At 65.7% G+C, this 56,140-nt stretch carries 53 protein-coding genes and 1 pseudogene (2 of these 54 cut by a window edge); 21 read left to right on the top strand and 33 right to left on the bottom strand.

What is annotated here, in order from left to right; translation table 11 throughout:
- Positions 1–534 carry the beginning of an anhydro-N-acetylmuramic acid kinase gene (locus tag U5A57_RS18855; protein ID WP_321913180.1) on the bottom strand. 621 nt of this gene lie to the left of the window's left edge, so only the first 534 of its 1,155 coding nucleotides appear in the window; it begins with the start codon at positions 532–534; its stop codon lies off the left edge, out of view.
- Positions 535–832: 298 nt separating this feature from the next.
- Here U5A57_RS18855 and U5A57_RS18850 point away from each other — a divergent pair, with 298 nt between their 5' ends.
- From U5A57_RS18850 to U5A57_RS18825, 6 genes are all read left to right on the top strand, one after another.
- On the top strand, positions 833–1,111 hold the full coding sequence (locus tag U5A57_RS18850; RefSeq protein ID WP_321913179.1) for a type II toxin-antitoxin system RelE/ParE family toxin: 279 nt from the start codon (positions 833–835) through the stop codon (positions 1,109–1,111).
- Between the two features lie 3 nt (positions 1,112–1,114).
- Positions 1,115–1,435, top strand: coding sequence for a HigA family addiction module antitoxin (locus U5A57_RS18845; RefSeq protein ID WP_321913178.1), 321 nt, complete (start codon positions 1,115–1,117; stop codon positions 1,433–1,435).
- A 154-nt stretch (positions 1,436–1,589) separates the two neighbouring features.
- A complete protein-coding gene (gene tyrS, locus U5A57_RS18840; RefSeq protein ID WP_321913177.1) occupies positions 1,590–2,855 on the top strand; it encodes a tyrosine--tRNA ligase in 1,266 nt (421 codons plus the stop codon).
- Positions 2,852–3,322 (top strand): D-aminoacyl-tRNA deacylase, encoded by a 471-nt coding sequence (gene dtd, locus U5A57_RS18835; RefSeq protein ID WP_321913176.1) that lies wholly within the window; start codon positions 2,852–2,854, stop codon positions 3,320–3,322. The genes tyrS and dtd overlap by 4 nt, the downstream gene beginning before the upstream one ends.
- Before the next feature lie 3 nt (positions 3,323–3,325).
- Positions 3,326–4,009, top strand: a complete 684-nt coding sequence (locus U5A57_RS18830; protein ID WP_321913175.1) for a histidine phosphatase family protein — start codon at positions 3,326–3,328, stop codon at positions 4,007–4,009.
- 325 nt (positions 4,010–4,334) lie between these two features.
- Positions 4,335–5,480 (top strand): branched-chain amino acid ABC transporter substrate-binding protein, encoded by a 1,146-nt coding sequence (locus tag U5A57_RS18825; protein ID WP_321913174.1) that lies wholly within the window; start codon positions 4,335–4,337, stop codon positions 5,478–5,480.
- A gap of 88 nt (positions 5,481–5,568) precedes the next feature.
- Here the strand turns inward: U5A57_RS18825 and U5A57_RS18820 are convergent, their stop codons facing one another.
- The 9 genes from U5A57_RS18820 to U5A57_RS18780 form a co-directional block, all read right to left on the bottom strand.
- The gene (locus tag U5A57_RS18820) at positions 5,569–6,513 is read right to left on the bottom strand and encodes an oxygenase MpaB family protein (protein WP_321913173.1); all 945 of its coding nucleotides are present in this window, start codon (positions 6,511–6,513) and stop codon (positions 5,569–5,571) included.
- A 62-nt stretch (positions 6,514–6,575) separates the two neighbouring features.
- Positions 6,576–7,652 carry a Holliday junction branch migration DNA helicase RuvB gene (gene ruvB / locus U5A57_RS18815; RefSeq protein WP_321913172.1) on the bottom strand — a complete coding sequence of 359 codons (1,077 nt, stop codon included), beginning with the start codon at positions 7,650–7,652 and terminating at the stop codon, positions 6,576–6,578.
- Between the two features lie 98 nt (positions 7,653–7,750).
- Complete coding sequence (gene ruvA / locus U5A57_RS18810) at positions 7,751–8,332, bottom strand: Holliday junction branch migration protein RuvA (RefSeq protein WP_321913171.1); 582 nt, start codon at positions 8,330–8,332, stop codon at positions 7,751–7,753.
- Positions 8,333–8,464: 132 nt separating this feature from the next.
- Entirely contained in the window at positions 8,465–9,007 is a 543-nt protein-coding gene (gene ruvC, locus U5A57_RS18805) for a crossover junction endodeoxyribonuclease RuvC (protein WP_028201962.1), read from the bottom strand.
- 176 nt (positions 9,008–9,183) lie between these two features.
- Positions 9,184–10,749 (bottom strand): bifunctional phosphoribosylaminoimidazolecarboxamide formyltransferase/IMP cyclohydrolase, encoded by a 1,566-nt coding sequence (gene purH, locus U5A57_RS18800; RefSeq protein WP_321913170.1) that lies wholly within the window; start codon positions 10,747–10,749, stop codon positions 9,184–9,186.
- Between the two features lie 64 nt (positions 10,750–10,813).
- Positions 10,814–11,047, bottom strand: coding sequence for a Fis family transcriptional regulator (locus U5A57_RS18795; RefSeq protein WP_028216158.1), 234 nt, complete (start codon positions 11,045–11,047; stop codon positions 10,814–10,816).
- Positions 11,044–12,111: a tRNA dihydrouridine synthase DusB gene (dusB, locus tag U5A57_RS18790; protein ID WP_158756972.1), complete on the bottom strand. Its 1,068-nt coding sequence runs from the start codon at positions 12,109–12,111 to the stop codon at positions 11,044–11,046. Before dusB ends, U5A57_RS18795 begins: the two co-directional genes overlap by 4 nt.
- A gap of 206 nt (positions 12,112–12,317) precedes the next feature.
- Entirely contained in the window at positions 12,318–13,598 is a 1,281-nt protein-coding gene (locus tag U5A57_RS18785) for a UbiH/UbiF/VisC/COQ6 family ubiquinone biosynthesis hydroxylase (protein ID WP_321913169.1), read from the bottom strand.
- Positions 13,599–13,651: 53 nt separating this feature from the next.
- Positions 13,652–15,049 (bottom strand): aminopeptidase P N-terminal domain-containing protein, encoded by a 1,398-nt coding sequence (locus U5A57_RS18780; RefSeq protein WP_321913199.1) that lies wholly within the window; start codon positions 15,047–15,049, stop codon positions 13,652–13,654.
- A 270-nt stretch (positions 15,050–15,319) separates the two neighbouring features.
- Between U5A57_RS18780 and U5A57_RS18775 the strand changes: the two genes are divergently transcribed.
- Positions 15,320–15,931: a glutathione S-transferase family protein gene (locus U5A57_RS18775; RefSeq protein ID WP_158756974.1), complete on the top strand. Its 612-nt coding sequence runs from the start codon at positions 15,320–15,322 to the stop codon at positions 15,929–15,931.
- An 87-nt stretch (positions 15,932–16,018) separates the two neighbouring features.
- Here U5A57_RS18775 and U5A57_RS18770 read toward each other — a convergent pair whose 3' ends face one another.
- From U5A57_RS18770 to U5A57_RS18760, 3 genes are all read right to left on the bottom strand, one after another.
- A complete protein-coding gene (locus U5A57_RS18770; protein WP_321913168.1) occupies positions 16,019–17,626 on the bottom strand; it encodes an FMN-binding glutamate synthase family protein in 1,608 nt (535 codons plus the stop codon).
- A gap of 280 nt (positions 17,627–17,906) precedes the next feature.
- Positions 17,907–19,106 carry a tRNA 2-thiouridine(34) synthase MnmA gene (gene mnmA, locus U5A57_RS18765; protein WP_321913167.1) on the bottom strand — a complete coding sequence of 400 codons (1,200 nt, stop codon included), beginning with the start codon at positions 19,104–19,106 and terminating at the stop codon, positions 17,907–17,909.
- Between the two features lie 12 nt (positions 19,107–19,118).
- Positions 19,119–19,625, bottom strand: coding sequence for an NUDIX hydrolase (locus U5A57_RS18760; RefSeq protein ID WP_321913166.1), 507 nt, complete (start codon positions 19,623–19,625; stop codon positions 19,119–19,121).
- Between the two features lie 302 nt (positions 19,626–19,927).
- Here U5A57_RS18760 and U5A57_RS18755 point away from each other — a divergent pair, with 302 nt between their 5' ends.
- Genes U5A57_RS18755 through U5A57_RS18745 form a run of 3 tightly spaced genes read left to right on the top strand, consistent with a single transcriptional unit; the run spans position 19,928 to position 22,877 of the window.
- Positions 19,928–21,079, top strand: a complete 1,152-nt coding sequence (locus U5A57_RS18755; RefSeq protein ID WP_321913165.1) for a Re/Si-specific NAD(P)(+) transhydrogenase subunit alpha — start codon at positions 19,928–19,930, stop codon at positions 21,077–21,079.
- A gap of 13 nt (positions 21,080–21,092) precedes the next feature.
- Positions 21,093–21,422 (top strand): NAD(P) transhydrogenase subunit alpha, encoded by a 330-nt coding sequence (locus U5A57_RS18750; RefSeq protein ID WP_158756979.1) that lies wholly within the window; start codon positions 21,093–21,095, stop codon positions 21,420–21,422.
- Positions 21,423–22,877 (top strand): NAD(P)(+) transhydrogenase (Re/Si-specific) subunit beta, encoded by a 1,455-nt coding sequence (locus U5A57_RS18745; RefSeq protein ID WP_321913164.1) that lies wholly within the window; start codon positions 21,423–21,425, stop codon positions 22,875–22,877.
- A gap of 76 nt (positions 22,878–22,953) precedes the next feature.
- On the opposite strand, the pseudogene U5A57_RS18740 reads toward U5A57_RS18745, so the two are convergent.
- Positions 22,954–23,646, bottom strand: a pseudogene (locus U5A57_RS18740) (helix-turn-helix transcriptional regulator); the annotation flags it as partial.
- A gap of 90 nt (positions 23,647–23,736) precedes the next feature.
- The gene (locus U5A57_RS18735; RefSeq protein WP_042262509.1) at positions 23,737–24,126 is read right to left on the bottom strand and encodes a VOC family protein; all 390 of its coding nucleotides are present in this window, start codon (positions 24,124–24,126) and stop codon (positions 23,737–23,739) included.
- 225 nt (positions 24,127–24,351) lie between these two features.
- Between U5A57_RS18735 and U5A57_RS18730 the strand changes: the two genes are divergently transcribed.
- Complete coding sequence (locus U5A57_RS18730; RefSeq protein WP_321913163.1) at positions 24,352–25,143, top strand: glycosyltransferase family 2 protein; 792 nt, start codon at positions 24,352–24,354, stop codon at positions 25,141–25,143.
- Between the two features lie 69 nt (positions 25,144–25,212).
- Here the strand turns inward: U5A57_RS18730 and U5A57_RS18725 are convergent, their stop codons facing one another.
- From U5A57_RS18725 to U5A57_RS18705, 5 genes are all read right to left on the bottom strand, one after another.
- Positions 25,213–26,529, bottom strand: a complete 1,317-nt coding sequence (locus U5A57_RS18725) for a class I SAM-dependent RNA methyltransferase (RefSeq protein ID WP_321913162.1) — start codon at positions 26,527–26,529, stop codon at positions 25,213–25,215.
- Positions 26,530–26,765: 236 nt separating this feature from the next.
- Complete coding sequence (locus U5A57_RS18720; RefSeq protein ID WP_321913161.1) at positions 26,766–27,470, bottom strand: PqiC family protein; 705 nt, start codon at positions 27,468–27,470, stop codon at positions 26,766–26,768.
- On the bottom strand, positions 27,467–29,080 hold the full coding sequence (locus U5A57_RS18715; RefSeq protein ID WP_321913160.1) for an intermembrane transport protein PqiB: 1,614 nt from the start codon (positions 29,078–29,080) through the stop codon (positions 27,467–27,469). The genes U5A57_RS18720 and U5A57_RS18715 overlap by 4 nt, the downstream gene beginning before the upstream one ends.
- Positions 29,073–29,735: a paraquat-inducible protein A gene (locus tag U5A57_RS18710; RefSeq protein ID WP_321913159.1), complete on the bottom strand. Its 663-nt coding sequence runs from the start codon at positions 29,733–29,735 to the stop codon at positions 29,073–29,075. The genes U5A57_RS18715 and U5A57_RS18710 overlap by 8 nt, the downstream gene beginning before the upstream one ends.
- Positions 29,732–30,541, bottom strand: coding sequence for a paraquat-inducible protein A (locus U5A57_RS18705; RefSeq protein ID WP_321913158.1), 810 nt, complete (start codon positions 30,539–30,541; stop codon positions 29,732–29,734). The genes U5A57_RS18710 and U5A57_RS18705 overlap by 4 nt, the downstream gene beginning before the upstream one ends.
- A 384-nt stretch (positions 30,542–30,925) precedes the next feature.
- Here U5A57_RS18705 and U5A57_RS18700 point away from each other — a divergent pair, with 384 nt between their 5' ends.
- Together U5A57_RS18700 and U5A57_RS18695 are read left to right on the top strand one after the other, a co-directional pair.
- Complete coding sequence (locus U5A57_RS18700; protein ID WP_321913157.1) at positions 30,926–31,525, top strand: YceI family protein; 600 nt, start codon at positions 30,926–30,928, stop codon at positions 31,523–31,525.
- A 39-nt stretch (positions 31,526–31,564) separates the two neighbouring features.
- Positions 31,565–32,140 carry a YceI family protein gene (locus U5A57_RS18695; RefSeq protein WP_321913198.1) on the top strand — a complete coding sequence of 192 codons (576 nt, stop codon included), beginning with the start codon at positions 31,565–31,567 and terminating at the stop codon, positions 32,138–32,140.
- Positions 32,141–32,226: 86 nt separating this feature from the next.
- Here the strand turns inward: U5A57_RS18695 and secF are convergent, their stop codons facing one another.
- The 5 genes from secF to queA form a co-directional block, all read right to left on the bottom strand.
- Positions 32,227–33,177 (bottom strand): protein translocase subunit SecF, encoded by a 951-nt coding sequence (gene secF, locus U5A57_RS18690; protein ID WP_321913156.1) that lies wholly within the window; start codon positions 33,175–33,177, stop codon positions 32,227–32,229.
- 15 nt (positions 33,178–33,192) lie between these two features.
- Positions 33,193–35,250, bottom strand: a complete 2,058-nt coding sequence (gene secD / locus U5A57_RS18685) for a protein translocase subunit SecD (RefSeq protein WP_321913155.1) — start codon at positions 35,248–35,250, stop codon at positions 33,193–33,195.
- Positions 35,251–35,417: 167 nt separating this feature from the next.
- Positions 35,418–35,747 (bottom strand): preprotein translocase subunit YajC, encoded by a 330-nt coding sequence (gene yajC, locus U5A57_RS18680; protein WP_028201984.1) that lies wholly within the window; start codon positions 35,745–35,747, stop codon positions 35,418–35,420.
- Positions 35,748–35,966: 219 nt separating this feature from the next.
- Positions 35,967–37,178, bottom strand: a complete 1,212-nt coding sequence (gene tgt, locus U5A57_RS18675; RefSeq protein WP_321913154.1) for a tRNA guanosine(34) transglycosylase Tgt — start codon at positions 37,176–37,178, stop codon at positions 35,967–35,969.
- 141 nt (positions 37,179–37,319) lie between these two features.
- On the bottom strand, positions 37,320–38,381 hold the full coding sequence (queA, locus tag U5A57_RS18670; protein ID WP_321913153.1) for a tRNA preQ1(34) S-adenosylmethionine ribosyltransferase-isomerase QueA: 1,062 nt from the start codon (positions 38,379–38,381) through the stop codon (positions 37,320–37,322).
- Positions 38,382–38,503: 122 nt separating this feature from the next.
- Here queA and recG point away from each other — a divergent pair, with 122 nt between their 5' ends.
- Positions 38,504–40,915 carry an ATP-dependent DNA helicase RecG gene (gene recG / locus U5A57_RS18665; RefSeq protein WP_321913152.1) on the top strand — a complete coding sequence of 804 codons (2,412 nt, stop codon included), beginning with the start codon at positions 38,504–38,506 and terminating at the stop codon, positions 40,913–40,915.
- Between the two features lie 159 nt (positions 40,916–41,074).
- Positions 41,075–42,034 carry a hydrogen peroxide-inducible genes activator gene (locus U5A57_RS18660; RefSeq protein ID WP_069268466.1) on the top strand — a complete coding sequence of 320 codons (960 nt, stop codon included), beginning with the start codon at positions 41,075–41,077 and terminating at the stop codon, positions 42,032–42,034.
- On the opposite strand, the gene U5A57_RS18655 is transcribed toward U5A57_RS18660, so the two are convergent.
- Positions 41,977–42,429 carry a hypothetical protein gene (locus U5A57_RS18655; RefSeq protein ID WP_321913151.1) on the bottom strand — a complete coding sequence of 151 codons (453 nt, stop codon included), beginning with the start codon at positions 42,427–42,429 and terminating at the stop codon, positions 41,977–41,979. The genes U5A57_RS18660 and U5A57_RS18655 overlap by 58 nt on opposite strands.
- Here U5A57_RS18655 and U5A57_RS18650 point away from each other — a divergent pair.
- From U5A57_RS18650 to ubiA, 4 genes are all read left to right on the top strand, one after another.
- Positions 42,428–43,867: a catalase gene (locus U5A57_RS18650; RefSeq protein ID WP_321913150.1), complete on the top strand. Its 1,440-nt coding sequence runs from the start codon at positions 42,428–42,430 to the stop codon at positions 43,865–43,867. The genes U5A57_RS18655 and U5A57_RS18650 overlap by 2 nt on opposite strands.
- A gap of 96 nt (positions 43,868–43,963) precedes the next feature.
- A complete protein-coding gene (locus U5A57_RS18645; RefSeq protein WP_321913149.1) occupies positions 43,964–44,140 on the top strand; it encodes a hypothetical protein in 177 nt (58 codons plus the stop codon).
- Positions 44,141–44,310: 170 nt separating this feature from the next.
- Positions 44,311–44,799 carry a Dps family protein gene (locus U5A57_RS18640; protein WP_158756997.1) on the top strand — a complete coding sequence of 163 codons (489 nt, stop codon included), beginning with the start codon at positions 44,311–44,313 and terminating at the stop codon, positions 44,797–44,799.
- 169 nt (positions 44,800–44,968) lie between these two features.
- Entirely contained in the window at positions 44,969–45,832 is an 864-nt protein-coding gene (gene ubiA, locus U5A57_RS18635) for a 4-hydroxybenzoate octaprenyltransferase (RefSeq protein ID WP_321913148.1), read from the top strand.
- Positions 45,833–45,911: 79 nt separating this feature from the next.
- On the opposite strand, the gene proC is transcribed toward ubiA, so the two are convergent.
- The 6 genes from proC to U5A57_RS18605 all read right to left on the bottom strand — a co-directional run bounded on the left by proC (position 45,912) and on the right by U5A57_RS18605 (position 53,096).
- Positions 45,912–46,727, bottom strand: coding sequence for a pyrroline-5-carboxylate reductase (proC, locus tag U5A57_RS18630; RefSeq protein WP_321913147.1), 816 nt, complete (start codon positions 46,725–46,727; stop codon positions 45,912–45,914).
- Positions 46,728–46,749: 22 nt separating this feature from the next.
- On the bottom strand, positions 46,750–47,448 hold the full coding sequence (locus U5A57_RS18625; RefSeq protein ID WP_321913146.1) for a YggS family pyridoxal phosphate-dependent enzyme: 699 nt from the start codon (positions 47,446–47,448) through the stop codon (positions 46,750–46,752).
- Between the two features lie 176 nt (positions 47,449–47,624).
- Entirely contained in the window at positions 47,625–48,854 is a 1,230-nt protein-coding gene (gene glcF / locus U5A57_RS18620; RefSeq protein ID WP_321913145.1) for a glycolate oxidase subunit GlcF, read from the bottom strand.
- An 18-nt stretch (positions 48,855–48,872) separates the two neighbouring features.
- Positions 48,873–49,961: a glycolate oxidase subunit GlcE gene (gene glcE / locus U5A57_RS18615; protein WP_321913144.1), complete on the bottom strand. Its 1,089-nt coding sequence runs from the start codon at positions 49,959–49,961 to the stop codon at positions 48,873–48,875.
- A gap of 141 nt (positions 49,962–50,102) precedes the next feature.
- Positions 50,103–51,608, bottom strand: a complete 1,506-nt coding sequence (locus U5A57_RS18610) for an FAD-linked oxidase C-terminal domain-containing protein (RefSeq protein WP_321913143.1) — start codon at positions 51,606–51,608, stop codon at positions 50,103–50,105.
- 72 nt (positions 51,609–51,680) lie between these two features.
- Positions 51,681–53,096 carry an FAD-binding oxidoreductase gene (locus U5A57_RS18605; RefSeq protein WP_321913142.1) on the bottom strand — a complete coding sequence of 472 codons (1,416 nt, stop codon included), beginning with the start codon at positions 53,094–53,096 and terminating at the stop codon, positions 51,681–51,683.
- A gap of 192 nt (positions 53,097–53,288) precedes the next feature.
- On the opposite strand from U5A57_RS18605, the gene U5A57_RS18600 reads away from it, so the two are divergent.
- A complete protein-coding gene (locus tag U5A57_RS18600) occupies positions 53,289–53,864 on the top strand; it encodes a cob(I)yrinic acid a,c-diamide adenosyltransferase (protein ID WP_321913141.1) in 576 nt (191 codons plus the stop codon).
- A gap of 207 nt (positions 53,865–54,071) precedes the next feature.
- Complete coding sequence (hmpA, locus tag U5A57_RS18595; protein WP_321913140.1) at positions 54,072–55,274, top strand: NO-inducible flavohemoprotein; 1,203 nt, start codon at positions 54,072–54,074, stop codon at positions 55,272–55,274.
- 108 nt (positions 55,275–55,382) lie between these two features.
- On the opposite strand, the gene U5A57_RS18590 is transcribed toward hmpA, so the two are convergent.
- Positions 55,383–56,140: the 3' portion of a GlxA family transcriptional regulator gene (locus U5A57_RS18590; RefSeq protein ID WP_321913139.1), read on the bottom strand. 247 nt of this gene lie beyond the right edge of the window; the window shows 758 of its 1,005 coding nt (coding positions 248–1,005); the start codon falls outside the window, past its right edge; it ends in the stop codon at positions 55,383–55,385.

The following is a 56,140-nucleotide window of genomic DNA, read 5'->3' as shown; positions in this document are numbered from 1 at the left end:
GTTGCAGACCACGCGCGTTTCTTCCTGCGAGCCGAACAGCGTCGCGTGGAACGCGGGCACGAGCGGCGCGCCCTGGCCGCCCGAGGCGACGTCGCGGCTGCGGAAGTCGGCGATCACGTCGATGTGGGTGAGTTCCGCAAGCAGCGCCGGGTTCTGTATCTGCACCGTGTAGCCCTTCTCCGGACGATGCCGCACGGTCTGCCCGTGAGCGCCGATTGCGCGCACATCGCCGGCGGAAACATTGCCCGCGCGCAGCAACTCGTGGCAGCACACCGCATAGCGGGCCGCAAGTGCGTTGCCGGCGAGCGCCTCGCGCTCGATCTCGTTCTCGCCTGGCTGCTGCAACGAAAAGAGCGCTTCGCGCAGCCCCTGTGCGAAACCGACGAAGGCCTCGGCCAGCACCACTGGCCGCTGGCCAGCCTCGAAGCGCACGGCAATGCCGTCCACGCCATCCATGCTCGTGCCCGACATCAGGCCGAAATACACGCCGTCGGCGGCGTGTGCGCTCTCGTTTCGTGCGTCGCGTGGCGCCACGTTGTGCTCCTTGATTAAGACAATTCAGTGTCCTGCGAAGGAATTATCGGCGCAATGCCGTTCGAGCGTAAGCCGAACGGCTGACTGTTGGCTGCCTTCGCGACATGCGACGCTCATCTTCGCCGCTCGAACCCGGGCGGCACTGGAGCCCTGCGCGAAATCAACTTCCAGAAGTCTGAGGGTTGACTGCGCAATGTGTGATCCGTATAGTGAAACTATACGCTATACGGGAGGGCGCGTATTGACCCGATCCTGGCTCCAGACCTATCCATGTTCGTTCTGCTTAGTCTGGAGAATCATGATCAAGTCGTGGAATCACAAAGGGCTGAAGGCGTTCTTCTTCACTGGCAGCAAAGCGGGCATCCGGCCCGATCACATCCCGCGCCTGCGGCGTCAGCTGGCGCGGCTGGACGAGGCCGAGTCGCCGCGGGACATGAACGTGCCACGCTGGCGCTGCCATGCGCTGGAAGGCCGTCTCGACGGGCACCATGCGATTCTCGGCAATGGCAACTGGCGCCTGACCTTCGCGTTCGAAGGCCGCCACGCGGTCCTTGTCGACTATCACGACTACCACTGAGGCATGAGCAAGATGAACGACACGATACGCATGCATAACCCGCCGCACCCCGGCGAAACGCTGCGCGAGGACATTCTTCCCGAACTGGGGCTCACCGTGACCGAAGCGGCTGCGCAACTCGGCGTCACGCGCGCCGCGCTCTCGCGCGTGCTGAACGGCCGCGCCGGTATTTCGCCGGAAATGGCGCTGCGCCTCGAGGCGTGGCTTGGCGAGGAAAACGGGGGCCGCGCCGACCTGTGGCTCGCCATGCAGGCCGCCTACGACCTTTGGCAGGCGCGCGCGAAGGGCATCCCGCGTGTGGAGCGCGCTGCCGCCCGTTCCTGAGCATGAGGCTCGGGGCGCGATGCGAGTCGCCGCAGCGTGCGCGACCCGCAAAGAGCCGCAAAGACCTGCAAAGCGCCGCAAACCTCAGCCTGGCCAGTCGAATCACGTAAAATTGCGGTCTAGACCCAGACTTAACGACAGAACCGATCGAAGCATGAGCAACGAGTCCAACTCCAGCAACGGCGCCAGCGCCGCCGCAAAAGACGCCTTTCCGGTCACCGACGAAGTCCGTCACGCGCTTGCCGTCACGAAGCGCGGCGTCGACGAACTGCTGATCGAAGAAGAGTTCGAGCAGAAGCTCGCCCGCAGCGCGGCCACGGGCAAGCCGCTGCGCATCAAGCTCGGCCTCGACCCGACCGCGCCCGACATCCACATCGGCCACACGGTCGTGCTCAACAAGATGCGCCAGCTTCAGGATCTCGGCCACACCGTGATCTTCCTGATCGGCGACTTCACTTCCCTGATCGGCGACCCGTCGGGCCGCAATGCCACGCGCCCGCCGCTTACGCGCGAGCAGATCGAATCGAACGCGAAAACGTACTTCGAGCAGGCCGCGCTCGTTCTCAACCGCGAAAAGACCGAAATTCGCTACAACAGCGAATGGTCGATGCCGCTCGGCGCCGACGGCATGATCAAGCTCGCGTCGCGCTACACGGTCGCGCGCATTCTCGAGCGCGAGGACTTCACCAAGCGCTTCCAGGGCGGCGTGCCCATCTCGATCCACGAGTTCCTGTATCCGCTCATGCAGGGCTACGACTCGGTCGCGCTCAATGCGGACCTCGAGCTCGGCGGCACGGACCAGAAGTTCAACCTGCTCGTTGGCCGTGAACTGCAAAAGCAGTACGGCCAGGAACAGCAGTGCATTCTCACGATGCCGCTGCTCGAAGGCCTCGACGGCGTCGAGAAGATGTCGAAGTCGAAGAACAACTACGTTGGCATCAGCGAAAAGCCCAACGACATGTTCGGCAAGCTCATGTCCATTTCGGACACGATGATGTGGCGTTACTTCACGCTGCTCTCGTTCCGTCCCATGGACGAAATCGAGGGCTTCAAGCGCGAGATCGAAGCGGGCCGCAACCCGCGCGACTTCAAGGTGCTGCTCGCGCAGGAAATCGTCGCACGCTTTCATTCGCAGGCCGACGCCGAGCGCGCGCTCGAAGACTTCAACCACCGCGCCAAGGGCGGCGTGCCCGACGACATTCCGTCGATCACGCTCGCAGGCGCGCCGCTTGCCATCGGCCAGTTGCTCAAGCAGGCGGGGCTCGTGCCCTCCACGAGCGAAGCACTGCGCAACATCGAGCAGGGCGGCGTGAAGATCGACGGCGCGACTGTGTCCGACAAGGGCCTCAAGGTCGAGGCGGGCGAGTTCGTCGTGCAAGTGGGCAAGCGGCGCTTTGCGCGCGTGACGCTCACCGCATGATTGCCCTGATCCAGCGCGTGCGCCGAGCGGAAGTACGCGTGGCGCAAGGTGGCAGCGAACGCGTGACCGGTGCGATCGGCCAGGGGCTGCTCGCGCTGGTGTGTGCCGAGCGTGGCGACACCGAAGCCAACGCCGACAAGCTGCTCGCGAAGCTGCTCGGCTATCGCGTGTTCAGCGACGCGGCGGGCAAGATGAACCTGAGCGTGCAGAACATCGACGGCAATGGCGCTCCCGGCGGCTTGCTGCTCGTCTCGCAGTTCACGCTTGCCGCCGATACGAACAGTGGCCTGCGCCCGAGCTTCACGCCGGCCGCGCCGCCCGAAGAGGGGCGGCGTCTGTTCGATTATTTCGTCGCCGCCGCGCGCGAGAAGCATCCGACCGTCGAGACCGGCGAGTTCGGCGCCGACATGCAGGTGTCGCTCGTCAACGACGGCCCCGTCACGTTCTGGCTGCAAGTGCGCAACTGAACCATGAACACGCAGATCCTCTTTATCCGCCACGGCGAAACGGACTGGAATCGCATCAAGCGCATCCAGGGGCATATCGACATTCCCCTCGCGCAAAGTGGTGTGGTGCAGGCGCAGCAGCTCGGCGCACGGCTCGCGAAGGAAGTGCAGTCGGGCGCGCGGATCGATGCAATCTGGTCGAGCGACCTGTTGCGCGCGCAACAGACGGCACAGCCCGTTGCGGAAGCCCTGGGTTTGCCGGTGCAGCTCACGGCAGGGCTGCGCGAACGCAACTATGGCGCGTTCCAGGGCCACGACAGCGACGAAATCGCCGAGCGCTTTCCGGACGAGTACGCGCACTGGCAAACGCGCGACCCCGGCTTCGCGCCGCCCGAGGGCGAGTCGCAGCGCGAGTTGTATCACCGCGTGTTGCACGCGCTCGAGCCGATCCTGGCCATGCATCCGGGCGGGCGCATTGCGTGTGTCGCGCACGGCGGCGTGCTCGACTGCGTCTACCGCTTCGCGAACGGCCTCTCGCTCGACGCGCCGCGCGCGTGGCCGCTCCTCAACACGAGCGTGAACGTCGTCGATTTCGAACGCGGCGACTACGTGATGCAGGCGCGCGTCGTCGCATGGGGCGACGTGGCGCATCTGGGCGGCGTTAGCGCCGACGATGGCTTCAAGCGCACGCCGGAGCCGGGCCGCTAATCTGTTTCCTCACACAGCGCGGTGGGCCGCCGCGCTGTCCTGTTTCTCCAGCCTTTCCCTTCCCCGCGTTGATCCCAGTCCCGTCTGACTCCAGGCTAAGGCTCCAGCTATCTCCTTTCCGCTCGCTTGCGGATTCCTTCCAAAGCCCAACCACAAAGTTAAGCGTCCTGCTAACATTTGTCCGACCTTTGGGTGCTCTGGCCACCGGGCTCCTGGCCCGGCTCCGCGTTGTAGAGGGACGCGCGCGCATGGCAGGCGTGAAGCCGCGCGCCCAAGGTTGTTATACGAACGGGTATTCCCAGAAAAAAACGCAGGAGAAAGTTCAATGACGTTCAAGCTTCACAAGCTGCTGCCGGTGAGCGCAGCGGTCATGGCGCTCGCAGCGCTCTCGGGCAACGCGGCGGCCGACCAGGTCGTCAAGATCGGCCACGTCGGGCCGCTCACGGGCGGTTCGGCCCACCTCGGCAAGGACAACGAGAACGGCGCGCGCCTCGCCATCGAGGAAATCAACGCCAAGGGTCTTACGATCGACGGCCAAAAGATTACGCTCTCGCTCGACGCCCAGGACGACGCCGCCGACCCGCGCCAGGCCACCCAGGTCGCGCAGAAACTCGTCGACGACAAGGTCGTTGCCGTGATTGGCCATCTGAATTCGGGGGCATCGATCCCGGCTTCGAAGATTTACAGCGACGCGGGCATCGTGCAGATCTCGCCGTCGTCGACCAATCCTTCGTACACGCAGCAGGGTTTCAAGACGACGTACCGCGTGGTCGCGACCGATGCCCAGCAAGGCCCCGCGCTTGCCGACTACGCAGCGAAAAGCCTGAACGTGAAGACCGTGGCCGTGGTCGACGACTCGACCGCGTATGGCCAGGGCCTCGCCAACGAGTTCGAGAAGACGGCGAAGTCGCTTGGCATGAAGGTGCTCTCGCACGACGCGACCAACGACAAGGCCGTGGATTTCCGCGCGATCCTCACGAAGATCAAGGGCGAGAACCCGGACGCGATCATGTACGGCGGCATGGACGCCACCGGCGGTCCGTTCGCGAAGCAGGCGAAGCAACTGGGGCTGCGCGCGAAGGTGCTGTCGGGCGACGGTGTGTGCACGGAAAGCCTCGCGGAGCTGGCGGGCGCGGCGACCGACAATATCGTTTGCTCGCAGGCGGGCATGGCGGTCGAGCGCATGAATGGCGGCGCGGCGTTCGCGGCGAAGTACCAGAAGCGCTTCGGTCACCCGATCGAATTCGATGCGCCGTTCACGTATGACGCGGTGTACATCGTCGTCGATGCGATGAAGCGCGCGAACTCGACTGATCCCGCGAAGGTCCTCGCGCAGATCCCGGGCACGGACTACAAGGGCGTGATTGGCGAGACCACCTTCGACGCGAAGGGCGACCTCAAGCACGGCGTGATCTCGCTCTACAACTACAAGGCAGGCAAGAAGACGCTGCTCGACGTGGTGAAGATGTAAGCACGCAGGCGCCAGGTCATCTCGGCGCGCTGCAAACGGAACGGCCAACCGGCGCGAGCGGGTTGGCCGTTTTGCTATTGCGCAGTGCTTATTGCGCGGGTTTGGCCGCAGCCCGCCGCCGCGCGCGTTTGGACACGCCATTGACGAGCGCCCAGCGCAATACCGGTGCGACCGCTCGCATGCCAGGCTGCACGAGCGCGCGGCGCGCAAAGGAGAAGGAGTCGAAGCCGAGCATCTGCTGCGCGAAAGGCGGCAACAGGTCGATGCCCGCATTCCTGATCAGCGCGCCAGCAGGGCGCATTCCCGGTCGCGGCGCCGGCGCATCCATGAGCACGCGCACGACCTCGAACGTGCGCTCGCTCGCGACGAGTTCGGGCTGCATCGACTGCAAATACGCATCGACTTCGGCGCGCGAGCGTGGCACGTTCGCAGCGCCCAGCAGTTCGGCAATGCGCGCGACTTCGGCGTAGTACTGATCCTGCATCGCACCGGGCAGCGCGGGATTCACGAAGCGCAAATACGCGCCGAGAAAGCTCGATACTTCGGCCACGTGCACCCACGTCAGCAATGCGGGATCGCTCGCGCGGTAGGGGCAGCCATCGGGCGCGGTGCCCGTCACGGCGAAGTGAATCGTCTTGACGCGTTCGATCAAGGCCAGCGCGTCGGCGCGGCTGCCGTATGTCGTGCCCGCGATGAAAGTCGCGGTGCGCCGCAGCCGCCCGAGTATGTCGATGCGAAACGTCGAATGGTCCCACACGCCGGCGAGCGCATGCGGATGCAGCGCCTGGAGCAGCAGCGCGCTCACGCCGCCCGCCATCATCGCGGCGAAATCGGCGTGGACTTTCCAGCAGACGGCGTCGGGGCCGAAGAGGCCCGGGTCGCCCGGCGGATGCGAGTAATCGAGTCTCGGGCCGCTGCCCGTGGTTAGATGCGTGATGCTTTCGGCGAGCGTCATGCGCAGGCGGCGCACGAGTTGACCGGCAAGGCCGGTCGGCTCGGGAGCGTTGGGAGGCAGGCCAGCATGATCGGACATCGTGCTCTCGCTCGCGCTGCGTTGAAGTGCGTTGAAGGTGTGCCGCGCAAATGTACTGCGGCTTACGACGCGTCCGGTTCCCAGTCGCCGCCCGTCGATGCGTCGTCTGGCACCGTGAGGCCGAAGTGGCGATAGCTCAGTTGCGTGGCCACGCGGCCGCGCGGCGTGCGCTGCAGATAGCCCTGCTGGATCAGATACGGTTCGAGCACGTCCTCGATCGTGTCGCGTTCCTCGCCGATTGCGGCGGCGAGATTGTCCACGCCCACCGGGCCGCCGTCGAACTTGTGCAGGATGGCTTCGAGCAGCTTGCGGTCCATCAGGTCGAAGCCCACGGGGTCGACGTCGAGCATGCGCAGCGCGGCGTCGGCGACCTTGGCGGTGATCGCACCGTCGGCTTTCACCTCGGCGTAGTCGCGCACGCGGCGCAGCAGACGGTTCGCGATACGCGGCGTGCCGCGCGAGCGGCGCGCGATTTCGAGCGCGCCGTCAGGGTGAATCTGCGCGCCGAGCAGCGATGCGGAGCGTTGCACGATGCGCGAGAGTTCACTCGCGTTGTAGAACTCGAGGCGCGAGACGATGCCGAAGCGGTCGCGCAGCGGGTTCGTGAGCATGCCCGCGCGCGTGGTCGCGCCCACAAGCGTGAACGGCTGGAGGTCGAGCTTCACGCTGCGCGCGGCCGGCCCTTCGCCAATCATGATGTCGATCTGGTAGTCCTCGAGCGCCGGATACAGGATTTCCTCGACGACCGGCGAGAGCCGGTGAATTTCGTCGATGAAGAGCACGTCGTTGGCTTCGAGATTGGTGAGCAGCGCTGCGAGATCGCCCGCGCGTTCCAGCACGGGGCCCGACGTCTGCCGCAGATTGACCCCCATTTCGCGCGCGATGATGTGCGCGAGCGTGGTTTTGCCGAGGCCCGGCGGTCCGAACAGCAGCACGTGGTCGAGCGGTTCGGAACGGCGCTTCGCGGCCTCGATGAAAATCTCGAGTTGGCCCCGCACCTTTTCCTGGCCGACGTATTCGTCGAGCTGGCGCGGGCGCAACGCGCGTTCGAACGCTTCCTCGTGGGTCGAGGCGGGCGTGGCGGCGATCACGCGGTCGGCGCCGGCGTGGTTGGCGGCGAGTTTGTCGGTTTCGATCATCCAGCGATTGTACCGCGCAGACTATGCGGCGGCGGGCCGTCCCGAACCCCGGGATCGTGCCGCAACTAACAGCCTGGCTCGAGCCTGCGCGGCGGCGATCAGGCCTTCGAAAGCGCCTTGAGCGCGAGCTTGATGCCTTCGGAAACGCCGGTGCCGGCGGGCACGTTTTTGATCGCGGCGAGCGCCTCCTTCTCCGAATAGCCGAGCGCAAGCAGCGCGTTGAGGATGTCGTTCGCGTGGTCGGAAGGCGAAGCGGCGGCGGCCATGGCGCCGAGGTCCGCACCGAGCTTGCCCTTGAGTTCGAGCAGCAGACGCTCGGCCGTTTTCTTGCCGATGCCGGGCACGCGCGTGAGGCGCGCCGCATCTTGCTGTGTGACCGCTTGCGAGAGGTCGTGCACGCTCATGCCCGAGAGCACGGCGAGCGCCATGCGCGCGCCGATGCCGCTGATCTTGAGCAGTTCGCGAAACGTCGAGCGTTCCTCTTGCGTGCCGAAGCCGAAGAGCAGATGCGCGTCTTCGCGCACGATCATCTGCGTGAGCAACACGATTTTTTCGCCGTTGCCGGGCAGGTTGTAGAACGTGCTCATCGGCACGTCGACTTCGTAGCCGACGCCGTTGCAGTCGATGAGCAGGTGCGGCGGGTTCTTTTCCAGCAATACGCCGGCAATGCGACCGATCATGGCGGTTTCTGTGATGAGGGAAAGCTCAAGAGTGTAGCGGAGGGCAGGGTACTCCGGAGCGCATGGCTGGAACGTTGGCCGTTTGGGCGAGGCGCATTAGTCGCGTAGTCAGCCACACATTCAACCGCGCATTTAGCCTATCAACCGTCCACGACGCACCCGCATGCCCTTCTTCGCGAGCGCAGGCGCAAGCCCGCCGAGCGTGGCAAGCGCATCCCCGCCGTGCGCGTGGCAGATCGCCATGCCGAGCGCGTCGGCGGCGTCGGTGCCGGGCGTGCCCGTGAGGGCGAGCAGGCGCACGACCATTTGCTGCATCTGCTCTTTGGTCGCGCGTCCGTAGCCCACCACGGCTTGCTTGAGTTGCAGCGCGGTGTATTCGGCCACCGGCACGCCGCCCGAAACCAGCCCGCAAATGGCAGCGCCGCGCGCCTGGCCGAGCAGGAGTGTGGACTGCGGATTGACGTTGACGAACACTTTTTCGATCGCCGCCTGGTCGGGCGCGTGCTGGCGGATCAGCGTGGAGACGCCCTCGAAAATGGTGCCTAGGCGCGTGGGCAGATCGGCATCGGCGGTGCGGATGACGCCGCTTGCGACATACGTGAGCTGATGGCCGTGACGCTCGATCACGCCGAAGCCGGTGACGCGCAAGCCGGGGTCGATGCCGAGAATTCTCATGAAATGCGGGAAAAACGAATGTGCTGCGATGGTACAACGAACGGCCTACCTGCCGCGAGCCTTGAGGGCGCGAGCGAAGGCGGCGCGCCATGCAAAGAAAAAGCCCGCGGGACGCAAGTCCGGCGGGCCTGGCTCAAGCGGCGCGTCACGTGCAGGTCACGCGCCGCGCGCAAGGATCAGTGACGGAAGTGGCGAATGCCCGTCATCACCATGGCGATGTTGTGCTCGTCGGCGGCGCCGATCACTTCGTCGTCGCGCATCGAGCCGCCCGGCTGGATCACGCAGGTCGCGCCTGCGTTGACCACTACGTCGAGACCGTCACGGAACGGGAAGAACGCGTCCGACGCGACCGCCGTGCCCGCGAGCTTGAGGCCCGCGTTTTCGGCCTTGATGCTGGCGATGCGCGCCGAGTCCACGCGGCTCATCTGGCCTGCGCCCACGCCCATCGTCATGCCGTTTGCGCAGAACACGATGGCGTTCGACTTCACGAACTTCGCCACGCGCCATGCGAACAGCAGATCGTCCATTTCCTTCGGCGTCGGGTGGCGCTTCGTCACGACGCGCAGTTCGTGCGGCTGCACGTTCTTCGCATCGAGCGATTGCACGAGCAGGCCGCCGCCCACGCGCTTGAGGTCGAACGCGTTATGGCCATCGCCCAGCGCGATTTCCAGCAGACGCACGTTCTGTTTCGCGGCGAATACGGCCTTCGCGGCTGCCGAGAACGACGGCGCGATCAGCACTTCGACGAACTGCTTCGCCACGGCTTGGGCCGCCGCTTCGTCCACTTCGCGGTTGAACGCGATGATGCCGCCGAACGCCGAGGTCGGGTCGGTCTGGAACGCCTTCGAGTAGGCTTCGAGCGCGTTCGCGCCGATCGCCACGCCGCACGGGTTCGCGTGCTTGATGATCACGCAGGCCGGGGCGTCGAACGTCTTCACGCATTCCCAGGCCGCGTCCGAGTCGGCGATGTTGTTGTACGAAAGTTCCTTGCCCTGGAGCTGCGTGTAGTTCGCGAGCGCGCCGGCGGGCGTCGTGAGGTCGCGGTAGAACGCGGCGCTCTGGTGCGGGTTTTCGCCGTAGCGCAGGTCCTGGACCTTGTCGAACGCGAGGTTCAGCACGGCCGGGTAGGTGTTGCGCGACTTGTGCTCGAGCGCTTCGGTCAGGCTCGTGAGGTAGTTCGTGATCGCGCCGTCGTACTGCGCCGTGTGCGAGAACACCTTGGTCGCGAGACGGAAATTCGTGGCGTAGCTCACGGTGTTGCCGTTCGCGCGCATTTCCTCCAGCACCTTCGCGTAGTCGGCCGGGTCGACCACCACGGTCACGTCGCGATGATTCTTCGCCGCCGAGCGCAGCATGGTCGGGCCGCCGATATCGATGTTCTCGATCGCGTCTTCGAGCGTGCACTCTTCCTTCGACACCGTCTGGACGAACGGGTAGAGGTTCACGACGAGCAGGTCGATCGTCGGGATGTCGTGCTTTTCGAGCGCGGCCATGTGCTCGGGCAGGTCGCGGCGCGCAAGAATGCCGCCGTGGACCTTCGGGTGCAGCGTTTTCACGCGCCCATCGAGCATTTCCGGAAAGCCGGTGTAGTCGGCCACTTCGGTGACGGGAAGGCCCGCGTCCGCGAGCAGTTTCGCGGTGCCGCCGGTCGACAGGATCTTGACGCCGAGATCCGACAGGGATTTCGCGAAGTCGACAATGCCTGCCTTGTCGGAAACGGAGATGAGCGCTTGCTTGATCATGATGTGGGAGAGTTGCCGATAGATCGAGGAGTCCGCGCCGAAGGTCCAGTAAAACGCAGCGGCGTTACAGCAGGCCGTGCTGCTGGAGCTTCTTGCGCAGCGTGTTGCGGTTGATGCCGAGATACTCGGCGGCCAGCGACTGATTGCCGCCTGCCTGCTCGAGCACCACCTCGAGCATCGGTTTTTCGACGCACGCCATTACCATTTCGTAGACGTCGTGCGGATTGCTGCCGTCGAGGTCCTGGAAGTAGATGCCAAGGCTCTCGCGGACGGATTGTTCGATGTTGTGCTTGCTCATGCTGCCAGTCGATCGGTTGATTCGTCGCTGCCGTCGCTGTCGTTGTTCTCGTCGTCGACGTAGACGAGGCGCTCGGAGCGCGCCTTCTGTTCGTCGAAGAACTGGTTGACGGCGACAAGCTGCTCGCGCGTGGTGTCCAGCGTATTCATGCGATGCCGGAACGTGTTGGCGCCGCAAAGGCCGCGAGTGTACCAGCCGATATGCTTGCGTGCAGTACGCACGCCCGTAAATTCGCCATAAAACGCGTAGTGGTCCTCCAGATGCTCATTCATGATCGACTGGATTTCGTCCACGCGCGGCGGCGGCAACAGTTCGCCCGTCGCGAGGAAATGTTCGATTTCGCGGAACAGCCACGGGCGCCCCTGCGCTGCGCGGCCGATCATGATGGCGTCGGCGCCCGTGAGCGCGAGGACCTCTCGTGCCTTTTGCGGCGACGTAATGTCGCCGTTCGCGACCACCGGAATCCGTGCCGCGGCTTTCACTGCGGCGATCGTTTCGTACTCCGCTTCACCGTGATAGAGGTCGGCGCGCGTGCGGCCGTGCACGGTGAGCATGGAGATGCCGCTTTCTTCGGCAATACGCGCGATGGTGAGCGCGTTGCGGTTGTCGCGGTCCCAGCCCGTGCGGATCTTGAGCGTAACGGGCACGGCGTCGGGGCCCACGCCCACGGCGTCGACCACGGCCTTGACGATGCGCGCGACCAGCGGCTCGTTCTGCAGGAGCGCCGAGCCGGCCGCGACGTTGCAGACCTTCTTGGCCGGGCAGCCCATGTTGATGTCGATGATCTGCGCGCCGTTCGCCACGTTGTAGCGCGCGGCTTCGGCCATCATGTCCGGATCGGCGCCGGCGATCTGCACGGAGATGGGTTCCACTTCGCCCGCGTGATTGGCGCGGCGCATGGTCTTTTCGCTCTTCCAGAGCTGCGCGTTGGATGCGACCATTTCGGACACCGCATAGCCCGCGCCGAGGCGCTTGCACAACTGACGGAACGGCCTGTCCGTGACGCCCGCCATGGGGGCGACGAACAGGTTATTACGCAAGGTGTGACGGCCGATAGTGAACATGACGCGCGGGCGAGGCCGGTGCCGCGACCCGGATGGCAATCCGGCTGGCGCGGCGAACGGCGTGAATTTGCAAAAGGGGAAACGCGTATTTTAGCGTTAACGGGATGCAAGGTCGCGCAGCGCGGACCCTGGTCTTGTTGTAGGGCGGCGCTTCAGCGTGAAAACAATCATGCAAAAAAAAGCGATGCGACCCTTAGTTGGCTGACTCAACTCCGCTGCCCAAACATCATCTGCCGCGCGAGCGCCGTCTTCACTGGCGGCGCGAATTCGAGCGCCGTGAGCGCGAGCCCGCGCAGCGTGGCGAGCGGACCGAAATCGACGGTGAAAAGGCGGGCGAGCGTATCCGTTGCGCCGATCGTCATGCGCCGGTCGAACGCGCGGCGGCCCGCGAACTCGGCGAGCGCGCGCGGCGTGGCGCCGTGCTGCGCGAGTGAATCGGCAAGGGCGTGGGCGTCGCGCAGGCCGAGATTGAGGCCCTGGCCCGCCACCGGATGCAGCGTCTGCGCGGCATTGCCGACCGCTGCGATGCGGCCGTTACCGGAAACGAGGGCGTCGAGCGCGTTCAAGCCGAGTGGGAAAGCCGCGCGACCGTGAATGTGCGTGAAGCGGCCCATGCGCGGGCCGAACGCCACACCGAGTTCGGCGAGGAAGTCGGCGTCGGAAAGCTGCGCGCGCCGCTCGGCTTGCGCAGGCGAGCAGCACCACACGAGCGCGTAGTCCGCGCCGCGCACGCCGCCCATCGGCAGGAGCGCGATTGGGCCTTCGCTCGTGAAACGCTCCCACGCCACGTGTGGCTGCGGGGCCGCGAGCGTCACCACGCCGACCAGCGCCGTTTGGCCGTAGTCGCGCGTGCGTTTGGTTTCGGCGGCCGGCACGATCGCATTTGCGTCGGCTTCGTCGGAATCGTTTTGCGTATCGCGCTGGGGCAGCGGGCGATACAGGCCGCCTTCGGCGTTCACGAGGATGCGCGTGCGCAACTGCCGCTCAACGCCCGCGCTCACGACCGGCAGCGTCACGCCGTCGTGCTCCACGACGGGATCGTGCGCCTGCGTGTGATGCAGCCAGTGCACCGGCGTGCCGTGCACGGCACGCGCGAGCGCCTGAACGATCGCGCCGTAGCGCGCCACGTAGCCAAGCGCGGGCAAGTCGTAGTCGTGCCGGTCGATCAGCGTGCGCCCGAAATGGCCGCGCTGCGAGACATGAATACGCTCGATAGACGTCGCGTCGTGCGGCCATGCGAGCGCCTCGAGCAGCGTGCGGCTGCCCTGCGAAACGGCAATGGCGCGCGGGTCGCCGGCGCTGTCCTCGGGTTCGCGCGCGTCGATCAGCGCGATCGAGAGCCCTTGCGTGGCGCTGCGCCGCGCGAGCCACCCCGCGAGCGCGAGACCCACCGGCCCGGCGCCGACGATCGCCACGTCGTGATCGAAATGAGCGGGCGTGTTCGCGCCGGTGGAAGTGTCGTTCGCGCTGCCGGAAACTGCGTTCATGTCGTTTGCTTCGTTTCGTGTGGGATCTTCGCGTGGTTGTGTCTGCGCTTGCGTCAGGCGCCGCGCTGCGCGTCCTGCATCAGCGCTTCGATTTCATCGGCCGCAACGGGCACGCCGCGCGTGATCAGCTCGCAGCCCGTTTCGGTGACGATCGCGTCGTCCTCGATGCGAATGCCGATGTCCCAGTAGCGCTCGGGCACGTCCTCTGCCGCGCGGATGTAGAGGCCTGGCTCGATCGTGAGCGTCATGCCGGGGCGCAGCGTGCGCCAGGGCGGCGGGGCGTCGGGTTTTCCGGCGCTCGGCGCAATATCGCGCTCACGATAATCGCCCGCGTCGTGCACATCCATGCCGAGCCAGTGCCCGGTGCGATGCATATAGAAGCGCGCATAGGCGCGCTCGGCGATCACGTCGTCGACGCTCGCAAAGCGCTGCCGGTCGATGATGCCGGTATCGAGCAGCCCCTGCGCAAGCACGCGCACCGCGGCGTCGTGCGGCGCTTCGAAGTTCACACCGGCGCGCGTGGCATCGACGGCGGCCTGCTGGGCGGCGAGCACGATGTCGTAAAGCTCGCGTTGCGCGCCGGTGAAGCGGCCGCTCGCGGGGAACGTGCGCGTGATGTCCGAGGCGTAGCCGTTCAACTCGCACGCGGCGTCGATGAGCACGAGGTCGCCCGCGCGCGCCACCGCGTTGCCCGCCGGGTAGTGCAGCACGCACGCGTTCGCGCCTGCCGCGACGATCGAGCCGTAGGCGGGGGCCTGCGCGCCGTGCTTGCGGAACGTGTAAAGCAGCTCCGCCTCGATCTCGTATTCGCGCATGCCGGGCCGGCATGTCTGCATCGCGCGCACGTGCGCGAGCGCCGAGATCTTCGCGGCGCGGCGCATCGTGTCGAGCTCGTGCGCGTCCTTGATCACGCGCATGTCGTCGAGCAGCGGCAGCAGGTCGTATGCGGCTACGGGCGCGGTGATGCCGCTGCGCCCCTGCGCGCGCACCGCATCGATCCAGCGCTTCACCTGCGCGTCGAAGCGCCCGGAAGCCGCGAGCGCGTAGTGCAGCGCCGGACGGTTCGCAATGAGCTGCGGGATGCGTGCGTCGAGTTCGTCGAAGGGAAACGCGGCGTCGAAGCCGAACGCCTCGCGCGCGGCGTCGGGACCGAAGCGAAACCCTTCCCACGTTTCGCGCTCGACGTTCTTCGCGCGGCAGAACAGGATCGCGGCGGGCTGGTTTTCACCCGCGTTCGCGTCGAGCACGAGCAGCGCCTCGGGCTCCGTGAAGCCGGTGAGGTAGTAGAAGTAGCTGTCGTGCCGATAGGGATAGTCCGCGTCGCGATTGCGCAGTGCCTCGGGCGCGGTCGGCACGAGCGCGACGCCACCGCCTTGCGCGCGCAACGCCGCAAGCACACGCTCGCGGCGCGCGCGATAGAGCGCCGCGCCGCCGTCGGGGCCGCGCTGCATGTCGGCTGCGTCGGCCACGTTGGCGGCTGGGTGGGCTTCGCTCGAGGCGGCCGGGGCGCTGTGCTTGAGGGTCGAGTCCATCGTGAGATTGTAGCGCTGGCTACAAACGGACGCGCGTGGTCGCGGTCAGCCGCAGTGAGCGCCACTGCCGCCGAGGTTGTCTCCTGCCTACATCATTTGTAGGAAAAATCCTGCACTGCAACAGACGGCACGTCAGAAAAATACGAATCCAACGTATACTTCGGCCGGATTCCAGAAAAGGCAGGTGGTATGAAACTTATCGGTTCGCTCGGCAGCCCGTATGTCCGCAAGGCGCGGATCACGCTCGCTGAAAAGAAAATCGACTACAAGCTGGTGCTCGAGAACGTGTGGGGCGAGGAAACGGAGATTCACGATTTCAACCCGCTCGGCAAGGTGCCGTGTCTCGTGATGGACGACGGCGAGGCCGTGTTCGACTCGCGCGTGATCTGCGAGTACGTCGACATGCTTTCGCCCGTGGCCAAGCTCATTCCGCCCGCAGGCCGCGAGCGTATTGAAGTGCGTTGCTGGGAAGCGCTCGCCGACGGCATGCTCGACGCGACCGTGCTGATCCGCCTCGAAGGCACGCAACGCACGCCGGAGCAGCGCAACGAGGCCTGGGTAAAGCGCCAGGAGCGCAAGATCCACGAAGGTCTCGCCGCGATGGCCAAGGGACTCGACGGCAACCCGTGGTGCGCGGGCAACCGCTACACGATCGCGGATATTTCCGTGGGCTGCGCGCTCGGCTATCTCGACTTCCGCATGCCGGAGCTGAACTGGCGTGAGGCGCATCCGAATCTCGCGCGTCACTTCGAAAAGCTCTCGCAGCGCCAGTCGTTCATCGACACGGTGCCGCAAGGCTGATCGGCAGTTCATAGACAGCCGATGCAAAAACGCCCGACGGCATTGCGTGCCGCCGGGCGTTTTCGCGTCAGTCGCACCTCGCCTTCCTCAAGCGATCTTTTCCTCCGCCGGCGCGAATGAATCGCTGCGCGCGACCGGCCACCACTTCTCGTACAGCTGATAGCGATAGCGGCCTTCGAGCAGATCGCCGGGCTTCAGGTACTTGAGCAGTTCCGACATCAGCTTCACCTCGTACGACGACACGCGCCGCACGATGTGATGCGCACGCAGATCCGACGGGCTCGAAAGGCCAGCGGCCTGTATCAGCTCTTGCAGCGCGTGCAGCGTGTTGTGATGGAAGTTGAAGACGCGCTCGCCCTTGTCCGGCACGTTCAGCGCGCGTTGGCGCACGGGGTCTTGCGTGGCGACGCCCGTGGGGCAGCGGTCCGAGTGGCACTTCTGCGCCTGGATGCAGCCTACCGCGAACATGAAGCCGCGCGCCGAGTTCACCCAGTCCGCGCCGATCGCGAGCGTGCGTGCGATATCGAACGCGGTGATGATCTTGCCGCTCGCGCCGATCTTGATCTTGTCGCGCAGGCCAATGCCCACGAGCGTGTTGTGCACGAGGAGCAGCCCTTCCTGCAGCGGCGTGCCGATATGGTCGGTGAATTCAAGCGGGGCCGCGCCCGTGCCGCCTTCCGCGCCGTCCACGACGATGAAGTCGGGCAGGATGCCGGTTTCGAGCATCGCCTTGGCGATGCCGAAGAACTCCCACGGATGCCCGATGCACAGTTTGAAGCCCGTGGGCTTGCCGCCCGAGAGCTTGCGCAGACGCTCGACGAATTCGAGCAGCCCGCGCGGCGTGGAGAATTCAGAGTGGCGCGCGGGCGAGACACAATCTTTGCCAATGGGAATGCCGCGCGTTTCGGCGATCTCGGGCGTGACCTTCGCGGCGAGCAGCATGCCGCCATGGCCGGGCTTCGCGCCCTGCGAGAGCTTCACCTCGATCATCTTCACCTGCGGTTCGTTCGCGAGGCGCTGGAACTTGTCGGCGCTAAAGGTGCCGTCGTCGTTGCGGCAGCCGAAGTACCCCGAGGCGATCTCCCAGATGATGTCGCCGCCATTCTCGCGGTGATACTTCGACATCGAGCCTTCGCCCGTGTCGTGTGCGAAGCCGCCTTTCTTCGCGCCCATGTTGAGCGCGCGGATCGCGTTGGCCGAGAGCGCGCCGAAGCTCATCGCCGAAATGTTGAAGATCGACATCGAGTACGGCTGCGCGCGGTTCGCGCCTACGAGCACGCGGAAGTCGCTGCCCGCGAGCTTCGTGGGCGCGAGCGAGTGGCTGATCCATTCGTGGCCCACGGCCTTCACGTCGAGTTCGGTGCCGTACGGGCGGCTGTCCACCGCGTTCTTCGCGCGCTGGTAGACGAGGCTGCGCTGGGCGAGCGAGAACGGCTTTTCGTCGGTGTCGTCCTCGACGAAGTACTGGCGGATCTCGGGCCGCACGAACTCGAACAGAAAGCGCAGATGGCCCCAGATCGGGTAGTTGCGCAGGATCGCGTGGCGCTCCTGGAACATGTCGTAGACGCCGAGCGCGACGAGCAGCACCGGCACGATCACGCAGTACCACGACAGGTGATGGAGGGCAGCCGCGGCGACGCAGGCTGCAAGCAGCAGCACCGCGCCCCACATGGCGAGATAACGTCGGGAAAACATTGGGGGGACTCCTCGAACTTGATGTAATGCGCGCCCTTGTGCGCTCCTCTCGTGAAGGGGCGGTGCGCGTGAGCCGCGCGGTTGCCGGGCGCGGCTTGCGGGAATGATGCCGCAAGTTCGTGAATCTGGCTGGGAGGCGGGCAAGAAGCGGGCAAGAAGCGGGCAAGAAGCGGGCACGCCGTTTGATCGGTGTCTGGCAGGTGTCGAAAGACGCCAAAAAAAACGCGGCGCCCAGGGCGCCGCGCAGTGTTCTCTTACGTTTTGCTTGACGGTGCTTGCGTCACGCCGTCGTGGCTGCAGCGGGCTTCTTGCGCGCTACGCGCTTCTTTTTCTTCGGCGCTTCGGGCGGCAGTACCGCGGGCACGTGCGGCGCGAGCGTCGTCACCGCTTCGATGATGCCACCGCCCAGGCACACGTCGCCGTCATAGAGCACCGCCGACTGGCCGGGCGTCACGGCCCATTGCGCATCGGGAAAACGCAGCGTGAACTGGCCCGCGCCGAATTCGTCTGCGGTGTGGAACGAGCAGGGCGCATCCGCCTGGCGATAGCGCGTTTTCGCGCCGCACGCATGGTCCTGCGCCGGCGGCTCGCCCGCCACCCAGCTCACATTGCCCGCACGCAGTTCGTGCGCGAGCAGCCACGGATGATCGTGGCCTTGCACGACGTAGAGCGTATTCGAGGCGATGTCCTTGCCCGCGACGAACCACGGGTCGCCGCTGCCGTCCTTGCTGCCGCCAAGACCAATGCCCTTGCGCTGCCCGAACGTGTAGAACGCCAGGCCAATGTGCTCGCCCACGACCTTGCCATCGGGCGTCATCATCGGGCCGGGTTGGGTCGGCAGATAGCGGTTGAGGAAGTCGCGGAACGGCCGTTCGCCGATGAAGCAGATTCCTGTGGAATCCTTCTTTTTCGCGTTCGGCAGGCCGATCTTCTCGGCGATCTCGCGCACCTTCGTCTTCGGAATCTCGCCGAGCGGGAACATCGTCTTCGAAAGCTGCGCCTGGTTCAGGCGATGCAGGAAGTACGACTGATCCTTCGTGTGGTCGAGCGCCTTCAGCAGTTCGAAACGACCGCCACGCTCGTTGTTCTGACGCACGCGCGCATAGTGGCCCGTGGCGATCGTTTCCGCGCCGAGCGACATGGCGTGGTCCAGAAAAGCCTTGAACTTGATCTCGGCGTTGCAGAGCACGTCCGGGTTCGGCGTGCGGCCCGCGGAATACTCGCGCAGGAACTCCGCGAACACGCGGTCCTTGTATTCGGCGGCGAAGTTCACGGCTTCCACGTCGATGCCGATCAGGTCCGCGACCGACACCACGTCGATCCAGTCCTGGCGCGTCGAGCAGTACTCGCCGTCGTCGTCGTCTTCCCAGTTCTTCATGAAGAGACCGACGACGTCGAACCCCTGCTCCTTGAGCAGCCATGCGGTCACCGACGAATCGACGCCGCCCGACATGCCTACCACGACCTTACGTTTGCTCATTTCGTTGCTGCCTTAACTCAACTTGGGTGCGACCTGGGGTGCCGCTTTCGGTGCTGTCGCGTGCGTCTGGATGAAATCCAGCGGCACGCGCTTGCCTGCGAGGTAATCGTCGACACAGCGCATGACGAGCGGCGTGCGATGGCGCTCGCTCGCCGCGCGCAACTCGTCGGCGCTCATCCACACCGTGCGCACGATGTCAGGATCGAGCGCGCGGTTTTCCGGCTCGACTGCGACACTGCCGCAGTACGTGAAGCGCACATACGTCGCGCCGCTTTCTCCCGGCTTGCCGAAGTGCGTCATATACACGCCGACCAGCGCCTCAGGTGTGAACGCATGTGCGGTTTCCTCGAGCGTTTCGCGTATCACCGCCTCGTGCAGCGTTTCGCCCGCTTCCAGATGGCCGGCGGGCTGGTTCAGACGCAGGCCGGCTGGCGTGTGCTCTTCGACGAGCAGAAAACGCCCGTCGCGCTCGACGATCGCGGCCACGGTGACGTGGGGTGCCCAGGTTTCCTCATTCATGGGCCGGTATTTTACCGGGACGCCGCAAACGCTGCCCGGGGCCGGATCAGGCCCCCGGGCGGCGCAACGGGGGCGCATGCCCGGCTCGCCTGGTACTGCCGACCGTCCGGTCGGACGACGCAGCGTGTTGTGTGCATCGCACAAAAGCGGGCAATTCCCGCTACAAAGCCGCCGCCGCTTTCGGTTAAAGTGGTGCCGTCGTTTGCCGTTGCAATGGATGCCGGCGCCTGAATGCCGTCGGTCTCCCTTCGCTCGATTCGAGCCAGAACAGCTAGAACAAGAAGGTCGAGGAGGAAACAACGATGCATATCGGAGTGCCTGCAGAGACGCGGGCGAACGAAACCCGCGTGGCCGCGACGCCGGAGACAGTCAAGAAGTACGTCGCCCAGGGTCACACGGTCACGATCCAGGCCGGCGCGGGTGCCGGCGCGAGCTATCTCGACGAGGCCTACACGGCCGTGGGTGCGCAGGTCGCCGACGCGGCCACGGCCTTCGGCGCGGACCTCGTGCTCAAGGTCCAGTCACCCACCGTCAGCGAATTGCCGTTCATGAAGCGCGGCGCGGTGCTGGTCGGCATGCTCGATCCCTTTAATGCGGAAAACGCCGCGAAGCTGGCCGAGGCAGGCGTGACGGCCTTCGCGCTCGAAGCCGCGCCGCGTACCACGCGCGCGCAAAGCCTCGACGTGCTGTCGTCGCAGGCCAACATCGCCGGGTACAAGGCGGTGCTCGTGGCTTCGAACCTGTATCCGCGCTTCATGCCGATGCTCATGACCGCCGCCGGGACGGTGAAAGCCGCGCGCGTGCTGATTCTCGGCGCGGGCGTGGCGGGCCTGCAGGCCATCGCCACGGCGCGGCGTTTGGGCGCGGTGATCGAAGCTTCGGACGTGCGCCCGGCGGTAAAGGAACAGATCGAGTCGCTCGGCGGGAAATTCCTCGACGTGCCCTACGAAACCGATGAAGAGCGGGAAGCCGCCGTCGGCGTGGGCGGCTACGCGCGGCCCATGCCGCCATCGTGGCTCGCGCGCCAGTCGGCGCTGGTGCACGAGCGCGCCAGGCAGGCCGACATCGTCATCTCGACCGCGCTGATCCCGGGCCGCGACGCACCGACGCTGCTGCCTTCCGAAACCGTGCAGGCAATGAAGCCGGGCTCGGTGGTGATCGACCTCGCGGCAGGACGCGGCCCCATTGCCGAGCAGGCAAGCGGCCGGCGCGGCGGCAACTGCCCGCTCACCGAGGCCGACAAGGTGGTGACGCACCACGGCGTGCAGATCTGCGGCTACACGAACCTCGCCTCGATGGTCGCCGCCGACGCCTCCGCGCTCTACGCGCGCAACCTGCTTGACTTCCTGAAGCTGATCGTCACGAAGGAAGGCACGCTCAACATCGATCTCGCGGACGACATCGTCGCGGCCACGCTGCTGGCCCGCGACGGCCAGGTCACGCGCAAGACATAAGGGGAGAACAGGAATGGAAGTCATCAACCATACCGTCATCAACCTGATCATCTTCGTGCTGGCCGTGTACGTGGGCTATCACGTGGTCTGGAACGTCACGCCCGCGCTGCATACGCCGCTCATGGCCGTGACCAATGCGATCTCGGCGATCGTGATCGTGGGCGCGATGCTCGCCACCGGGCTTACGGTGGGCGGCCCGGGCAAGTTCTTCGGCACGTTCGCCGTGCTGCTCGCGGCCGTGAACGTGTTCGGCGGGTTCCTCGTCACGAGGCGAATGCTGGAGATGTTCCGCAAGAAGGAGCCGAAAAAGCTCTCCTCTCCTGCCAGCAAGGAGGGTGCGTAAATGAGCATGAACGTCGTTACGCTGCTTTACCTGGTGGCGTCGGTCTGCTTCATCCAGGCGCTCAAGGGGCTGTCCAACCCGAAGAGCGCGCGCGCCGGCAACGTGTTCGGCATGGTCGGCATGGCCATCGCCATTCTGACTACCCTTGCGCTGATCGTGAAGGAGTCCGCACAGTTCGGCTCGAATCTCGGGCTCGGTCTCGCGCTGCTGTTCGCGGCGCTCGTGGTGGGCGGCGGCCTTGGGGCTTATGTCGCCGCGCGTGTCGAGATGACGAAGATGCCCGAACTCGTCGCGGCCATGCACTCGCTGATCGGTCTCGCGGCGGTGTGCATCGCGTATGCGGTCGTCTCCGAGCCGGCAGCGTTCGGGCTGGTCGCAGAAGACGCGCCGTATCCGGGCTTCCTGCCGTACGGCAACCGCATCGAACTGTTCATCGGCACGTTCGTGGGCGCGATTACGTTCAGCGGCTCGGTCATCGCGTTCGGAAAGCTCTCGGGCAAGTACAAGTTCCGGCTGTTCCAGGGCGCGCCGGTGGTCTATCCGGGCCAGCATCTGATCAACCTGATGCTCGCGATCGGCATGGTCGGCTTTGGCATTCTGTTCTTTCTCACGCAGTCGTGGCTGCCGTTCATCATCATGACGCTGATCGCGTTCGCGCTGGGCGTGCTCATCATCATCCCGATCGGCGGCGCGGACATGCCGGTGGTCGTCTCGATGCTGAACTCGTACTCGGGGTGGGCGGCGGCGGGCATTGGCTTCTCGCTGAACAACGCCATGCTGATCATCGCGGGGTCGCTCGTGGGTTCTTCGGGCGCGATTCTGTCGTACATCATGTGCCACGCGATGAACCGCTCGTTCTTCAACGTGCTGCTGGGCGGCTTCGGCGGCGAGGCAGGCGCGGCGGCGGCGGGCGGGGCGCAGGAGCAGCGTCCGGTGAAGTCGGGTTCGGCCGATGATGCCGCGTTCATGCTCGGCAATGCGGAGAGCGTCGTCATCGTGCCGGGCTATGGCCTCGCGGTGGCGCGCGCGCAGCATGCGTTGAAGGAACTCACCGACAAGCTCGTCGAAAAGGGTGTGGACGTGCGCTACGCGATCCACCCGGTGGCGGGCCGCATGCCAGGCCACATGAACGTGCTGCTCGCGGAAGCCGAAGTGCCCTACGACCTCGTGTTCGAGATGGAGGACATCAACAACGAGTTCGGCCAGACCGACGTCGTGCTCGTGCTCGGCGCGAACGACGTGGTGAATCCGGCCGCGAAGAACGATCCGAAGTCGCCCATCGCGGGCATGCCGATCATCGAGGCGTACAAGGCGCGCACGATCATCGTGAACAAGCGCTCGATGGCGGCGGGTTACGCGGGCCTCGACAACGAGCTGTTCTACATGGACAAGACGATGATGGTCTTCGGCGACGCGAAGAAGGTGATCGAGGAGATGGTGAAAGCGGTGGAATAAGCGCCGCTTGCTGCAAACCCACACGAAAGGCGCGCAGCGATGTGCGCCTTTTTCAATTCCGGGGTGCCGTTGCCGCTCATAGTGAAGGCGCATTCACGCGGCGCAAATAGTCGGCGAGCCGCCGCCCGCTCACGTCGGGAAATTGCTCGAGCACTTCCACGTTTTCCATGCGCGCGATGTTGAAGTTGCGAAAGTCCTCGCGCATTTCGCACCACGCGCCCACGGTCCACTGCGCGCCCCAGTACACGAGCCCAAGCGGCCAGATGCGCCGCTGCGTATGCGCGCCAATACGGTCGCAGTACGCGAAGCGCACGACGAGCCGCGTGTCGACGGCGCGATGCAGCGCGTCGAGCTTGTCCGAGAATGCGTGATCCATGTGATACGCCGGTGCGAACACGGCAAGCCGTTCCAGCACGGCGCGCTTTTCCGCCGGCATGGCCGCGGCGATCTTCGCGAGCGCGCCGCGGGCGCCGCTCGCGAGCGCCGCGCCGCCCCACGACTCGGCCATGCGTGCGCCCACGGCGAGCGCGGTGAGTTCGTCGGCGGTGAAGGTGAGCGGCGGCAGGCTCGCCGTGCGCGCGAGCCGGTAGCCAATGCCCGCCTCGCCTTCGATGGGCACGCCCGAGAGCTGCAGGTCGCGCACGTCGCGATAGACCGTGCGCGGCGAGACTTCGAGCCAGTCGGCCAGCTGCTGGGCGGTAGTGAGACGCCGGCCGCGCAGCAGTTCGGCGATGCGAAAAAGGCGGTCGGCGCGGCGGGTCATGGCTGGGCGGTTGCGAAGGCGGGCGCGGTGATCGGCGCGGTGTTCGGGATAGCTACAGATGATAGCGCCGGGCGCGCGCGCGGCGCCCGGTCGCGATCAACCGAGCTTCGGTGCGTGCAGGCCGACGCGGTTGCCTTCGGTATCGATGAAGAAGCCGATATAGCCGTAGTTGTTCGGCAACTCGACAGCGGGCCCCTGCTGCTTGCCGCCGGCTTTTTCCACGCGGTCGAGCACGGCCGTGACCGAAGGCTGGGCGTTCAGATACACGAGTACGCCCTTCGGATCGGGCTTCGCGTCGTGCGGATTGAACACGATGCACCCGCCCGTTTCAGTATCGGTGTGAGCGAACAGCGCCATCGGGACGCCGCCGACCACTTCGCGCTGCAGCGCAGTGTCGAAGGCGGTTTCGTAAAAGCGGGCGGCACGCTCCAGGTCGTGCGCGGGAATTTCGAACCACGAGATCACACGGGACAGATCGGTAGACACGGTGCACTCCTCGAAGGCAACGGCGGACGGTGAATGGCGGCAGCCAGGCGGCGGCAGCCTCGCCGGATGGCGTAGAAGCAGTGTGCCAGGGGGCTGCTGACAGCGTGTTGTCAGTAGGTTTGGCGCGCCGCGCCGGTCGAGCCTCGGCGGCTGTTTCGAATGTTTTCGAGAGAGGCTTCGGCGCGTCTCTGCTGTAATCGAAGAGTTCGATATCCCCGCATCCGCATGTCTCCCACCGTCTCGATCATTACGCCCACGGGCAACCGCGAAGCTTTTCTGCCGGCCATCTGGCGCTGCATCCAGCGACAGCGCGTGGCGTGGGAATGGCTCATCCTCGACGACAGCCCGCAGCCCAGCGCCTTCCTGAGCGCGCTCGCGAAGCGTGACGCGCGCGTGCGCTACTACTGGTCGAAAACGCGCATGTCGATCGGCGGCAAACGCAACTTTCTTGTGAACGAGGCGCGCGGCGCGCTGATTGCCCACTTCGACGACGACGACCACTACGCCTCGCACTATCTCGCGGGTATGGTGCGCATGCTGGAGGAGAACGGTGCGGACCTCATGAAGCTCGCGACGTTCTGGATGTTCGCGCCGCATACGCGCTTCTTTGGCTACATGGACCTGAACGCGCGCGTGGGGCTGCACTATGTGCTGACTGGCAATAGCGTCGCGACGGTCGAGTTCCACGACAAGATGAAGATCGGCGCGGACTTCATCCTTTTCTACGGGTTCTCCTACGTGTATCGCAAGGCGCTTTTCGAAGAAGCGCGCTTCGACGATATCGACCTGAGCGAAGACGAGAGCTTCATCCGCCGCATAGTCGAAGCGGGCCGCAAGGTGCTCGCGGCGGACGACACGCAGGCGAGCTGCCTGCACCTGATCCATCCGGCTTCGACCTCACGGTGCTTTTCGCGCTATTCGATGCCGGCGTTCACGGTGCCGAAGATGTTTCCGGAGTACGAAGGGTATCCGTTGGCGCTGAACGCGCCGGACGCGCCTGCAGTGGCGCAGGGCTGAGCCACGCGCGGCGCGGCGGCGGGTGAAATCCTCACCCGCCGTGCGCGCCGTGCGCGCCGTGCGCCAGTGTCAGCTGGCGTTGTCGTTGCCGGCAGCGGGGTTCGCGCCGCCGCTGGCCGGACGCTGACGCACGCTGCCCGCGATCAGGTCGAAGCGGAACAGGCGGCATTCGAGCGCGCCATTGAAGAGCGGCGTCTTGGCGGCTTCGCGCAGGCGCAACAGGCCCGGCAGCTTGCGGTCCGAGGTGAGGACGAAGGCGCGCCAGCCCGTGAAGCGCTGCTTGAGCGCGTCGCCGAGCGCCTGGAAGAACTCGGCGTCGGGTGCTTCGTCCTTGGCGCGGCGGAATCCTTCATCATCGTCGCCGCGCAGCTCGCGCGCCGTCGGGCGCGCCTCGCCGCGCGCATTGCGGCCCCGCACTTCGATACGCTCGCCGTACGGCGGATTGGCCACGAGAATGCCGGGCGCAGCCGAGGGCGGCGTCATGTTGCGCGCGTCGAGCTGCTTGAGCGCCACATTGCCGAAGCCCGCGCGCTTGAAGTTCGCGCGGGCCTTTTCCAGCATGACATCGGAGATGTCGCTGCCATAGATCAGCAGGTCGCTGGTCTTGCTTTGCGCGAGATTGCGCGCGGTGTTCGCCTCGCTCTTGAGGTGCCGCCACGCGGCCATGTCGGCCTGCTTGAGCGACTCGAAGCCGAAGCGGCGATCGAGCCCAGGCGCGATGTCGAGCGCGACTTGCGCCGCTTCCGCGAGGAAGGTGCCGCTGCCGCACATCGGGTCGTAGAGCGGCGTGCCGGGCGTCCAGCCCGTGAGGCGCAGGATGCCCGCAGCGAGGTTCTCGCGCAGCGGGGCAGCGCCCTTGTCCAGACGCCAGCCGCGCTTGAAGAGCGGCTCGCCCGAAGTGTCGAGATAGAGCGTGCACTCGTTTGCGGTGAGGAAGGCGAAGATGCGCACATCAGGGTAGGCGGTATCGACGCTCGGACGCGCACCGGCCTTTTCGCGCATGCGGTCGCAGATCGCGTCTTTCACGCGCAGCGTGGCGAATTCGAGGCTGCGCAGCGGCGACTTGATCGCGGTGATGTCGATGCGGATCGTCTCGTTCGCCGAGAACCACTTCTCCCACTGCTGCTCGCGCGCGAGCGCGTAGATGTCCTGTTCGCTGCGGTAGGGGCGCTGCGCGATCTTCAGCAGCACGCGGCTCGCAATGCGCGAATGCAGGTTGGCGGCGATGCCGCCGGCCCAGTTGCCGCGGAAATGCACGCCGCCGGGCACCTCGGCGCCGACCTGGAGTGCGCCGGGCGGCAGGCGCCGTTGCGCGGTTTCGGCCAGTTCGGCGGCGAGCGCGGCTTCGAGGCCGCGCGGGCAGGGGGCAAAGAAATCGAAAGACATGAACGAGGATGGGACGCTGCGGGGAAGGCGCTATTGTACGCGGGTTGCGGGGGCGGCCAGGCCTGCATGCCGCCTCCGCTGCGGGAGATCGCTCAATGCCCGCATGTGGCCGCCATTTGCCTCGTCACTTGCCCTGCGCCGGACGCAATGCGTGCGGGCTCTTTTTATTGGCTCCCGATCACTATCGGAGCCTACGGATCAGGCACGCCTTAGGTCCCCGTCAGCAAGCCGCCAACTCAGCCAACGACGGCCGCCATCTGCGGACAGGCGACGCTCGGCGCCGGTTTCGCGCGCGCGCCGGCCTTTGCGCCATTCGCTGGCGTGCTCACGCGCGGTGCGGCCGCGAGTGCACGCACGCCGCTCGCGATCGACTGTGAGAGCGCCTCGACCGCCTGCCGGTGGCCGATTACAAGCGCGTCGTAGCCGTCGCCCACCTTCTCGTTGAGCACGCTTCGGCAGGTCAGGACTGTTTCCGTGTTGAGTGCGCGCACGCTCCACACGGCGTCGATCAGCGCATGCGAGCCCGGCCACGATTCGAAGCGCTGCACATTCACGCTTACGCGGTACACGGGCACGCCCTCGGGATGCGGTGAGCCGTACACGTCGATGGTGCCGAGCTGCTGCGTGAGGTCGCCCGAGAGTGCGCGGCGGATCTCGTCGCCAGGCATCGAAGCCCAGCGCTCCTGCTCGAGTACGCGCACCTGGTTGGCGTCGGTTTGCACGACCATCTGCGCTTTGGCGACCTGCGGCGGAACATCCACGGGGGCCAGCTCGATCAGCCACTGCGCGTTGCCCGCGCTGGGCGCGGCGATGGTGCGAGCGGTGTCGTCGGTCGGGCTGAGCGTATAGAACCGGCTGGCGGGCGAACTGCAGCCCGCCAGTGCGGCTGCGATGACCAGCGCGCCGAGCGTGGCAAGAGAGGGGACGCGTCGGAACGTCATGGCTTGTCTCCAGATTTGCCGCGCAGCAGCGATTCGGGATGGCGCTCCAGGTAATCGGCGAGCGCGTTGAGCGATTGCAGCGTACGCGTGAGTTCCTGCATCGCCTGGTGCACGTCGGACTGCAGCGGCGAATCCTGCTGCAGTGTGGACTGCGCGGCGTTGAAGGTCTTCTGCGCTTCGTCGAGCGTGCCTTGCAGCTGCGGCAGGATCTGCTCGTTCACCTTGCCGAACAGCTGGTTGGCGTTCTTGAGCGACTCGTTCAGGTTGTTGCCGATCTTGTCGAACGGAATCTGGTTGAGCTTCTTCGTGATGTCTGCCACCTGCTGCTGCAGCTCTTCGAGCGAGTTCGGCACCGTCGGCAGTTCGAGCGGATCGTGGTTGAAGTCGATCGTCGCCGGCCCCGCCTTCGGGAAGATGTCGAGCGCAATGTAAAGCTGCCCCGTGATCAGGTTGCCGGTGCGCAACTGGCCGCGCAGGCCGCGTGCGACGAGCCGCTTGATCAGCTCCTGGCTTTGCGGCGTGTGCGGCGCGGGCGCTTCGCCGCGGATGCGGCGCGACAGGCGCAGCGGGTAGAGGTCGATCGTCACGGGCATCGTGAAGTTGTGCTGTTTCGGGTCGTACTCGATGCCGATGTCGGTCACCTGGCCGAGCACGATGCCGCGGAAATCGACCGTCGCGCCAACCGAAAGGCCGCGCAACGACTGGTTGAAGTACATGACCACGCGTTGCGGCGCGCCGTCCGGCTCGCGCATTGCCTCGGTCTCGTCGGAGGCAAGCGCGAAGGTGGCGTTGTCGGGCGCCTGCGGGCCCATGGACTGGCCGGCCGGCGCCTGGAACGCGAGGCCGCCCACCACGATCGTGGCAAGCGACTGCGTGTTGACCTTGATGCCGTTCGAATCGAGCTGCACGTTCACGCCGCTCGCGTGCCACCAGCGCGTGTTGGTGCCCACGTACTGGTCGAAGGGCGCGCTCACGAACACCTGCACCGTCACGCCGGTGCCGTCCTTGTCAAGCGAATAGCCTGTGACCTGACCAACCTGAATGCGCCGGAAGAAGATCGGCGTGCCGATGTCGAGCGAGCCGAGTGTCGCGCTATGCAGCGTGTAGCGATGCCCCTTCTCGTCGATGGTTACGGCGGGCGGCGCCTCCAGCCCGACGAAATCGCTTTGCGAATCCTGCGAGCGGCCGGCGTCCGCGCCGATATACGAGCCCGAGAGCAGCGTGGTGAGGCCCGAAACGCCGCTTGCGCCCACGCGCGGGCGCACGACCCAGAAGCGGCTGTCCTTCACGGCGAATCGTTCGGCGTCCTTGGTCAGCTCGACCGTGACGATCACATGCGAAAGGTTGGGCGAGAGCTTGATCGCGCGCACCGAGCCAATGTCCACGTCCTTGTACTTGACCTTGGTCTTGCCGGGCTCGAGCCCTTCGGCGCTCACGAAGCTGATCGTGATGGTCGGCCCGCGCGTGGCGACCGACTTCACGACGAGCGCCACGCCGATCAGCGCCGCGACGATCGGCACGATCCAGACGAGCGAGGGGAGCCAGCGCCGCGGCTTGACGATCTCCGGCTCCGGCAGATTGGGCGGGGTCGGTCCTTTCGGACTATTCATGGGGTTGATCCTGAGAGTGTTGCGCAGGTTTGTGTTTGTCTTCGTCCACCGGATCCCAGATCAGGCGTGGATCGAACTGCATGGAGGCGATCATCGTCAGGATCACGACCGAGCCGAACGCGATCGCGCCGGGGCCCGCCGTGATGACCGCAAGCGACTGGAAGCGTACCAGCGCGACGGTTAGCGTGACAACGAACACGTCAAGCATCGACCAGCGCCCGATGAATTCGACGAGCCGATAGAGCTTCGTGCGTTCGACCGGCCGCCATTTCGAGCCCCGCTGCGACGTGAACGCGAGCAGCGCGAGCACCGAAAGCTTGAGCATGGGAACGAGAATGCTCGCGATGAAAACGATCACGGCGAGCGGCCAGTCCCCGGAGGTCCAGAAGTAGACCACGCCGCTCATAATGGTGTCGTCCTCGTCGCCGACGAGCGAGGACGTATGCATCACGGGCAGCAGGTTCGCGGGAATGTAGAGCAGCGCCGCCGCAATGAGGAGCGCCCACGTGCGCATGATGCTGTCCGGGTTGCGCTCGTGCACGGGCGAGCCGCAGCGTGCGCAGCGAACGTGCTGGCGCTCGCGCTCGTGTGGCTGCACGTGCCCGCAGGCGTGGCAGGCGATGTAGCCGGCGTCGGTGGCGGTCTGGTATTTCATCGGGGCCCCTTGGGGAGCGGGCCGCCGCGCGGCGGCGCCGGGTCTTGCGCGCCTGCGCCTGGCGCGCGGATCTCGGGCTCGGCGAGCGGGTGGGGCGCGGCCGGCGACGGCGTTTGCGGCGATTGTGGCGATTGCGGACCGTCGGCGCCGCCCGCCTGCGCGCCCGGACCCGCGCCGCCCTCGCGCGCCGCGCGTGCGGCGTCGCGCAGGCTGTCGGCGATGTCCCAGAGCGTGCGCGCGTCGAACGTGACGACCACGGTGAACATCAGCGTGAGCGTGCCGAAGGCGAACAGCGCGGTTTCGGGAATGACCCGCGCGAGGCTCACCATTTTCACGATGGTGATGAGCACGCCCAGCATGAACACCTCGAGCATGCCCCAGGGCCGCACGAACTGGATGGCGCGCAGCACGAAGTTAAAGCCTGGCGGAATGAAGCCGCGCCGTATCGGCAGCAGGACGTAGAGCAGCGCCACCATCTCCGTGAGCGGAAAGAGGATGGTTGCGCAGAACACGATTACCGCGATGATCTCCATGTCCTCGTGCCAGAGCACCACGAGGGCGCCGAACAGGCTCGACTCCGTAGTGATACCGTTCGCATCGAGCTCGATGATCGGGAACGACTGGGCGATGATGAAGGTGACGAGCGCCGCGATAGTCATGGCGCAGATGCGGTCGATCTGGGACGCGGCGCTGCTGTAGAGCGTGGCGCCGCAGCGCGAGCAGCGCGCTGTCTGGCGGCCGAGCAGCCGCGGTTTGCGGTAGAGCGCGTCGCAATCGTGACACGCGATCAGTTTGTCCTGGGCCATGCGGGCAGGTGACGCAAAACGACGTGAACGAAAGACGCGCGACGGCGGCGCGCATGCCGGAAGGTGCTGACAGCGCCTCGCGCCATGTTACCAAACGCGCCCGGCGGCGTGCCGCAACGAGCCGCGGGCCCCGGACAGGTCCGCCGCGCAGCAGGCGGCCGGGTGCGACAGCCGGGCGGCGCTCGCCCGCGCGACGAGCGGGCTGCGAGTGTGCCACGTTTGCGCCGTTCTCGCGTGCGAGGACCGCAGTGACCGGGCGCTTATCTGCAGATGTTTGCTGTCACTCAAACTGGATTATCTTTCGGGCATGGGACAGGATGGCTGCGGAACGTGGCCGAAGCCAGTTCACGAAGCGAACGACTACGCAATCAAGGCGAGACGATCATGGAAGCATTGTCGAGGTGGATTCGTTCTTATCGGTGGCAGCCGGCCGTCCGGGCCGCGGCGCTGTGTGCCGGGGCCGCTGCGGCGCTGCTCGCGGGCGGGGCCGCCCACGCGCAACTCGACGCGGCGAAGAGCACGATCGTTGCCGTGTCGCGCCAGATGAACGTGCCCGTGCAGGGCAGCTTCACGAAGTTCGACGCGCAGATCGACTTCGACCCGGGCAAGCCCGCGGGCGGCACCGCGAAGATCACGGTCGACACGGCGAGCTATGATCTGGGCGATCAGACCTACAACGATTCGGTGCGCGGGCCCGAATGGTTCGACGCGAAGACGTTCCCGCAGGCAACCTTCGTCTCGACCGCCGTCACGTCGACCGGAACGAACCAGTACAGCGTGAGCGGCAAACTCACGATCAAGGGGCATACGCAGAACGTGGCCGTGCCCGTCGTGCTCACGCAGCAGGGCGGGACGCAGACGTTCGACGGCACGCTGCCTGTCCATCGGCTCGCCTTCGAAATCGGCACCGGCGAGTGGAAAGACACCTCGATCGTCGCCGACGCAGTGCTGATCAAATTTCATATCGTCGTCGCGCACAAGTAGAACGACGGCTTCAAGGAGATGCCTTTGAACAAGCTCGTCATGATGGCCGCTGGGGCCGCCGTGGTATCGCTGGCCGCCTTGGTGACGCAAGCCGCACGCGCCGCCGACACTTACCAGCTCGATCCGAATCATACGTTTCCGAGCTTCGAGGCTGATCACTTCGGCGGCCTTTCCACGTGGCGCGGCAAGTTCACGAAAACCACGGGCACGGTCACGCTGGACCGCGCGGCGAAAACGGGCACCGTGGACGTGACGATCGATCCGGCATCGATCCAGACCGGCAATCCGCAGCTCGACCAGCATCTGGTGGGCGACGACTTTTTCGATGTCGCGAAGTACCCCACGGCCACCTACAAGGGCACGCGCATCGTCTTCAACGGCGATACGCCCAAAGAGGTGATCGGCGAGTTGACGCTGCACGGCGTGACGCGGCCGCTCAAGCTCGAGATCGCGTCGTTCAAATGCATGCCGCACCCGGTGCTCAAACGCGAGGTGTGCGGCGTGGAGGCCGAAGCCGCATTCAACCGCGACGACTTCGGCATGGACTCGGGCAAGAAGTACGGCTTCAAGATGAAGACCACGCTCCATATCCAGGCCGAAGGCATCAAGCAGTAGGCAGGAGGGCGGAGCGGCGAAGGCCGTTGCGTATGCACGAAAAAAAAGCCGGTTCGTGAGAACCGGCTTTTTTGCTGGTGCGCCGCTTAAACCTGCGCGCCCGCGTTCGGATCGTTCGGATCGAACTTTTCCTTCTTGTCCTTCACGAGGTCTTCGCGCTTCACGCCGAGCCACATCGCGAGCGCCGCCGCGACGAACACCGACGAGTAAATGCCGAAGAGAATACCCACCGTCAGGGCCAGCGCGAAGTAGTGCAGCGTCGGGCCGCCGAAGAAGAACATCGAGAGCACCATCATTTCCGTACAGCCGTGGGTGATGATGGTCCGCGACATCGTGCTCGTGATCGCGTGGTTGATGACTTCGGTGACGCTCATCTTGCGTTCGCGCCGGAAGGTTTCGCGAATCCGGTCGAAGATAACGACCGATTCGTTCACCGAGTAGCCGAGCACGGCGAGCACTGCCGCGAGCACCGAGAGCGAGAACTCCCACTGGAAGAACGCGAAGAAGCCCAGAATGATCACGACGTCGTGCAAGTTCGCGATCACGCCGGCCACGGCGTACTTCCATTCGAAGCGGAACGACAGGTAGATGATGATGCCCGCCACCACGCAGGCGAGCGCGAGCAGGCCGTCGGTGGCGAGTTCCTTGCCGACCTGCGGCCCGACGAACTCCACGCGCTGCAACTGCACTTGCGGGTCCGCCGCCTTGAGCGTGGCCATCACCTGGTCGCTTTGTTGCGCCGAGCTCAGGCCCGTCTTGAGCGGCAGGCGGATCAGCACGTCGCGCGAGGTGCCGAAGTTCTGCACCTGGGCGTCGCCGTAGCCGATCTTCGTGAGCGAGTCGCGCAGCGGCTCGAGCTGCACGGCCTGCGGGTACTGCACTTCGATGACCGTGCCGCCCGTGAACTCGATCGACAGATGCAGGCCACGGTGGAAGAGGAAGAACACCGCCGCAATGAAGGTAATCAGCGAGATCGCGTTGAAGATCAACGCGTGCTTCATGAACGGGATGTCTTTGCGGATGCGGAAAAATTCCATGTTCTTGACTCCGTATCAGCGGGACGAGCCGGTGTTGTTGCCCGAACCGCCGGTGCCGCCCTGGGCGTCGCGGCGGCGCACAACCGGCTTGGCGCGCGTGGCGCCCTTCACACCGGCCTTGGCCGGTTCGCGCTTCGCGGCGTTTGCAGCGACCGCGCGGCCCGTGTCCGTGCCGGCGTCGGCGCCTGCGAGCGCGGGCGTGCCTTCGTCGGGTTCCGGACGCCACACCTGACCTACCGCGAGCGACTTGAGCTTCTTCTTGCCGCCGTACCAGAGGTTCACGAGACCGCGCGAGAAGAACACGGCCGAGAACATCGACGTGAGAATGCCGATACAGTGCACGATCGCGAAGCCGCGCACCGGGCCCGAACCGAACGCGAGCAGCGCGAGACCGGCGATGAGCGTGGTCACGTTCGAGTCGAGAATCGTCGCCCAGGCGTGCGCGTAGCCGTTCTGGATAGCCAGCTGCGGCGGCGCGCCGTGACGCAGTTCTTCGCGCACGCGCTCGTTGATGAGCACGTTCGCGTCGATGGCCATACCGAGCGCGAGCGCGATAGCCGCGATACCCGGCAGCGTGAGCGTGGCCTGCAGCATGGAGAGCACCGCCACGAGCAGCAGCAGGTTCACCGAAAGGCCGATCATCGAGATCGCGCCGAACAGCATGTAGTACGCGATCATGAACACGGCGATGGCGGCGAAGCCGTAGATCACCGAGTCGAAACCCTTGCGAATGTTGTCCGCGCCAAGGCTCGGGCCAACCGTGCGTTCCTCGATGATGTCCATCGGCGCGGCAAGCGAGCCTGCGCGCAGCAGCAGCGCGAGGTCGGCGGCGGCCTGCGGCGTGGGCTGGCCCGTGATCTGGAAGCGGTCGCCCAGTTCCGACTGGATGGTCGCCACCGTCAGCACTTCGCCCTTGCCCTTTTCGAACAGCACCATCGCCATCGGCTTGCCGATGTTGTCGCGCGAGACGGCGCGCACCGCGCGGCCGCCCGCCGAGTCGAGGCGGATGTTGACCGACGGACGCTGATGCTCGTCAAAGCCCGCCGAGGCGTCGATGATGCGGTCGCCGGTGAAGATCACCTGCTTGCGCAGCAGCACCGGCGCGGCGTTGCCTTGCGTGAACAGCTCGTCGCCCGGCGGCACCGGCGCGTTCACGTCCGGATGCAGGCCCATCGGGTCGGCGAGGCGCGCTTCGAGCGTCGCCGTGCGGCCGATGATGTCCTTCGCCTTCGCAGTGTCCTGCACGCCCGGCAGCTCGACCACGATACGGTCGTCGCCTTGCTGCTGGATCACGGGCTCGGCCACGCCAAGCTCGTTCACGCGGTTATGCAGCGTCTGGATGTTCTGCTTGAGCGCGGCCTGCTGAACCGCCGTCTTCACGGCCGGCGTGAACGTGCCGACGAGCTGCACGCCGCCTTCGGGGTTGTTCTGCGAGGCCCACTGCAGCTCGGTAATGCCGCCCGAGCCCGCGAGGACCTTGCGCGCCTGCTCGGCCACGTCGGCGTCGGCGAAATTGACGACCACCGACTGGTTCACGCGGTTCACGCCGCCGTCGCGGATGTTCTTGTCACGCAGGAGCGTGCGCACGTCGGAAGCGTCGGAGTCGAGCTTCTTGTTGAGCGCGCCGTTCATGTCGACCTGGAGCAGGAAGTGCACGCCGCCGCGCAGGTCGAGGCCGAGATACATCGGCAGCGCGTGCAGCGAGCTGAGCCAGCGCGGCGAGGCGCTCTGCAGGTTCAGGGCGACGATGTACTGCGGGTCGCTCGGGTCGGCGTTCAGCGCGTGGTTGAGCGCGTCTTTCAGGCGCAGCTGCGTGTCCGTGTCGGCGACGCGCACGCGGATGTTCGCGTTCATCGACGAGTTGTCGAACGTGAGGTCGGTCGCCTTGATATTGTTCGCGGCGAGTGCGGCTTCGACCTGGGCAAGCGTGCCTGAGTCGAGTTTGACCGTGGCCTTGCCGCTCGACACCTGGACCGCGGGCGCTTCGCCGAAGAAATTGGGCAATGTGTACACGAAGCCGATGACGAGCGCCACCAGCATCACGACATATTTCCAGAGGGGATAACGGTTCATTGGTTGACCCAACGGGGGAGGGGAATGGCCTTAAGCGCTGCGTGCGCGTCCGGCGTTGCCTTCGGGGCGTTCCTGCATTGACGTTTTCTGGTCAGTGGCTGCGAGGGCGGGCCGGGCGCGCGAGGCCGTTCTTTCGGAGGCAACGGCCTCGATGATGCAATGAAGCTTTACAGCGACTTGATCGTGCCCTTCGGCAGGATGGTCGAGACCGACGACTTCTGCACGGTGATTTCCGTGCCATCAGCGATTTCGACGCCCACGTAGGCTTCGCTGACCTTGGTCACCTTGCCGACGATGCCGCCGCTCGTGATCACTTCGTCGCCCTTGGCCATGGCCGAGAGCATGTTGCGATGTTCCTTCTGACGCTTCATCTGCGGACGGATCATGATGAAGTACAGCACGGCGAACATCAGAATGAGCGGCAGGAAGCTCATGAGGCTCGATTCGGCACCACCTGCTGCACTGCCTTGCGCGAAGGCATTGGAAATGAACGACACGTTGGTCTCTCCGTTTTTTACGATCAAAAAGCGAGCCGGTTATTCTACCACCGGCATTCATCGCGACGATGACGCAAAATAGGCTTTGCGATCAAGTGCTTATCTCGAATCCCGCCCCGGCGCGACATGCTTGTGCGTGAAACCGGGGTGGGTCGAGCGCAGCGAATGCCTTCTCTGCGCCAAGTTGCGAAAGGTTATTGTAATGTCTGGCGGCTGGCCTCAGTCCACGCCGCGTGCGCGCTGCTCGGCGAAGCGCTGGCGGAACGCCGCGAACGTCTTCGTTTCGATGGCCGCGCGCATCTCGCTCATCAATTCCAGGTAGTAATGCAGATTGTGGATCGTGTTGAGCTGCGCGCCGAGGATCTCGCCCACGCGGTGCAGATGGTGCAGGTAGCCGCGCGTGAAGTTGCGGCAGGTGTAGCAGCCGCATTGCTCGTCGAGCGGGCGCAGCGAGTTGCGGTGCACGGCGTTGCGGATCTTGATGTCGCCAAAGCGCGTGAAGATCCAGCCGTTGCGGGCATTGCGCGTGGGCATCACGCAGTCGAACATGTCGACGCCCGCGGCCACGCCCGCCACCAGGTCTTCCGGCGTGCCCACGCCCATCAGGTAGTGCGGCTTGTCGGCGGGCAGCTTCGGCGCGATGTGTTCGAGCACGCGCATCATGTCTTCCTTCGGCTCGCCCACCGAAAGACCGCCGATCGCGTAGCCGTGGAACGGCATCTGCGAGAGGCCGGCGAGCGATTCGTCGCGCAGGTCCTCGAACATGCCGCCTTGCACGATGCCAAAGAGCGCATTCGGGTTGCCGAGACGGTTGAATTCGTCGATCGAGCGCTGCGCCCAGCGCATCGACATGCGCATGGAGTCGGCGGCTTCCTTGTGCGTGGTCGGCACGCCGTTGGTCGCGTAGGGCGTGCACTCGTCGAACTGCATGACGATGTCCGAGTTCAGCACTTTCTGGATCTGCATCGACACTTCGGGCGAGAGGAACAGCTTGTCGCCGTTCACGGGCGACGCGAAGCGCACGCCGTCTTCCGAGATCTTGCGCAGGTCGCCGAGCGAGAACACCTGGAAACCGCCCGAATCCGTGAGGATGGGCCGGTTCCAGCCCATGAAGCGGTGCAGGCCGCCGTGCGCCTCGATCGTTTCCAGACCCGGGCGCAGCCACAGGTGGAAGGTGTTGCCGAGGATGATCTGCGCCTTCATTTCCTCGAGCTCGCGCGGCTGCGTGGCCTTCACGGTGCCGTAGGTGCCCACGGGCATGAAGATCGGCGTTTCGACCACGCCGTGATTGAGCGTGACGCGCCCGCGGCGCGCGAGGCCGTCGGTGCCGAGCAGCTCGAATTTCAGGCCGTTTTGCGGGCGTTCGCCCACGAGTTGACCCAAATAAGCGCCGTGTTCGGCGCGTGCGTTGTTTTGATGACCGTCGGTCATGCGTGGACTCCTGTGCAACCGGCGCTCTGCGTGGGACTGGCGTAAGCGCTAAAGCGCTAACGCCAGTCGACAAGTCCGGCGCAGGTAGTGAAACGCCGCCGCGCGTGTGCAGATCGCGTGACGGCCTGGAAAGCGTGGGTGTTACTTGTTCAGCGCGTCGTTGGTTCTGGTGAGCAGCATCGCATCACCGTAACTGAAGAATCGATACCGCTCGGCAATCGCATGACGATACGCCGCGCGGATCGTTTCGATGCCCGCGAATGCCGATACGAGCATCAGGAGCGTCGATTTCGGCAGGTGGAAGTTCGTGACGAGCCGGTCGACTACGCGGAACGTGTACCCAGGCGTAATGAAGATATCGGTTTCCGCCTGCGTGGCCGTGAGTGCGCGGCCTTCGCGGTCGGCGTCGCGCGCGGCGGCTTCGAGCGCGCGCATCGAGGTCGTGCCCACCGCGATCACGCGCCCGCCGCGCGCGCGCGTGGCGGCGATCTTGTCGACGAGCGACTGCGGCAGCTCGTACCACTCGCTATGCATCTTGTGCTCGTCGATGTTCTCCACGCGCACCGGCTGGAACGTGCCCGCGCCCACGTGCAGCGTGAGCGTGGCGCGCTCCACGCCTTGCGCGTCGAGTTGCGCGAGCAGGGCGTCGTCGAAGTGCAGGCCCGCCGTGGGCGCGGCCACCGCGCCCGGATTTTGCGCGAACACCGTTTGATAGCGCGTTTCGTCGCTCGCGTCGGCGTCGTGCGTGATATAGGGCGGCAGCGGCAGACGGCCGTGTTGCTCGATGAGCGTGAGGCAGTCGTCGGGAAAGTGCAGCGTGTAGAACTGATCGACGCGCTCGCCAACCGTCACCTCGAACGCATCGGCGAGGCGCAGCACCGTGCCGGGGCCCGGGCTCTTGCTCGCGCGGATCTGCGCGAGCGCCGTGCGTGCGCCGGTCAGGCGCTCCACGAGCACCTCGATCTTGCCGCCGCTGGCCTTCTGGCCGAAGAAACGCGCCTTCAGCACCTTGGTATCGTTGAAGACAAGCAGGTCGCCCGGCGCGATGCACGCGGGCAACTCGGAGAAGCGGCGGTCGGTGAAACGCGCAGGTTGCGTGGTGTTGTCGACCTCCAGCAGACGGCTCGCGCTGCGCTCGGGCAGGGCGGTCTGCGCGATCAGTTCCTCGGGGAGGTCGAAATCGAAATCGGAAAGCTTGAACATGCGGCCTGAAGTAACGGAAATGCGCCGGAGGCCCGGCGCGCGGCGGCTTTACTGGGCCGAACCGCCAAGCGGTTGCGCCCCCAAAAGCGGCTGCAATGGCCGCCCACGTTCAGTGAGCGGCTATGATTGCGGGACATGCGCTTGTGCGACATGCGCCCGATGGCAAAGGCCGTCGCGCTGCACGCGCCGCGCCATGCCGGAAAGCCGATATTGTACTTGCGAAGCTGCCCATGCCCTCATCCGTTAGCCGATTGATGTCCGAACCCGATGCCGCGAGCGACGCGCCCGACGACGCGCGCCTGCCCGAGGATGGCGCGCGGACGCGGCAACAGGAGGCGGCGCAAGGGGCCGCACCGCCCGCGCGCAAACGCGCCAGCAAAAAAACGGCAGAAAAGGGCGCAGATGCGGCCGCAGAAAAAGCCGCGGCCAAAGACAAGCCCAAGCTCACCAAAACCGCCGACCGCCTCGCGAAACTCGGCCTGCGCAGCGACATCGATCTCGTGCTGCATCTGCCGATGCGCTACGAGGACGAAACCACGCTCACGCCCATCGGCGAACTGCTGCCGGGCGGCATCGCGCAAACCGAAGGCGTGGTGTTCGACAACGAGATCGCCTACCGTCCGCGCCGCCAACTGGTCGTGAAGCTCCAAGACCACAACGGCGACGAACTGCATCTGCGCTTCCTGAACTTCTATGGTTCGCAGGTCGCGCAGATGGCGATCGGCAAGCGTCTGCGCGTGCGTGGCGATGTGCGTGGCGGCTTCTTCGGCATGGAGATGGTGCATCCGGCCGTGAAGGTCGTGGAAGGCGACGCGCCACTGCCGCAGGCGCTCACACCGGTGTATCCGTCCACTGCGGGCGTGAGCCAGGCGTATCTGCGCAAGGCGATCGACAACGCGCTGTCGCGCGCGCATTTGCCCGAACTCCTGCCCGAAGCCGTGGCGCACGAGTTCATGGCGCCGCTGGACGTGCCGCCGCTCATGGACGCGGTCAAGACCCTGCACCACCCGCCCGTGAACGCCGACGAGTACGCGCTCATCGAAGGCACGCATCCCGCGTGGACCCGCATCAAGTTCGAGGAACTGCTCGCGCAGCAACTCTCGCTCAAGCGCGCGCACGAAGAGCGCCGCACGCGCGCGGCACCCGCCATGGCGCGGCATGTCGCGGGGCGCAAGAGCGAAGAGACGCTGCTCGCGCGTCTGCGTGGCGCGCTGCCGTTCACGCTCACCGGCGCGCAGGAGCGCGTGGTGGCCGAAATCGCTCACGATCTCGAACAGCCGCACCCGATGCAGCGCCTGCTGCAAGGCGACGTGGGCAGCGGCAAGACCGTGGTCGCGGCGCTCGCGGCCGCGCAGGCCATCGACGCGGGTTACCAGGCCGCGCTCATGGCGCCGACTGAAATTCTCGCGGAACAGCACGCGCGCAAGCTGCGCGGCTGGCTCGAGCCGCTCGGCGTGCAGGTGGCCTGGCTCGCGGGCAGCCTGAAGGCGAAGGAAAAGCGCGCGGCGCTCGAAGCCGCGGCGCTCGGCACGGCGCAGCTCGTGATCGGCACGCACGCGATCATTCAGGAGGCCGTGGAATTCGCGCGCCTCGGCCTCGTGATCGTCGACGAGCAGCATCGTTTCGGCGTCGAGCAGCGACTCGCGTTGCGCGCGAAGGCGCAGAACGCGCGGTTGCCAACGCAGTCTCCGGATCAGGCGCATCGCGAGTTCCAGCCGCATCAGCTGATGATGTCGGCCACGCCCATTCCGCGCACGCTTGCGATGACTTACTACGCGGACCTCGACGTCTCCACCATCGACGAGCTGCCGCCCGGCCGCACGCCGATCCTCACGAAGCTCATTTCCGACGCGCGCCGCGAGGAAGTGATCGCGCGCGTGCGCGCGGCGGCGCTCACGGGTCGTCAGGTGTACTGGGTATGTCCGCTGATCGAGGAAAGCGAGACGTTGCAGCTGCAAACGGCCGTCGAGACTTATGAAACGCTCGTGGCCGCGCTGCCGGAACTCACCGTGGGCCTCGTGCACGGCCGCCTCGCTTCCACGGACAAGGCCGCGGTCATGGACGCGTTCTCACGCAACGAAGTGCAACTCCTCGTGGCGACGACGGTGATCGAAGTGGGTGTGGACGTGCCCAACGCCTCGCTGATGGTGATCGAGCACGCCGAGCGCTTCGGCCTCGCCCAGCTTCACCAGTTGCGCGGGCGCGTGGGGCGGGGCAGCGCCGCTTCGGTGTGCGTGCTGCTCTATACGGGGCCCTTGTCGCTCACGGGCCGCGCGCGTTTGCAAACCATGCGCGAAACGACCGACGGCTTCGAGATCGCGCGCAAGGACCTCGAAATCCGCGGCCCCGGCGAATTCCTTGGCGCGCGTCAATCCGGCGCGGCGATGCTGCGTTTCGCGAGCCTCGAAAACGACGCATGGCTCATCGAGCCCGCGCGCGGCGCCGCCGATCGCCTGCTGCACGAGTTTCCGCACGTCGTCACGCAGCATCTGAACCGCTGGCTCGGCGCGCGCGAACAGTACCTGAAAGCGTAAATAGACCATTGAGTCCACGTTAAGGAACCTGCGCGCGCCAACGCCGTCTGACCCTTTTGCTTTGATCACGCCCCGCATAGGGGTGTTGATTATTGGCGAATCGCCGCCATAGGTGTATAAGTACAAGCTATTGAATCACCCTTTTTGATTGGTCCCCGAATGACGCTCACTGAATTGAAATACATTGTCGCGGTAGCTCGAGAGCGCCACTTCGGACGGGCCGCGGAAGCCTGCTTCGTGAGCCAGCCGACCCTTTCGGTCGCCATCAAGAAGCTCGAAGACGAACTGAATGTGCAGATCTTCGAGCGCGGCACGAGCGAGGTGAGCGTGACGCCCATCGGCGAGCAGATCGTCACGCAAGCGCAGCGCGTGCTCGAGCAGACGCTCGCGATCAAGGAAATCGCCAAGCAGGGCAAGGATCCGCTCGTCGGGCCGCTGCGCCTCGGCGTGATCTATACGATCGGGCCGTACCTGCTGCCCACGCTCGTCAAGCAGATGATCAAGCGTGTGCCGCAAATGCCGCTCATGCTGCAGGAGAACTACACGCTCAAGCTCATTGAACTGCTCAAGCAGGGCGAGATCGACGTGGCAATCATGGCGCTGCCGTTCCCCGAAACCGGCCTCACGCTGCGTCCGCTCTACGACGAGCCGTTCGTCGTGGCGCTGCCTTCGGGCCATGCGTGGGAGCAGCGCCCGAAGATCGACCCGGACGACCTCAAGCAGGAAACGATGCTGCTGCTCGGCAGCGGCCATTGCTTCCGCGACCACGTGCTGGGCGTGTGCCCGGAACTGATGCGCTTCTCGCAAAACGCCGACGGCATCCAGAAGACCTTCGAAGGCTCGTCGCTGGAAACCATCCGCCATATGGTCGCAAGCGGAGTTGGCATTACCGTGCTGCCGCGCATGTCGGTGACCGAGGTGAAGCCGCACGCGGGCGGCGTCGATTCCGGGCTGCTGTCGTACGTGCCGTTCGACGAGCCGGTGCCCGACCGCCGCGTGGTGCTCGCGTGGCGCAAGAGCTTCACGCGCATGCCGGCGATCGAGGCGATCGTCGACGCCATTCACGCCTGCGAGTTGCCCGGCGTGAAGAAGATCGAGGCACCCGCCGAGGCTGCCTGACGGTCATCGCGCCGCGCGCTTTCGGGCTGCGCGGCGCGTTTTCCTCTCTGGCGCGGCATTCGCCCGCGCCACCGTTCCCTCCCCCTGCGTTTCTTGCGACCCCAATAATCAACGTCTATTCGATAGATTAAATAAATCAAATTATCGATATCGATAGTCGCTGATACAGTTTCTTCCAACCGATCCCAACCGGACACCTTGGAGGAAGCGATGCAAACCCCCCACTCGAACACGCCCGCACCCAGCACCTCGGCACGCACCGATTCTGGCCTTCGCACTGTGTGGTTCTCGCTGCTGGTCGACCGCGCGTTGTCTGCCTGACGCTCTCGCGCCAGCGCGCCGCAGCATTCCCCGCATTCCAGAACACACCCGCAAGCAAGAAAGGAATCCAGCATGACCGACCGTACTCTCACCTCGGCAGCCGGCGCACCCGTCGTCGATAACCAGAACTCCCTCACCGCCGGCCCGCGTGGCCCCGTGATGCTGCAAGACGTGTGGCTGCTCGAAAAGCTCGCGCACTTCGACCGCGAAGTGATTCCCGAGCGCCGCGTGCACGCGAAGGGCTCGGGCGCGTTCGGCACGCTCAAGGTCACGCACGACATCTCGCGTTACACGAAGGCCAAGGTGTTCGGCGAAGTCGGCAAGGAAACGCCGCTCTTCATCCGTTTCTCGACCGTGGCGGGTGAGCGCGGTGCAGCCGATGCCGAGCGCGACGTGCGCGGCTTCTCGATCAAGTTCTATACGGAAGAGGGCAACTGGGACATCGTCGGCAACAACACGCCGGTGTTTTTCATTCGCGATCCGCTCAAGTTCCCGGACTTCATCCACACGCAAAAGCGCGATCCGCGCACCAACATGCGCAGCAACGTGGCCGCGTGGGACTTCTGGTCGCGTCACCCGGAGTCGCTGCATCAGGTGACGATCCTCATGAGCGACCGCGGCATTCCGAAGAACTATCGCCAGCAGCACGGTTTCGGTTCGCACACGTTCTCGTTCATCAACGCGAATAACGAGCGCTTTTACGTGAAGTTCCACTTCAAGTCGGCGCAGGGCGTGGAGAACTACAGCGATGCCGAAGCGGCGCAGGTGGTTGCTCAGGACCGCGAATCGGCGCAGCGCGATCTGTTCAACGAGATCGAGAAGGGCAATTTCCCGAAGTGGCACTTCCGTATTCAGGTGATGCCCGAGGCCGATGCCGCGAAGGTGCCGTACAACCCGTTCGACATCACGAAGGTCTGGCCGCACAAGGACTATCCGCTGATCGACGTCGGCACGATCGAGTTGAACCGCAATCCGCAGAACTATTTCGCCGATGTCGAGCAGGCCGCTTTCACGCCGGCGAATGTGGTGCAGGGCATCGGCTTCTCGCCGGATCGCTTGTTGCAGGGGCGGTTGTTCTCGTATGGCGACACGCAGCGCTACCGGCTTGGCGTGAACCATCACCAGATTCCGGTGAATGCGCCGCGTTGCCCGTTCCACTCGTTCCACCGCGACGGCGCCATGCGCACCGACGGCAACCTGGGCGGCAACGTGAACTACGAGCCGAGCCGCTTCGGTGACTTCGCTCAGCGTCCGCAGGCCGGTGAACCGCCGCTCGCAGCGGGTGCGGTCGATCACTACGATCACCGCGAAGACGACGACTACTACAGCCAGCCGGGCGCGCTGTTCCGGCTGTTCGACGCGGGGCAGCGCGAACGGCTTTTCGCGAACATCGCGCGACACATCAGCGGTGTGCCCGCGGAGATCGTGGCGCGCCAGATCGAGCACTTCCGCCGCGCCGATCCGGCGTACGCGCAAGGTGTGACCGACGCGATCGCGAAGCTGGCTAAATAAGGTGGAAGGCGCGGTTTGTTGTCGCAACGCCGGGACAACGAGCCGCGCCCGAAGCAGGACTTCCAGGAAGCACCGAAGCACCAAAGGAGCACGATCATGACCCGTACGATGACGATGACCCTCAGGACCATGGGACGAGGCGAGGCCGCCACGATGGCGCGCACGCGCGCGGAAGGCACGCAGATCGTGCGCCGCGTGGTGGGTTTCGCGATTGTGGCGAGCGGCTTCGTGGCGATCGCCATGCAAGCCCTTGCGCACTTCACGGGGCACTAAACGTGCTGCGCACGTTGCTCGGCAGTAGGGCCGGATGAACAGGGTTTCCGATATTTCCAGGCTACACTGACGGCCGATCGAGCGTTCGCGCGCCATTATCGAGAGGCGCCAGGCGACGCAACCGGATCGCAACACGCACGCGTAGTCTCACTGCTACACAAGGAGTCGTCATGGCCAAAAAAGCAACCGTCCAGCACGTGAACATCGGCATCAGCGACAAGGATCGCAAGAAGATCGCGGATGGTCTCTCGCGCCTGCTCGCAGACACCTACACGCTGTATCTGAAGACGCACAACTTCCACTGGAATGTGACGGGGCCGATGTTCAACACGCTCCATCTGATGTTCGAGGGGCAGTACAACGAGCTCGCGCTGGCCGTGGACGCAATCGCCGAACGCATTCGTGCGCTGGGCGTGCATGCGCCGGGCAGCTACAAGGAGTTCGCGAAGCTCTCGTCGATTCCCGAAGCGGACGGTGTGCCGAACGCGGAAGACATGATCCGCCAGCTGGTGGAAGGCCAGGAAGCCGTGGTGCGCACCGCGCGCGCGATCTTCCCGTCGACGGAAGCCGCCAACGACGAGCCGACCGCCGACCTGCTCACGCAACGCATGCAGACGCACGAAAAGACCGCGTGGATGCTGCGCTCGCTGCTGGCCTGATGCGCAGCGGCGCAGCGGCATAGCGGCGCCGCACGGGAAGGGCGATGAAAGGCCCGCCGGACGTCCGGCGGGCCTTTGTATTTTGCGCGGGTGCGGCTCGCGGCAAGGGCGCGGGCGGCAAGGCGGCGCCCTGGCCTACAATAGCGGCATCGCTTTTCCCGCCCCGATCATGTTCGCCCGACTCCCGCTCTATTTGCGGCTCGTCCGCATGGACAAGCCGATCGGCAGCCTGCTGCTGCTGTGGCCGACGCTCAACGCGCTCTGGATCGCTTCCGACGGCCGTCCGCCGCTTTCGCTGCTGATCATCTTCACGATCGGCACGGTGCTGATGCGCTCGGCGGGCTGCGCGATCAACGACTACGCCGACCGCGACTTCGACCGCCACGTGAAGCGCACCGCCGAGCGTCCCATCACGTCGGGCCGCATTCGCGCCTGGGAGGCGGTAGCAATTGCCGCGGGTCTCGCGCTCGTGTCGTTCCTGTTGATCCTGCCGCTCAACGCGCTCACGAAGCAGCTTTCGGTCGTGGCGCTGTTCGTGGCGGCGTCCTATCCGTTCACCAAGCGTTTCTTTGCGATTCCGCAGGCGTACCTGGGCATTGCGTTCGGCTTTGGTATTCCGATGGCGTTCGCCGCCGTACAGGATCACGTGCCGGCGCTCGCATGGATCATGCTGGTCGCGAACGTATTCTGGTCCGTCGCCTACGACACCGAGTACGCCATGGTCGATCGCGACGACGACATCAAGATCGGCATTCGCACCTCGGCGCTCACGTTCGGCCGGTTCGACGTGCTCGCGATCATGCTCTGCTACGCGGTGACGCTTGGGATTTACGTGTGGGTGGGTTTGACGCTGGGTTTCGGCTGGCTGTACTGGCTTGGCTGGGCGGCTGCGGCGGGTTGTGCGATTTACCACTACACGTTGATCAAGGGCCGCGAGCGCATGCCGTGCTTCGCCGCCTTCCGCCACAACAACTGGTTGGGCGGCGTGCTGTTCGTGGGGATCGCGGCCCATTACGCCGTCGCGGGACTCTAAGGCCAGCTCGACTCCAAACGAAAAAGCGCCGGGTGCATGACACACCCGGCGCTTTTTTTTGTATGACGCTGCGGCAGGCTTACTGCTTGCCGAATTCCTCGCCCATTTCCTTCGCGCGCGCATCGGCCGCGAGCGCGCCCTTGACGATGGCGGCCTTCACGCCCGATGCGTCGAACGACGCCAGTGCGGCAGCCGTCGTACCGCCCTTGGAGGTCACGCGCTCGCGCAGCACGGCGGGCGGCTCGTCCGATTGCAGCGCGAGCTGTGCAGCACCCGCGAACGTGGCGATGGCGAGCGCGCGGCCTTGCTGCTCGTCCATGCCGAGCTGACGCGCCGCTTCTTCGAGCGCTTCGATGAAATAGAACACGTAGGCCGGGCCGCTGCCCGAGATGCCCGTGACCGCGTCGATCTTCGCTTCGTCGTCGAACCAGACCGTTTGGCCCACCGCGCCGAGCACGTCGGACGCGAGCTGGCGGCCCGCCGCGTCCACGCCGCTGCTTGCGACGAGACCGGTTGCGCCCATGCCGATCAGCGCGGGCGTGTTCGGCATCGTGCGCACGACGCGCGCATGGCCGTTCAGCCAGCGCGAAAGGTCGTCGATGCGAATGCCGGCCATGATGCTGATGACGACCTGATGCGCGCCGAGGTGCGGGGCGATGCCTTCGGCCACGGCTTTGGCGATTTGCGGCTTCACGGCGATCAGCACCGCGTCATACGACGCGAGCGCGGAATCCGCGGCGGCGCCGGTGCGCACGCCGAACTGTTCGGCGCTGCGCTTGCGGGCGTCCTCGTTCGGATCGATCGCGTACAGATTGTCGGCGGGAACGCCCTTGCGGATCAGGCCGCCGATGAGCGCGGCGGCCATGTTGCCGCCGCCGATGAAGGCAATTTTCATGGTGATGGAATCGTTCAATGAATCAGTGAGAGTAGTCGCGCGCGCCGAAGATCGCGGTGCCGACGCGCACGATCGTCGCGCCTTCGAGCACCGCGGCTTCGAGGTCGGCCGACATGCCCATGGAGAGCGTGTCGAGCGCGAGGCCTTCTGCGCGTAGCGCTTCGAACAGCTCGCGCAGTTGGCGGTGCGGCGCGCGTTGCGCCTCGAGCGAGGTTTCCGGCTCGGGAATCGACATGAGCCCGCGCAGGCGCAGGTTGGGCAGGGCGGCGATTTGCTTGGCGACCTGCTGCGCTTCTTGCGGGGTGACGCCGCTCTTGCTGGCCTCGCCGCTCACGTTGACCTGGAGGCAGACGTTGAGCGGCGCCATGCCGGCGGGACGTTGCGCCGAAAGGCGCTCGGCAATCTTCAGACGATCGACCGAATGGACCCAGTCGAAACGCTCGGCCACGGGGCGTGTCTTGTTCGATTGGAGCGGCCCGATGAAATGCCATTCGATGCTCGCGCGCAGGTCGGCGAGCGCCTCGATCTTGTCCACGGATTCCTGCACGTAGTTCTCGCCGAACGCGCGCTGGCCGGCAGCGTGAGCGGCGCGTACGTCCTGCGCGGGAAACGTTTTCGAAACCGCGAGCAACTCCACGCTTTGCGGGTCGCGGCCGGCGTTGCGGGCGGCGGCGGCGATGCGCTCGCGGACAGCTTCGAGATTGTGGGAAAGATCGGTCATCGGGCTTGAAGGCCGGCGCGTAACGTGGCTTGCGCCGCTTTTGGATCCAAAACGAACAGAACGACGGCCATTATACGGACTGTGCACGGCGCAAAACACTGGCCAGAAAGGCTATACCGAATGGCCGACTGTTGGCGCGCCGCGCGCTTCGTTACGCTGGTTCCGTTCCCGATGGCTCAATTCGTCGCCAGCATATGTTCGACCAGCTCGATCCAGTGCGTGACCGGAATCGCCGTGCCGCTTTGCAGGTGCGTGATGCAGCCTATGTTGGCGGAAACGATCAGTTGCGGCTCCAGCGCCTGCAGCCGGTCCACTTTCTGGTTGCGCAGCGTATAGGAAAGGCGCGGCTGCATGATCGAATAGGTGCCTGCGGAGCCGCAGCAAAGATGGCTGTCGGCGGGCAGCCGCACGTCGAGCCCGAGCGCGGTGAGCAGTTTTTCCACGCCGCCGCGCAACTGCTGGCCATGCTGCAGCGTGCAGGGAGGATGCCAGGCCACCGTCTTGATGCCGCGCCGTCTCGTCGCGGCCACGAGTTGTTCCTCGAACGCGGGCAGCAGCTCCGAAAGATCGCGCGTGAGTTCGACCACGCGGCGCGCTTTCTCCGCATAGGCCGGGTCGTCGCGCAGCAGGTGCGCGTATTCCTTCACCGTCGCGCCGCAGCCCGAGGCGTTCATCACGATCGCCTCCACGCCTTGCTCGATGTACGGCCACCAGGCGTCGATGTTCGCGCGCACGTCGTCGAGCGCATCGTCGGCGTAGCCCATATGCAGGCGGATCGCGCCACAGCAGCCCGATTGCGGCGAGACGATCGTCTCGATATCCAGTGCATCCAGCACGCGCGCGGTGGCGATGTTGATGTTGGGCATCATCGAGGGCTGCACGCAGCCTTGCAGCATCAGCATCTTGCGCGCGTGTTTCGCCGTGGGCCACGCAAGCGAGCGCTGGCGCACGGGCACCTTGTCGCGCAGGCGCTTGGGCAGAAGCGGGCGCACCTGCTGGCCAAGGCGCATGGCCGGCGTGAAAAGCGCGCGGCGCGGCAGCAGGCCCGCGAGCAGGCGGCGCATGAGGCGCTGGCGCAGCGGCCGTTGCACCATCTGTTCCGCGTGCTTGCGGCCCACTTCCACGAGGCGCCCGTACTGCACGCCCGAAGGGCAGGTCGTCTCGCAACTGCGGCACGTGAGGCAGCGGTCGAGGTGCGTGAGCGTGCTCTTCGTCACGGGCGCGCCTTCCACCATCTGCTTCATCAGATAGATGCGCCCGCGCGGGCCGTCCAGTTCGTCGCCGAGCAACTGATAGGTCGGGCAGGTCGCGGTACAGAAGCCGCAATGCACGCACTTGCGCAGGATCGCGTCGGCTTCGTCGCCGTCGGGGGTATTGCGTATGAAGTCCGCGAGGTTCGTCTGCATCGCCGCGTGTGGGTGTCGTCAGAAGTCGGAATACAGCCGGCCGCGATTGAAGATGCGGGCCGGGTCGAAGGCGGCCTTCAGACCGCGATGGATCTTCATGAGCGGCGCGGGCAAGGGCGTGAAGACGCCCGCACTGCGGTCGTAGTCACGCCCCGTGCGGAACATCGTGGCGTGACCGCCGGCCTGCTTCGCGCTGATGCGCACCGTTTGCGCGTCGGTTTCCGTGATCCACCAGCGCTGCGCGCCGCCCCATTCCATGAGTTGCGCGCCCGGCAGTTGCAAGGGCTCCGCGATCGAGGGCAGCGCGAGCCGCCACAACGCCGCATTCGGTGCGATCGAGGCAAAGAACGGATCGGTCTGCTCGCGCAGGCCCGCCCAGAAGCGTTCGGCCTCCACGGCGTCCACCACTTCGCCGCCCAGGCTCGCGCGCGCGGTTTTCACGGCCGCCTCCGCGCCGGCGAGGCGTACCGCGAGGGTTCCGTTGCGCCAGGCGCTCGCCGTCATCGGCAGCGGGCGGCCGCCCCATTCGTTGAGCTTGCGTACGGCGTCGGTGCCGTTCATGTCGAACTTGAGCGTGGTTTCCGCTTGCGCAACCGGCAGCACCTTCACCGAAAGCTCCAGCAGCAGGCCGAGCGTGCCGAGCGAGCCCGCCATGAGCCGCGAGACGTCGTAGCCCGCCACGTTTTTCACTACCTGGCCGCCGAAATGCAGCACCTCGCCGTGGCCGTTCATGAGCACCGCGCCCAGCACGAAGTCGCGCGGTGCGCCCGCGCTCGCCCGCCGGGGACCGGCAATGCCTGCGGCAATGCAGCCGCCCAGGGTGGCCTGGGCGCCGAAGTGCGGCGGCTCGAACGCGAGCATCTGTCCGTGGGCCGCAAGCGCCGTTTCGATTTCGACAAGCGGTGTGCCGGCGCGGGCCGTGATCACCAGTTCGGCTGGGTCGTACGCGATGATGCCGCGGTGTGCGCGCGTGTCGAGAATCTCGCCCTCGAGCGACTGGCCGTACCAGTCCTTGGTGCCCCCTCCGCGAATGCGCAACGCCCGCCCATCGGCGCTCGCTGCCCGGATGCGTTCGGACCAGTCCGAGACGATGTCGTCCTCTTCCATGTCGTGATGGTCGCGCTCGTTCGTTATATGGTTCGCTCGATTGTACTGAGCGAACCTCGCCTGACAACCCGGAGCGGACCCTCATGCGGGTCACGCGAAACGCATAAATGGCGCGATGCCTTGCGCGTGGTCGTGCGTCTGTCAGAAGCGCGGCAATTCAGGGTGCGGCAGCAGATTGCCCCGCACGTGCATGCGCCCGTATTCGGCGCAGCGCGCTCGCGTGGGGATCCCCTTGTCGGGGTTCAGCAGTCTGGCCGGGTCGAACGCGTGTTTCACCGCGTGAAACGCATCGCGCTCCTGCGGCGAGAATTGCACGCACATCGAATTGATCTTTTCGATGCCCACACCGTGCTCGCCCGTCACCGTGCCGCCCAGTTCTACGCAGGTTTCGAGAATGTCCGAGCCAAAGGCCTCGGCGCGGTGCCATTCGTCGAGGTCATTACCGTTGAAGAGAATGAGCGGGTGCATGTTGCCGTCGCCCGCATGGAATACGTTGATGCAGCGCAGCCCATACTGCTTTTCCATCTCGTGGATGCGCGCGAGCAGCGGCCCGATCGCGCGGCGCGGTACCGTGCCGTCCATGCAGTAATAGTCGGGCGAAATGCGGCCCGCCGCCGGAAACGCGTTCTTGCGGCCCGACCAGAAGCGCAGGCGTTCTTCCTCGGTGCGCGAGATCTGGATGCGCGTGGCGCCATGCTCGCGCAGCACCGTGGTCGTGCGCGCGATTTCGTCGGCGACTTCCTCGGGCGTGCCGTCGGCTTCGCACAGCAGGATCGCGGCGGCGTCGAGGTCGTAGCCGGCGTTCACGAACTCCTCCACGGCGCGCGTGGCTGGCTTGTCCATCATCTCCAGGCCCGCCGGAATGATGCCCGAGGCAATGATGCCCGCTACAGCGTCGCCGCCTTTCACGACGTCGTCGAAGCTCGCCATGATGACCTGCGCGGTTTGCGGGCGCGGAATCAGCTTGACGGTCACTTCGGTAACGATCGCGAACATGCCTTCGCTGCCGATCATCACCGCGAGCAGATCGAGGCCCGGCGCATCGGGCGCAAGCGAGCCGAATTCGACGATCTCGCCATCCATCGTCACGGCGCGCACGCGCAGCACGTTGTGCACGGTGAGACCGTACTTGAGGCAGTGCACGCCGCCCGAATTCTCCGAAACGTTGCCGCCTATCGTGCAGGCGATCTGCGAGGAGGGATCCGGCGCGTAGTAGAGGCCGAAAGGCGCCGCCGCTTCGGAAACGGCCAGATTGCGCACGCCAGGCTGTACGGTAGCCGTGCGTGCGTACGGATCGACTTCGAGAATGCGCTTGAAGCGCGCGAGCGAGAGCACGATGCCGTGCCGGATCGGCATGGCGCCGCCCGACAGGCCGGTGCCCGCGCCGCGCGGCACGACCGGCACGTCGAGCCGCCGGCAGATCTGCACGATGCGCTGCACCTGCGACTCGGTTTCCGGCAGCGCCACTGCGAGCGGCAGCCGCCGGTAGGCGGCAAGGCCGTCGCACTCGTAGGCGACGGTGTCCTCCTCGCGATGCAGCAGGCAATGCGCCGGCAGCACGGCCATCAACGCCTGGACCACCTCACGCTGACGCTGCGCGAGCGCCTCCGGGCTCAGCTCGGGCAAGTTCGCGTCTGGTGCGTTCATGTCTCCTCCCGTCTGTTGCGGTTGTTTGCGCTCGCTAAGCGCTTTTGCGCGCGTGTCGCGCTTGCTCGTCGGTTACGCCGCCCAGCTGAAGATCTTGCCCGGATTCATCAGGTTGTGCGGATCGAGTGCGTGCTTGATCGCGCGCATCGTGTCGATGGTGTCCGCGCCGTGCTCCTCCACGAGAAAACCCATCTTGTGCAGACCCACGCCGTGCTCGCCCGTGCAGGTGCCGTCCATTGCGATCGCGCGCTGCACGATGCGGTGGTTCAGGCGCTCGGCCTCGTCGATCTCCTCGGGCTTGTCAGGATCGATCAGGATCGCCACGTGGAAGTTGCCGTCGCCCACGTGGCCGACGATCGGGCAGGGCAGCGGCGAGGCTTTGAGATCGGTTTCGGTCTCGATCACGCATTCGGCGAGGCGCGAGATCGGCACGCACACGTCGGTCGTCACGGCGCGGCAGCCGGGCTTCAGTTGCAGCATCGCGAAATAGGCGTTGTGGCGTGCGTTCCACAGGCGGCTGCGGTCCTCGGGGCGCGTGGCCCACTCGAAGCCTTCGCCGCCATGCTGTGCGGCAAGCTCCTGCACGAGCTGTGCTTGCTCCGCGACGCCCGCCTCGGTGCCGTGAAATTCGAAGAAGAGCGTGTGCTTCTCGCGCAGCGTGAGATTCGAATGCTTGTTGATCGCGCGCACCGCGAGCGAGTCGATGAATTCCACGCGCGCGATCGGCACGCCAATCTGAATCGTTTCGATCACCGTGCGCACGGCCTCGGCCATCGAAGGGAACGCGCACACCGCCGCCGAGACCGCCTCGGGCTGCGGGTAGAGCCGCACCGTGATTTCGGTGATCACGCCGAGCGTGCCTTCCGAACCCACGAAAAGGCGCGTGAGGTCGTAGCCTGCCGACGACTTGCGTGCGCGCGTGCCGGTTTTGACCACGCGGCCGTCGGCGAGTACGGCGGTCAGGCCGAGCACGTTCTCGCGCATCGTGCCGTAGCGCACGGCGTTGGTGCCCGAGGCGCGCGTGGCCGTCATGCCGCCGATGCTCGCGTCGGCGCCCGGGTCGATCGGGAAGAAAAGACCCGTGTCGCGCAGCGCTTCATTGAGCTGCTTGCGCGAGATGCCGGGCTCGACCGTCACCGTGAGGTCTTCGGCGTTGATCGAGAGCACGCGGTTCATCTGCGAGAGGTCGATCGACACGCCGCCCTGCACGGCCAGCAAGTGACCTTCGAGCGACGAACCGTTGCCGTAGGGAATGATCGGCACGCCATGACGGGCGCACAGCTTGACGACGGTCTGAATGTCCTCGGTGCTCTGCGCGAACACCACGGCGTCGGGCAGTTGCGGATCGAAGGGAGACTCGTCGCGGCCGTGGTGGGCGCGCACGGCTTCCGAGGTGGAGACGCGTTCGCCGAAGGCGCTACGCAGTTCATCGAGGAGTTCGGCGGGGAACGGGCGGCGTGCGAGGGCCGGCGGCGCGGGGTGATTCACGCGGGTGTCTCCTTCGTATGGGTATGACTTCTGGCGTGGACCATTTTACGCTGAACGTCCGGGGCGCAAAGCCGCGCTCCCTTTGCTGCGACGCATCAAACCTATAATGGCCGCCGGATGTGCGCGCTTTCTATGGCGCTGGGCGCGCGTCACGCGCGAACTGCGCGAATTTTTCGCCTCGGAGGGCACAACATGGGCAATCGCCTGAGCAAGATCGCAACGCGCACCGGTGACGACGGCTCTACGGGTCTCGGCGACGGCAGCCGCGTGCGCAAGGACGACGCACGCATCGCCGCGATCGGCGACGTCGACGAACTGAACTCGCAGATCGGCGTGTTGCTGTGCGAGACGCTGCCCGACGACGTGCGCGAGGCACTCGTCGCCATCCAGCACGACCTGTTCGATCTGGGCGGCGAACTGTGCATTCCGGGCCACACGCTCGTGACCGACGAACACCTCGCGCGGCTCGACGCCTGGCTCGCGCATTACAACGGCACGCTGCCGCCGCTCAAGGAATTCATTCTCCCAGGCGGCTCACGGGCTGCCGCGCTCGCCCATGTGTGCCGCACGGTGTGCCGGCGCGCCGAGCGCGCTGTCGTCGCACTGGGCGCAGCGCCGAACTCGGGCCCGCCGCTCGCCGATACGCCGCGCCGCTACATCAACCGGCTCTCCGATCTGCTGTTCGTGCTCGCTCGCGTGCTTAATCGAGCTGAGGGAGGCAGCGACGTGCTTTGGCGGCACGACCGTGGCGCAGGCAAGGGCGAGTAGGGAATAAAAGGGCGCAAGCAGCGCGTCATCGCCGAAAGGGACTGTCTAACGCACCGCAAAAGCCCTGCCGAAGTCCCCCCACGGCCATCCGCCGCGAATTCACGCCTCGCACAATCCGCAGATTGCCGGGGTGCGACAAAATGCCCGGGTCGGGCTGCCTCGTTAAAGATGTATCTTATGTGCATCTTTAACGAGGAGAAGCTGCAAATGACTGCGCTCACCGCCGACCAGATGGCCCGCGTGAAGGCCACTGCGCCCGTTTTCGCCGAACACGGCGCCACGATCACCAAGCACTTCTACAAGCGGATGTTCGCCGCGCACCCCGAGCTCAAGAACATCTTCAACCAGACGCACCAGCAAAGCGGCAGTCAGCCCGAAACGCTCGCACGCGCGGTCTATGCCTACGCGGCGAACATCGACAATCTGGGCGCGCTCGGTGGCGCTGTCACGCATATCGCGCACAAGCACGCGAGCCTGAACATCCGTCCGGAGCACTATCCGATCGTCGGCCGCCATCTGCTCGGCGCGGTCGTGGACGTGCTCGGCGACGCCGTGGACCAGCCCACGCTCGACGCCTGGGCCGTGGCCTACGAGCAACTCGCGAACATCATGATCGGCACCGAGGCGAAGCTGTACGAGGGCGCCTCGTGGAGCGGCTTCCGCCCGTTCAAGGTGATGCGCAAGCAAGTCGAAAGCGACGAAATTACCTCGTTCTATCTCGCGCCGGCCGACGGCGCATCCGCAGGCGGCTTCGAGCCGGGGCAGTACGTGAGCGTGACGCGCTTCGTCGACAAGCTTGGCGTGGACCAGCCGCGTCAGTACAGCCTTTCGGACGCGCCTCACGGCAAGTGGCTGCGCATTTCAGTGAAGCGCGAAGCCGGCCGAGGCGAGGCACAGCCGGGCCACGTGTCGAACCTCATGCATGACGGCGTGGAAGAGGGCGCGGTGGTGCACGTGAGCGCGCCGATGGGCGAGTTCACGCTCGATCGCAAGAAGACGACGCCGGTCGTGCTGATGAGCGGCGGCGTGGGCATCACGCCGATGAAGTCGATGCTCTCCACGTTGATCGCGGAGCGCAGCGAGCGCAAGGTGACCTTCGTGCACGCATGCCGCAACGCGAAGGTGCACGCATTCCGCGACTTCCTGCGTCACGCTGTTTCCGAGTACCCGAACGTCAAGCGCGCGGTGTTCTACGAAGAAGTCGGCGCAAACGACCGCCGCGGCGTGGACTACGACTTCGAAGGGCGCATCGATATCGGCCGCATCGAAGCCGACGTGCTGCTGCCCGACGCCGACTACTACCTGTGCGGCCCCGTGGCGTTCATGCGCGAGCAGCGCGAGGCGCTCGTTGCCCGCGGCGTCGACGCCTCGCGCATTCACACGGAGATTTTCGGCTCCGGCATGCTGTAACGGCGCGCACTGGTGTTAACCATTAGTAGACCGAATGAAAAGACGCCGCGTGAAAACGCGGCGTCTTGCGTGTGAGGCAGTCAATCGTGTATCGATTTGCAACGGAAGTCATTCGGTCGAAGCCCGCCTGTTGACCGCGCGATACCCCGATGGCGAAATCGAGAGCCTGCGCCGGAAGATGCGCGCAAGGCGCTCGCCGCGCGGCACGCCGCAGCGTTGCGCGATCTCGTCGATCGGAAGATTGGTTTGCGCGAGCAACAGGCAACTCGCATCGAGCCGGGTACGCAGCAGGTATTCGGACGGCGTGAGTCCCGTTTGCGTCTTGAAGTGGCGCAGGAAGTTGCGCATGCTCATCTGCGCGACACGCGCCGCATCGGCGACCGAGATCGGCTGATGGTAGTTCTCGCGCAGCCAGTGAGCGGCCGAGTTGATCTTGCCGTTTGCGCTGTCCGCTTCGCCATCGTCGAGCATAGGGCCGAGCCGCTCCCACGAGCCCGGCATCGAGTCCTCGGAAACGCGCTGCGCAAGCGCCACGCCATGATTGCGCTTGACCACTTTCAGCGCCGCGACGAGCGCCTCGGAAGGCGTCACGACCGAAGCGCCGGCGTTGCGCGCTTCCAGCGCGCGGCGCAGCCGCTGCGCCGAGTTCGCCGTATTGCCGCCCGTGCGCAGGAAGGGCACGTCGGCGGCGGCGAGCACGGCGCGTCCCTCGCCGAGTGCGCGGATAATGCGCACTTTCGGTGCGAGCATCTGAAGCCGTGTGATGAGCCGCGGATTGTCGCGCGCCATCATCGCACCGGGGCCGCCTGCGATGAACAGTGTGTCGAAGCCGCTGCGCAGCGGGCCATGCAGGCTCTCGGACCAGA

It is taken from the genome of Paraburkholderia sp. J11-2, from assembly GCF_905220185.1.
Lineage (GTDB): Bacteria > Pseudomonadota > Gammaproteobacteria > Burkholderiales > Burkholderiaceae > Paraburkholderia.
This window is presented reverse-complemented; position numbering and strand designations above follow the sequence as displayed.

Coding starts and splice junctions, on each gene's coding strand:
- glcE (WP_321913144.1), bottom strand. CDS start 49,961: ATGGAAGAGGACGACATCGTCTCGGACTGGTCCGAACGCATCCGGGCA.
- U5A57_RS18745 (WP_321913164.1), top strand. CDS start 21,423: ATGAGCATGAACGTCGTTACGCTGCTTTACCTGGTGGCGTCGGTCTGC.
- U5A57_RS18720 (WP_321913161.1), bottom strand. CDS start 27,470: ATGACGTTCCGACGCGTCCCCTCTCTTGCCACGCTCGGCGCGCTGGTC.
- U5A57_RS18750 (WP_158756979.1), top strand. CDS start 21,093: ATGGAAGTCATCAACCATACCGTCATCAACCTGATCATCTTCGTGCTG.
- U5A57_RS18845 (WP_321913178.1), top strand. CDS start 1,115: ATGAGCAAGATGAACGACACGATACGCATGCATAACCCGCCGCACCCC.
- U5A57_RS18725 (WP_321913162.1), bottom strand. CDS start 26,529: ATGTCTTTCGATTTCTTTGCCCCCTGCCCGCGCGGCCTCGAAGCCGCG.
- purH (WP_321913170.1), bottom strand. CDS start 10,749: ATGATCAAGCAAGCGCTCATCTCCGTTTCCGACAAGGCAGGCATTGTC.
- U5A57_RS18600 (WP_321913141.1), top strand. CDS start 53,289: ATGGGCAATCGCCTGAGCAAGATCGCAACGCGCACCGGTGACGACGGC.
- U5A57_RS18830 (WP_321913175.1), top strand. CDS start 3,326: ATGAACACGCAGATCCTCTTTATCCGCCACGGCGAAACGGACTGGAAT.
- U5A57_RS18640 (WP_158756997.1), top strand. CDS start 44,311: ATGGCCAAAAAAGCAACCGTCCAGCACGTGAACATCGGCATCAGCGAC.
- dtd (WP_321913176.1), top strand. CDS start 2,852: ATGATTGCCCTGATCCAGCGCGTGCGCCGAGCGGAAGTACGCGTGGCG.
- U5A57_RS18780 (WP_321913199.1), bottom strand. CDS start 15,049: ATGCAGCGCGGCCCCGACGGCGGCGCGGCGCTCTATCGCGCGCGCCGC.
- U5A57_RS18775 (WP_158756974.1), top strand. CDS start 15,320: ATGAAACTTATCGGTTCGCTCGGCAGCCCGTATGTCCGCAAGGCGCGG.
- U5A57_RS18705 (WP_321913158.1), bottom strand. CDS start 30,541: ATGGCCCAGGACAAACTGATCGCGTGTCACGATTGCGACGCGCTCTAC.
- ubiA (WP_321913148.1), top strand. CDS start 44,969: ATGTTCGCCCGACTCCCGCTCTATTTGCGGCTCGTCCGCATGGACAAG.
- secF (WP_321913156.1), bottom strand. CDS start 33,177: ATGGAATTTTTCCGCATCCGCAAAGACATCCCGTTCATGAAGCACGCG.
- mnmA (WP_321913167.1), bottom strand. CDS start 19,106: ATGAGCAAACGTAAGGTCGTGGTAGGCATGTCGGGCGGCGTCGATTCG.
- secD (WP_321913155.1), bottom strand. CDS start 35,250: ATGAACCGTTATCCCCTCTGGAAATATGTCGTGATGCTGGTGGCGCTC.
- U5A57_RS18825 (WP_321913174.1), top strand. CDS start 4,335: ATGACGTTCAAGCTTCACAAGCTGCTGCCGGTGAGCGCAGCGGTCATG.
- U5A57_RS18755 (WP_321913165.1), top strand. CDS start 19,928: ATGCATATCGGAGTGCCTGCAGAGACGCGGGCGAACGAAACCCGCGTG.
- proC (WP_321913147.1), bottom strand. CDS start 46,727: ATGAAAATTGCCTTCATCGGCGGCGGCAACATGGCCGCCGCGCTCATC.
- U5A57_RS18710 (WP_321913159.1), bottom strand. CDS start 29,735: ATGAAATACCAGACCGCCACCGACGCCGGCTACATCGCCTGCCACGCC.
- U5A57_RS18760 (WP_321913166.1), bottom strand. CDS start 19,625: ATGAATGAGGAAACCTGGGCACCCCACGTCACCGTGGCCGCGATCGTC.
- tyrS (WP_321913177.1), top strand. CDS start 1,590: ATGAGCAACGAGTCCAACTCCAGCAACGGCGCCAGCGCCGCCGCAAAA.
- U5A57_RS18655 (WP_321913151.1), bottom strand. CDS start 42,429: ATGCTGGATTCCTTTCTTGCTTGCGGGTGTGTTCTGGAATGCGGGGAA.
- U5A57_RS18715 (WP_321913160.1), bottom strand. CDS start 29,080: ATGAATAGTCCGAAAGGACCGACCCCGCCCAATCTGCCGGAGCCGGAG.
- U5A57_RS18785 (WP_321913169.1), bottom strand. CDS start 13,598: ATGAACGCAGTTTCCGGCAGCGCGAACGACACTTCCACCGGCGCGAAC.
- recG (WP_321913152.1), top strand. CDS start 38,504: ATGATTGCGGGACATGCGCTTGTGCGACATGCGCCCGATGGCAAAGGC.
- U5A57_RS18660 (WP_069268466.1), top strand. CDS start 41,075: ATGACGCTCACTGAATTGAAATACATTGTCGCGGTAGCTCGAGAGCGC.
- U5A57_RS18820 (WP_321913173.1), bottom strand. CDS start 6,513: ATGTCCGATCATGCTGGCCTGCCTCCCAACGCTCCCGAGCCGACCGGC.
- dusB (WP_158756972.1), bottom strand. CDS start 12,111: ATGTTCACTATCGGCCGTCACACCTTGCGTAATAACCTGTTCGTCGCC.
- queA (WP_321913153.1), bottom strand. CDS start 38,381: ATGTTCAAGCTTTCCGATTTCGATTTCGACCTCCCCGAGGAACTGATC.
- U5A57_RS18700 (WP_321913157.1), top strand. CDS start 30,926: ATGGAAGCATTGTCGAGGTGGATTCGTTCTTATCGGTGGCAGCCGGCC.
- U5A57_RS18695 (WP_321913198.1), top strand. CDS start 31,565: ATGATGGCCGCTGGGGCCGCCGTGGTATCGCTGGCCGCCTTGGTGACG.
- U5A57_RS18650 (WP_321913150.1), top strand. CDS start 42,428: ATGACCGACCGTACTCTCACCTCGGCAGCCGGCGCACCCGTCGTCGAT.
- tgt (WP_321913154.1), bottom strand. CDS start 37,178: ATGACCGACGGTCATCAAAACAACGCACGCGCCGAACACGGCGCTTAT.
- U5A57_RS18795 (WP_028216158.1), bottom strand. CDS start 11,047: ATGAGCAAGCACAACATCGAACAATCCGTCCGCGAGAGCCTTGGCATC.
- ruvB (WP_321913172.1), bottom strand. CDS start 7,652: ATGATCGAAACCGACAAACTCGCCGCCAACCACGCCGGCGCCGACCGC.
- ruvC (WP_028201962.1), bottom strand. CDS start 9,007: ATGAGAATTCTCGGCATCGACCCCGGCTTGCGCGTCACCGGCTTCGGC.
- U5A57_RS18625 (WP_321913146.1), bottom strand. CDS start 47,448: ATGACCGATCTTTCCCACAATCTCGAAGCTGTCCGCGAGCGCATCGCC.
- U5A57_RS18730 (WP_321913163.1), top strand. CDS start 24,352: ATGTCTCCCACCGTCTCGATCATTACGCCCACGGGCAACCGCGAAGCT.
- glcF (WP_321913145.1), bottom strand. CDS start 48,854: ATGCAGACGAACCTCGCGGACTTCATACGCAATACCCCCGACGGCGAC.
- U5A57_RS18610 (WP_321913143.1), bottom strand. CDS start 51,608: ATGAACGCACCAGACGCGAACTTGCCCGAGCTGAGCCCGGAGGCGCTC.
- hmpA (WP_321913140.1), top strand. CDS start 54,072: ATGACTGCGCTCACCGCCGACCAGATGGCCCGCGTGAAGGCCACTGCG.
- ruvA (WP_321913171.1), bottom strand. CDS start 8,332: ATGATCGGTCGCATTGCCGGCGTATTGCTGGAAAAGAACCCGCCGCAC.
- U5A57_RS18645 (WP_321913149.1), top strand. CDS start 43,964: ATGACCCGTACGATGACGATGACCCTCAGGACCATGGGACGAGGCGAG.
- U5A57_RS18770 (WP_321913168.1), bottom strand. CDS start 17,626: ATGTTTTCCCGACGTTATCTCGCCATGTGGGGCGCGGTGCTGCTGCTT.
- U5A57_RS18850 (WP_321913179.1), top strand. CDS start 833: ATGATCAAGTCGTGGAATCACAAAGGGCTGAAGGCGTTCTTCTTCACT.